This is a genomic window from Ralstonia sp. Ralssp135 (genome assembly GCF_047304345.1).
GTDB lineage: Bacteria > Pseudomonadota > Gammaproteobacteria > Burkholderiales > Burkholderiaceae > Ralstonia > Ralstonia chuxiongensis.
Genome location: NZ_JBGLYZ010000001.1, coordinates 114925 through 172595 on the forward strand (window position 1 = coordinate 114925; position 57671 = coordinate 172595).

Consider the following 57671-nt stretch of genomic DNA (forward strand, 5'->3'; position numbering starts at 1 on the left):
ACCTGCGCGGAGGCAAGGTTGCGCGGGGGGGCTTGCGCTGGTCTGACCGGCGCGAGGATTTCCGTACCGAGGTGCTGGGCCTGGTCAAGGCGCAGATGGTCAAGAACACGGTCATCGTGCCGGTCGGCTCCAAGGGTGGCTTTGTCGTCAAGCAACCACCGCCGGCCAGCGATCGCGACGCGTATCTGGCCGAAGGCGTGGCGTGCTACCAGACCTTCCTGCGCGGGCTGCTCGACCTGACCGACAACTACGTCGACGGCCGCGTCGTGCCGCCGCGCGATGTCGTGCGCTATGACGAAGACGATCCCTATCTGGTCGTCGCCGCCGATAAGGGCACGGCCACGTTCTCCGACTACGCCAACGCCATCTCGGCCGAGTACGGCTTCTGGCTCGGTGACGCCTTCGCTTCCGGCGGTTCGGTGGGCTACGACCACAAGAAAATGGCCATCACCGCGCGTGGCGCATGGGAATCGGTCAAGCGGCACTTTAGCGAGATGGGTGTCGATACGCAAACGCAGGATTTCACCGTCATGGGCGTGGGCGACATGTCGGGCGATGTGTTCGGCAACGGCATGCTGCTCTCGCGCCATATCCGCCTGCTCGCAGCGTTCGACCATCGGCACATCTTTCTCGACCCGTCGCCCGATGCGGCCACGAGCTTTGCAGAGCGCGAGCGCCTGTTCAACCTGCCGCGTTCAAGCTGGGCCGATTACGACCGGGCGCTGATCAGCCTTGGCGGCGGTGTATTCCCGCGCACGGTCAAGTCGATCGCGCTCACGCCGGAGGTGCGCGCCATGCTGGATGTGACGGCCACCGAGATGGCACCGAACGACCTGCTGCACGCCATCCTAAAGGCGCCTGCTGATCTGCTCTACAACGGCGGCATCGGCACCTACATCAAGGCCAGCACCGAAACGCATGCCCAGGTGGGCGACCGGGCCAACGACGGCCTGCGCGTGAACGGCGCCGAGCTGCGCTGCAAGGTCGTGGCAGAAGGCGGCAACCTGGGCTGCACGCAGCTCGGCCGCATCGAGTACGCGCAGCATGGCGGGCGCATCAACACCGATGCCATCGACAACTCCGCAGGTGTGGATTGCTCCGACCACGAGGTCAACATCAAGATCCTGCTGGGGCTGGTCGTGGCCGACGGCGAGATGACGCTCAAGCAGCGCAACACGCTGCTGGCCGAGATGACCGACGAGGTGGGCGAACTGGTGCTGCGCGACAACTACTTCCAGACGCAGGCGCTGTCGCTGGCGCGCACGCGCGCGGCGCTGTGGCTCGACCCCGAGGCGCGGCTGATGCGTTATCTGGAACGTGGCGGGCGCCTGAACCGCGCGATCGAATTCCTGCCCGCCGATGAAGACATCGACGCCCGCCGGGCAAGCGGCGGCGGCCTCACCACGCCCGAGCGCGCAGTGCTGATGGCCTACAGCAAGATGTGGCTGTACGACGTGCTGCTGGGCGGCGACCTGCCCGACCAGCCTTTCGTGGCCGATGGTCTGCCAGACTATTTTCCGAGGCCGCTGCACACGCGTTGCGCGACCTCGATCCCCCGGCACACGCTGCGTCGCGAGATTCTGGCGACGATGCACGCCAACGCGCTCGTCAACCGAGCGGGTGTGACCTTCGTGCACCGGATGGCCGAAGAAACCGGCGCAGAGCCGCTTGCCGTGGTGTGGGCAAGCCTCGTTGCACGCGCGGTCTACCGGCTCGACGCGCTCTGGCAACAGGTCGATGCCCTGGATGCCCAGGTGCCGCACGAAACGCAAACTGCCCTGTTCACGGCGCTCGCGCAGTTGCATGAGCGCGCGACGCTGTGGTTCCTGCGGCGACGCGTGGGGGATGTGCCGACCACGGTCGAGCACTTCCGGTCTGCGGTCGATGCGCTCGCACCCGAGATTGACGCGCTGCAACCGGAGGAATCTGCGCGAGCCGCCGCACAGCAGCGGCAGGTCTTGACCGAAGCCGGTGTGCCAGAGGCACTGGCCCGCGTGGCAACTGGCGTGCCGGCGCGCGTGTCGTTGCTCGACATTGCGGAGGTCGCTACGGCAGGCGGCTGCGATGCGCGGCTCGCCGCACGCGTGTACTTTGCCCTCGACCAGCCACTGGGTTACGGGTGGCTGCAAGGCGGCATTCTCGGCCTGCCGACACAAACGCATTGGCAGATGCTGGCGCGTGCAACGCTGCTCGAAGAACTGGGGCAACTGCGGCGTCGGCTCACGCAATCGGTGTTGCAAAATGCGGCCCCTGGCGCGAGCGCCGAAGCCCTCATCGACACATGGCGCGGCACGCGACAGGAAGCGCTGGCGCGCTACAACCGCGTGATTGCCGATCAGGTCGCTGCGGGCTCGGCCGATCTGGCGATGCTGTCGGTGGGCCTCAACGCACTGGCGGAGGTCGACGCTTGATCAACGTCGCTATCTGGCACGCGCCAGTGCGGCGTTAACGCGCACTGGCGGCGTGTCGTGCGAGAACGGCGGCTGCACGACGAAGGCATCCACCACACCGGGCTGGAAGAACATGCAGTACGTCGATCCGCCGTACTGGAAGTAGCCGAGCTCCTCGCCCTTGCAAACATGCTGGCCCGGCGTCACGTCGACCATGCACGACGACACCTCCGCCATGCCGATGAACACGCAACCCACGGTGCCCACGGCCGGATCGTCGCAATCAATGGTGATGACCGCGCGTGCGGCCATGGCTGCGCTGTAGCCTTGTGAATCGTTCAGCCCTTCGGGGTCGGCGCCTTCCGATTCCACGCACGAGTAGTACGTGCCGTCTACGTGGAAGGTATCGACGATGGTGCCTGCGACGGGCGCATGCCAGCGGTGATAGTTGTAGGCACTCAGGAAAGCCTGGTAAACGCTGCCGCCTGCAAACCGCTCCGCGAGGTGAGCCTTGCCCGGTCCGAAGACGTCGCGCAATGAATACGGCTGCGCCTTGATCCAGAACGCGTCTTCGTAGCGCGCATCGCGGCTGATGTTGTAGGGCGCGGCCTCGCACGCGCTGACGATCAACTTGTCGTCGTCCTCGCCCGCGACCGGCCGCATGCCGGCACGAAATCGACGCGTGAAAAAGTCGTTCCACGAGGTAAAGCCCCAGTACGGCTGCGACGGATCGCACAAAAACTGCTCCATGCCGATACGCCGTGTCGCTTCGGGGCTGAACCAGCCGTCGGGCTCGCGCGTGTTCAGATAGGCACGCGAATGCGGACCGATGAGGAACGCGCTCCAGCCATTGAGCACCGCCTCGAGCGCATCGTTGAAGCGCCGGTCACGGAACAGCGCGTAGCCGGATGGCATGCACATCGGCCAATCGAGCAGTGCATTGAGCGGACAGATCACCAGCGCCTTCTCGCTGAAGCGCGGCGCGCACGTAACGATGTGGTCAATGGCGAGCAGCAGTTCTGCGCTGTCCTTGTAGCCGAGTTCGTATCCGCGCTCCTTCGCTTCGTCGATAGCGCGTGCAAGGTGCATACGCGATGCGGGCTCGCTATCGATCAGGTTGGCAAGCGCGCGCACGGCGGCCACGGACGGCGTCTTTGACGGACGAGACAGCGCTTGCGCAACCAGCTCGGTGCGGAACGCCGCCAGTTGCGCCTCGCCTTCCGGCAACCAGTTGCCGAGCCGGCGCCGCCGGTCCAATGGAACATTCGATGCAGCTTCCAAAGTGGTCTCCTCATCAATGCCGGACACCAAGCAACGGGCGTTCCACATGGGCGCAGTGGCATTCGGGTTGCTTTGCCGTTGTTGTTCTCATCTGCCTGCCCATGAAGAAACCTCCTCCCGCTTCCCCGCCCGCCAGCGACGAGACCGACCCCGACCAACAGCCGGATTCGCTCGCCGCGTGCCGCCGCTGCGATCTCTGGCGGCACGCCACGCAAGCCGTACCCGGCGAGGGCAAGCGGCGCGCTCGCATCATGCTTGTTGGCGAGCAGCCCGGTGACGGCGAAGACCTGGCCGGCAAGCCGTTTGTGGGTCCTGCAGGGAAGCTGCTCGACCGTGCGCTGGAAGACGCCGGCATCCCGCGGGACGAGGTGTTCATTACCAACGCGGTGAAGCACTTCAAATGGGAACTGCGCGGCAAGCGTCGCCTGCACAAAACGCCGGGGCAGCGCGAGGTGCAAGCCTGCATGTACTGGCTGGAGCGCGAGCTGCAGCAGGAAGCGCCGGCGGTGGTGGTGGCGTTGGGTGCGACCGCGTTGAAGGCGTTGCTCGACGATGCACATGCGCGCCTGCAAGAGCATTTCAACAAGCCGGTGCGCCATGAAGGCCGTACGGTGTTGGCGACATGGCATCCGTCATACGCACTGCGCGCCCCAGAGCCGGCGGCGCGTGAGAGCGCGTATCTCGACATCGTGACCGCACTCAAACATGCGCGGCGGCTTGCTGCCGGCAAGTAGCTGCACGGGCGCGTGAGTTGCGTCCGTGGAACCGACACTGACACTTCACCGGAGCCGATGATGATTTGCACCCAATATGCCGCACGCACGTTCTGCGCAGTGGCGGCAATGTTTGTTGCCCTGGGCAGCGGCACCGCATTCGCACAAGCAACAGGCGCACAGTCCGGCAGCAGCGATAACGCACCCGCCGCCCATGCAAACAGCACCACCGCGACGGGCACCAAAAGCCGCACCGATCGCCCCACCGGGCGTGACGCGACGCGCAACCGCACTCGCACCGACAGCGCCAACCCTTCCGGCGAATACGTGCCGCGAACCGGTTCCACTTCGCATCAGGACAAAAACGGCAACGTGGTCAAGGACAAATCAACTGGCGGCAGCCCGCAGGGTCGCGAGCGCCCGCCCGCGACCCCGCCGAACATTCCGGCCACGCACCCTTGAAGCGACACGTACCGACTCGTGCACATTCAGGAGCACCCCATGAACAATGAAAATCCCATCCCCGGCACGCCTCCTGCGCCCGTCGCGCCCGGCGACGAAGCGGCGCCGGGGGCGCCCAGCAGCGGCGAGGCGGTCTGCCCGGTGTGCAACGGCACGGGTCAGCGCGACGATGGCAGCCCCTGCCCCATGTGTGAGGGCAGCGGCAAGATCATTCAGGGGATTGGTGGGGGCTGATGGTCCCCGCCTTCTGCGCTTGCCGCCGGGCGGGGACGTAACGGTCGGGCGACCGTATCCATCTGGATGACGCCCAATTCTCTGGTGTTGCCATATGCGCCCAGTCGGGCACTCAGGTCGGCGCACGCCCGATCAACGATGCTCCATCTCTTCGTGAACGTCGTGTGCATGCTCGCGCGCCTCGTGCTCGCGGTGCCTCAGGGCTTCGCGGTCACGTTTGATATCGCGATGCTCGGCGCGGAGTTCACGGTGCTCTTCGTGGCGCTCCGTCTGCCGCTCATGCTCCATGCGCTCGGCACGTTCATGGTCCGGGTCTTCCGGACGTGGCGGGGGCATGGGCTGCGCCAGGGCAGCAGTACCGGCAATGGCAAGCACCGCGGCAAGCAGGGTGTGTTTGGTTTTCATAGGGTGGCTCCTCTTGAATTGTCATGAGTGCCTACCCACCGACGCTCGTGCGTCAGAATTTCGGGATAGGCCTCTGCAGTTCAGCAAGAAGCCCGCCCCTTGGCCCGCAGGCGAGCGCACAAGCTACGCAGGGGCCACGAGCAGAGTGTTTCTGTTTGTATCGATCGCAGGGCACGTCACACGCCTTCCTGGACGTAGCGCCCAGGTAGCGACTGGTTGCACTGCAATGAGGAAGAACCGCCTAGTGAGACACAGCCATCAAACGGCGGCCGCTGGTGCGGACGTGTCCGGAAGCCTTGAGCAGGATGTAGCCCTGGAGGGTTACCCGGGCATAGCTGTGGTCGGGGCCACGGCGCTCCAGCGTAACGAGCTGTCGCTCGATGAGCGCTTCGACATCGGCGCGATCCAGATCGTCGGATTCAGCGCCGTCGTTGACGAGAAGCAGAACGGCAAATTCATGGGGACTCAGCACAGTTGTCTCCAGCTTGTCTATTGGTCACGGCATGCGACGCGTGACTGGGGTGGGCTTGGTTTTCACTGACACCATGAGCACTGCAAGAGCCGCCAAGAACACCGGGAGAGAGCAACTGGACTTGCAGGAGAAGCCAGCATAGGCACCCTCGCAGCGGCATTCAAGAGGGCAATTCCGTCATCCTTCCCGGTGGCGCTGCGGCCGCATGGGTGATGACGGTGCATCAACCGTTTGCCGTGCTGTATAGCGCACCGGCGGCAACGATTGCGCATCACCGAAAAGTCCGTCCTCCTCCGTTTGCGCTAAATCAATTGCCCAAAAGAACGCGCCCCGGTGACTCGCATCACCGGGGCGCTGAGTGCTGCGCTGGGGCGGGCGAGCTTACACGTCGTCGGCGACGATGTTGGCGCGTCGGCCGAAGCCATGCAGCGGGTCAATGCGTTCGACGCGTTGGAGTCGCGCGTAAGGATCATCCAGTTGTGCATGCGCACCAAATGCATGCAGCGCACGATGGCGTTCCGTGGCTCGGTCCGCTGCGTGCACTGCAGCACGGCCATGCACCACGGCGGTCACGCTGCCGTAATGGCGGGCCATGCCGGGCCGCATTGCGTACGTCTGGGCCGGCGATTGGGGCGATTCCGGCTCGACCCAATCGTTACGGCCCAGACGCCCGCGATAGCCAAAGCGATGGAAGCCCGAGGCCTCGGCCGTCACCGCCTCCACGGCCTTCACCACGTCGCGCGGTTGTTGTGCAGGTGCATCAACGCGCGCCAGCGAAGGCTCTTCCCGATCGAGGTTCTTCAGCACGATCGCCTCGCTGACGAGGTGGGCGCCCAGTACCGGCTCTTCCGGGTCGTATTCCGGGCTGCGGGTGAACGGCGTGGGCGGGGTGGCGGTGCCGGCGGGTGCGGGTCGGCCCGCCCACTCCTGCCAAGAGCGCACGTGGGTGATATCGCCGTCATCGTCGTGATCGACCACCAGCAGGCGCGTGTTGCGCGGACGCTGCCACGCGGGCTGCTGCCCGTGCAACGCCCCGCGCGAGGCGCGAGCGGAGGCCCCGGCGGATGGAGCCGGCATTGCCGGCGCACGCACGAGCTTGCGGCGAATGGCACGGTCCAGCCGCGACAGGATCATCCACACCACGAGCACCCCGCCCATGCCGGCGATGATGTTGCCGTACATGCGCAGTTGCTCGAATGGCAGGCCGCTGGGGCCCACGCTGCTGATGGAGTAGCCCACGTACAGGCCCAGCAGACCCCAGATCGAGATCACGAGCACCGGACGGAAGATGCGGAACCACAGCACATGGTGCAAGGTCCCGACGACACCCTTGTCCGAGAACGACTGTCGGATCGAGTTTCGCGAAACATCAATGACGAGCATGGTCATGGCGAATTCCCCTGTTGTTGTTGGATGCCCCGGTCGGGGCTCGTCCAGCGGGCACGGGCACGCGTACGCTGGAAGGCGACGGCTGGAAAGCCGACCACCGTGGTGACAAGGTTCAGGATCCAGAACGCAACCGGATACCAGACGGTGTCGATGAAGTAGCGCAGGATGTTGTCGTCATAGCGGCGATCGATAAAGCAGCCGATCAGCAACTGCAGCACGCAGGTGATGAAGAGCAGCGTGCCGTGCCAGCGCGGGAAGGCTTCCATGCGCCATTCCGGCGGCAGGGTGATGAAGAAGCCGAGCACCGACCACGTAATGACGATCAGCATGTTGTACGCCCACACAACCGACAGTGCGTATTCGAAGAAGATCGGCCACATCATCGATTGCCGCAGGCTCACCATGGCCGGCGCGTACTTGATCAACGCCTGAATGCCGCCCTTGGCCCAGCGCAGGCGCTGCTTGTACAGGCCGCGGAACGTCTCGGGCATCAGGATCCACGACAGCGCACGCGGCTCGTAGCGGATCATCCAGCCGCCCACCTGCAGCTTCCAGCTGATGTCGATGTCCTCGGTGAGCATGTCATTGCTCCAGTATCCGACATCCTCAATGGCGTGCTTGCGGAACATCACGACCACGCCCGACACCGTCAGCAGCCGGCCATAGACCTGCTGCGTGCGCTTGATGAGCCCCACGATCGACGAGAACTCGCCCACCTGCATGCGCCCCAGCAAGGTCGAGCGCGTGCGGATGCGCGGGTTGCCCGTCACCGCGCCAATGGTCGGGTTCTCCATCAGGTGGCGGATCATCCAGGCAATTGCATCCACGTCCAGGATCGAATCACCATCAATGCACATCAGGTACTCGGCGTCGGTCACCTGCGCGGCGGTGGTGAGGCCAATTGCCTTGCCCTGGTTCGACGACTGGTGGATCACCACCAGCTGCGGGTATTCCGCTGCCAGTTCGTTCAGGCGGTCACCGGTGCGGTCAGAACTGCCGTCGTTCACGGCGATGATGTCGTAGTTCGGATACCGCATGCGTGCGAGGTGGCTGATCACCTCGCGCACATTGGCCTCTTCGTTGTAGCAAGGCACGATGATCGACACCTTGGGATAGCTCTTCACCCCCAGGAGTGCCAGCGGATGCCGTACGTTCTGCGTGCCGCGTTCGAGCAGAAAGTAGTGCAGCAGCCCGCCGATCATCCAGAAATACGACATGAAGAACGGGTAGTAGAAGACAAAGCCGGAGATCCAGCGCTTGGCGGTGAGTGCGTCCACCATCTCAGCCTCCCGCCTTGTTGGTGTGGGACGGCGCGGCCGCTTCCGTCGTCGCGGGCTTCTTGTCTGCCGCCGCATTCGGCGGCTGGCTCTGCGGCGCAGCGCTGCTGTCGAGCTTCTCAACGCTGGCCTTATTGCCACCGGGCGGCTTGCGAGTCTCGATGTACGTCTTGAGCGACATCACATCGCGCAGCACCTCGGTATCGGGCCGGCCTGCAATGAAGTCGTCCGGGTAATAGCCGTAGTTGAGGGCACCTGCCGAGCGCAGCGCGCGCATCTGATCACGCAGTTCGGTCGTGGGGATCGGCTTGTCCTGATTGCGCCAGTCCACCGCCTGCAGCTCGAAGATGGTCTTCTTCAGGCCATCCTTGTGCTTGGCCACGGCGGCGGTCAGCTTCTTCATCCAATCCTTCGGGTCCTTGGCTTCTTCCATGTACGGCATGGCTTCGAGCGCCACGTAGTCGTACGCCTCCAGGAAGTCGTCATAGTTCTGCGCCGTCCAGGCCTCGGCCTTCGGATCAAGCACCGGGCCCGAAAAGATGTTGCGCGCGGTCAGCATGTCGCGGCCGTTCTGATAGCCCTGCGCCACCGCAATCAGCTCTTTCGAGAACGAGATCAGCGCAGCAGTCTTGGCCTTCGACCACTTCTGCATCAGCTCGGGCGACTGGCGGATCTTGTTGATATCGCCGGGCAGGCCCATGGCCTCGTAAGCCTTGAGCGCGGCGGGGCTGGCATCTTCGTAGTCGTCGAGCACGCCGTCGTCGTGGAACAGCACGCCGTCGATGATCGCGTTCTTGGCCAGGTCCTCATAGATGTCGCGGATCATCTGACGCGCCTGCGGATCGAACGGCGACAGGCGCGGCGGCTTGACCGTGCCCGGCTTCTGCGGCGCACCCGGCAGCGACTGCACCAGGTGCGTGGCCGCGGGATTGTTGGCCGGCAACTTGTACGACAGCATCGGCAGCCAGGCGTATACCTCCACCTTTGCACGCGTCTTCAACTGCCACGACACGCGCGAGAACAGGTCCGCACGCATCGGCATGTGGCGGTTCGGGAAGTACACGGCATCCACTGCGCCGTTGCCCTTCGGATCGGCGAAGGCCTGCAGATACACCACACGCGGCGCGAGATCCTTGATGCGGTCGATGAGCTTGCCGAGGTTGGCTTCCTGCTGCTTCGGGTCTGGGTCGTAGATGTAATCCATGTCGACCTGAACCACGCGCTGCACGGGGTTGATCTCACCGTGGTGCGTCACAGGCTCACGCAGCGAGCGCTCCAGATCACCGGTGTCGGTGTCGTAGCCCATCAGGCTGCGGCGGATGGCGGTGAGCGGCACGTCCGGCGTGTTCGGGCCGGGCTCCAGCGTCAGCATGTACTTCAGGCCCACGTTGGCGGCTTCCTGGTCGAGCATCTGGTTGTGGGCACCATACGGCCACACCACCGTCTGCACCTTGGTGCCAGTGTTCTTCTGGATCAGGTCGATGCTGCGCTGCAGGTCCTCCCGCACGCGCTTGCGGTATTCGTCATCGGTTTCATAGCGGCCCAGATTGCGCAGATATTCGTGCGTGGTCGCCGCCGGCATCTCGTTGCCTTGTGGATTGCCCAGCGCGCCGTGGTGCATGTCTGCCGTGTGCGTGGCGAACTCTGCCAGGCCCGAGGTCTGCATCTCGCGGATCTGGTTCCAGTTCATGAAGAAGTCACGCGGCACGATCTGCTTGTCCGACAGCTTGATCTTTGCTCCCGGGGGTGCGTTGGTCCACTCCGTCACCAGACCGAACACGGCGGGAAACCGGAACTGCTTGAGCAGCGGGAAGACCTTCGTGTAGTGGCTTTCATAGCCGTCATCGAACGTCAGCAGGATCGGGCGCTTGGGCAGCGGCTTGCCGCCATGGCGCGCTGCGTCGATCTGCGCGAGCGTGACGGGGTGGTAGCCGTTGGCCTGGATCCAGCTGAACATGTTCGTCAGCATCTTGGTATCGACGGCAAACCCATCGGGCAGCTTTTCGAAACTGGCACGCAGGTTGTCGCGGATGTCGTGAAAGCACAGCACGCGGAACGTCTTGCCGTCGTCCGGATCGGGCTTGGGCAGGAAGTCCACCTGAACGGCGGCGGCAGGTCGAACGGCGGCAAGGAAAGCCAACGTCAGGACCAGCGCCAGTCGCGGTGCCATCCAGGCGAAGAATCGTCGCAATGACGGTTGTCGGAGAGCTTGCATGGGCATCACAGCGGAATGTTGAGGTTCAGGTACAGGAACTTGCGGTTCTCAGGCTGGCCGTCGTAGCTATGGCGACCAAAGCCGATGCCGTAAGACACCTGCGTCTTGCGATTGATTTGCCACACGTGCTCCAGCCGCGCTTCGTACATCGGGCTGCTGCCGAACGACTGCTGGTTGTACATGCCGCCTGTCAGGTACACGCGCTGCGTGAACGACTTGTCGGCGTAGCGCCAGGGCGTCCACGACCAGATGGCCGTGGCTTGGCCGCTGTAGTCGCGCGATGGGCTGAAGTAGTTCAGGCCCGTCATCGTGTTGCGGCTGGTATCGGCCCCGAACAACACGCCGATGGTGTGCCGCGGCGAGGTGAACACCTGCTGGTAAAAGTTCGCTGCCACGCGCTGGCGCAGGTTGTCGTCGGTGTAGCGCGACACGCCGTACGTGAGCGATGCGTAGCGCGTTTCGTCCCAGGTGTAGCGAACGTTGCCGCTGACGCTCTTGCCGGTCACGCCCACCTGGTACGCCTTGTAGGGCACTTCCAGGTCATCGTTGGTGACCATGCCCGACACCTTCCAGTGGTCGCTCGGGATCCACGTGGCATCCAGGGTGCCGCCGGTCTTGCCAGCCGCGCCGACGGATTGGTGCACCTCGCCGTTCACCTCGACGCCGGTGTCGAACCACTGCAGGCCCGCGCCGTTGCGCACGCGGCTTTCCGATGCGCCGTCAAACTGCGCACGGCCCGCAAAATTGTGGAAGAACAGCCGATAGTGGTCTGCAAACGGGCCGCTGTAGGCCTTGGTGTCGATACCGTACTCGTTGTTGGCGAACGCCGAATTGCCCTTGTCCGCCGTCGATTGGATGATGAGCTGCGGGCTCTGATAGACGTCCAGATCCTTGCGCAGCGCATGCACTGAGCCGTTCTCCGGAAAGCGTTCGTCCAGCCCGTTGGCGACGTTCTTGGCGGTCTTCAGATCGTCCACCGCCAGCGACGCGCGGCCATAGCCTGCTACCACGCTCAGGTCATCCGGGTGCTCGGCAAGCGCCGTCTTGTACATGTCGCGTGAGCGATACGGCTCGGTCTGCACCATCGCGCCGTCGGCACGTGCGCTGACGAGCGATGCGGCGAACGGCGCTTCGTGCCGCCACTTGTCCAGCTCGGCAATGCCCTGGTGCGTGCGACCCGTCAGGATCAGGTACTGCGCCTCCAGACGCTTGATGCGCGAGTAATCGGGATTGGGCGTACCGGCTTCGGGCGCCAGTCGCACGTACTCCGGGTTGTCGGCCTTCATCTTGTCGAGCAGCGCGCGAGCCTCTTCAAAGCGGCCGGTGTCGAGCATGGCGTAGAACAGGCCTTCCTGAACGTCGCCGGTTTCGATCTCGCCGGGGCCCGCATCCTTGAGCGCGCGGGCGTAAGCATCGGCGGCCTTGTCGGGCGTATCGAGATACGCATAGGCATCCCCTGCGGCCACACGTGTGTAGGCCGGCACCTTGCCCGTCTGCGACATGGCTTCGTAGCGCTTGACGGCGTCTTTCATCCGCCCGCGCGAAGCGAGCGCCACCACTTCGTCCGCCACGATCTGCTGGCGGAACTCTGCGTTTTCCGGCGTATCGGGCACCTTCTTGAGCAGCGCCTCGATTTCAGCCACAGCCTGATCGATGATGACGAAGCGCTCCGGCCCGTTGATGACCTTCAACTGCTGACGCCCCCAGCGGATGCGCTGCGCGGCGGCGGCATGGTCAACGTGCCACGATTCGCTTTCCTTGAACCAGTCCGGATGCTGGCGCAGGTTTTCTTGCGCGAGCGTGGCGGCGCCCTCGCGCGACTCCCGCATGACCTCGTCGTGAAACGCCTGACGGTCGGTAGGCATCGCGCCTACGGGCGCGTTGTCGGGCGCATTGCCGGCGGCGTGGGTGGCCGCTGCATTGGCGGCTTCCGGCGACACCTGCAGCGGTTCGAGCGCGCCGGGCCCTTGAGCACTTGGGCCTGAAGGCATGGCCGGCGCCTGTGCAGCCGTATCCGGTGCAGGAGCGCCCGGCGGCAGGATCACCGTGGGCGACGGCAGTGTAGGCGGAGGCGCCGGGGGCGCTGCTTCAACAGCAGGCATCGGCGACGTGGCGGCCGGCGCGGTGGCTGCGGGCGATGTCGTGACGGACGAATCTGCAGGCGGCACCGCCTGTTGCGCAACGAGCAGCGTGTTGGCCGGAGACGCCGGCACGTCATCACCGCCGGCGATGACGGTCGTGGATGCAAACGTGGCCGGGCCCTTGGCGGCGGCGGCGGTCAGTTGCGAATCGATCAAGCGGCGCGTGGCCGCGTTGGAAGCATCGTCGGTCGCGGCGTGCGCGATCATCGGCACCGTGCCGACCACCACAACGGTGGCGGCGGCAATAGCGCAGCGGCGGGGATGCCATGCCGCGGCCGCGCTGGTGCGCTCGGCCGGCAGGCTCCAGGAGAGTGGCTCGTGGGTTGTCATTGTTGTCATGTCCAGTGGGCGGCGCGTGCGGGCGCACGCCATCCGCGTTGCACGAAGAGCTGACCGGGCTGAGTCAGCCGAGGCGGGCCGTACCGTTGGCGGCGCGCACCGGGGCGCGCATCGGCTTGGCAGGCGTCACGCCCCCAAAGGCTCGCGTCATGGCAGCCCAGCGCGATTCGGCGCCCAGTTCAGCGCCCGATGCGGTCACCGACGTGGTGGTCCGGTCGGACGCCCCCGGCTGGGGGGATGAAGACGCCATCACCGCGTCTCGGGCCGGTGCACTGGCCTGGAGCGGGTGCGTTGTGCGTGCAGCGGTCTGCACGAACACGTCTGCGTCTTGCGCATCTCCAGCCACCTGGACCGATGTCTGCGCAGATGCCGCGCCGGTGGTGGCGGCAGCCCCGCCCTGCAGTTCCAGTGGAATCCCCAGGCGCATGGCGGCGTACACCGCTTCGCTCTTGTTGCGCACGTTCAGGCGTCGATACAGCGTGCACGCGTGCGTTTTGACGGTGGCTTCCGAAATGCCCAGCAGGCGGCCGACACCCTTGACGGAATGGCCGCGCGACAGCAGTACCAGCACTTCGTACTGCCGCAGAGACACATTCAGCCGCTGCGCCGCTTCCGACGCATCCAGCGAGAGCATCGGCATGGCGGCATTGGCCGCACGCGGTATCAGGGCCGGATACGACTGGCCGCCGGCCAGCACGAGCCGCAGCGTGGCCAGCAAGACTTCCGGCGATTGCGATTTGGCGCAGTAGGCGTCTACACCGCACGTCATCGCGACGTGCGCTTCTTCAGCAGAGAGGCTGGCGGCCAGCAGCACCACGCGGCTGGCCTCGCTGGCGGCGATCGCCTCGCGCAATTGGGCAGCGAATTCACCGGCGTTGACCGGGCCGTCGGCCTCGTCCAGCCCGATGACGAGCAGATCGGCTCGCTCATCGAACGCGTGCAGTTCGCCAGGGATGCCCGCAGGCAATGCCGGGGCGACGACCTCCAGGCCGAGGGTGGGATGCGCGAGCAACTGCGCAAGTCCGGCCCGTAGCAACGGATGATTCTCCAGCAGGACTGCTTTCATGGTTTCCTCGTTTTCTTGTGAAGCGATTCCGGTCAGGCGCGCACAAGCCAGCCGCTGCGGGCGAGCACGCATATGACCGTCGAAACCCCGGGACCGTCCGAGAGAAAGCGCCCTGCCGCCAGCTATGCGCCGGCTCTGGAGAAGCGAAGTGCGAATGCCGTGTGGACCGTGGGGCCGTGGGGACCAATCCGGTTCCGGATTCGCTTTATTGGAAAAACCTGTTCTGCAGGTGGCGGAACTGCCTTGCACATGCAGAGTGACCGCACGACATAGAGCAAGCATCGGGCCACCTCCGTGCAGCGCAACATCTGCTTACACTTGCGGCACAAACGATGACGAGAAGAAGGCGGGCAAAACCCGCTGTGGCAAAGGATTGGCGGGCCGCGATATCGGTTGGTGCGATGCCGCAAATTCACTTCATTTCTGTAACGATTCAGTTACGAATTCGCGACGTGTGACGACCGACCCGATCATGCCGCCGGTTGTCCACTGAACGTTTTTACAACCTGTTTTAAAACTTACCGAGCGAGCGCGGCAGGCGCCACATTGCCGGCATGGCCGGCAACGGATAGATGACCGATGCGCCCCTTCAGGGCTTATGGCGCATGGCAAAAAGGAAGAGGCTGTCGATGGCGCCCACCATGAAGATGATGCCCGCAGCCATATGCAGCATCCAGGCGCCGTCAGCAAACGGCAGTTGAATCGACGTGTGCGGAATGACCCCCACCGCGCCCGCCGCCACCGACATGCGCGGTACCGGCATCCACCATGTGCGCTTGGCGGGCTGCGGATCGTCGCGATGACGCGGCGCGGGGTCGGGCGTCGAAGAAGACATGCGGCAGGGACGAGAAGTGATGGCCATGCTGCATTGTTGAACACAACCGATCGAAGCGAAACACAAAACAGCGCCCTGCAATGCCCGCAATTCCCCTAACTGAAGCTGCCTAGGCTGGATGTGCAGCCAGGTGGGCAAGGTTCTGCAGCATGTCGGTCGTCATCTCCGCCACACCGTATTCGGGCTTCCAGCCCCAGTCGCGCCGGGCGACCGAATCGTCGATGGAGTTCGGCCAGCTGGCCGCAATCGCCTGGCGGAAATCCGGCGCATACGCCACCTCGAACGACGGACGATGCCGGCGGATCTCGGCCGCCAGCTGCTCCGGCGTAAAGCTCACGCCTGCCAGGTTGTAGCTGCCGCGCTGGGTGATGCGCTCGGCCGGGGCCTCCATCAACTCGATGGTGGCGCGCACGGCGTCTGGCATGTACATCATGGGAAGCGCCTCGTCGTGATCAAGGAAGCACGTATAGCGCTCACCCTTCACGGCCGAATGGAAGATGTCGATGGCGTAGTCGGTCGTGCCGCCGCCCGGTGCGGTCTTGTACGAGATCAGGCCCGGATAGCGCAGGCTGCGCACATCTACGCCGTGGTGCTCGAAATACCAGCGGCACCAGCCCTCGCCCGCCAGCTTGGAAATGCCGTAGACGGTCTTGGGCTCCATGATCGTGCTCTGCGGCGTGTTGTCCGCAGGCGTGGTGGGCCCGAACGCGGCAATCGAGCTGGGCCAGAAGATGCGCTCAAGCTGATGATTGCGCGCGGCTTCCAGCACGTTCAGCAAGCCATTCATATTGAGCGCCCAGCCCCATGTCGGCGATTGCTCTGCCGCGGCCGACAGCGCCGCCGCCAGGTGATAAATCTGCGTGATGCCGTGGCGCTCGATGATCTCGCGCAACTGGCCGCGATCGGTCACATCCAGCGTTTCGTGACGGATCTGCGGGTGGCGGCCACGGGGCACCATGTCGCTGGTCACGACGTTGCCAGTGCCGTAGCGCTCGGCCAGCGCAGCGGCCAGCTCCGTCCCCAATTGCCCGTTGGCGCCGATGATGAGGATGCGCGGCGCCGATCCAACATTCGCGCTGGTGCCCGTGCTCATCAGATGATCCCCAGTTCCTTGCCGGCGGTTTCAAAAGCCTTGAGCGCCGCGTCGAGTTGCGCGCGCTCGTGCACGGCGCTGATCTGCACGCGGATGCGCGCCTGCCCCTTGGGCACCACCGGATAAAAGAAGCCAACCACGTAAACGCCCAACTCCAGCAGGCGCTTGGACAATGCCTGCGCCTTCTGTGCGTCGTACACCATGATCGGCACGATGGGATGGTCGCCCGGCTTGATATCGAAGCCCAGTTCGACGATCTTGCGGCGGAAATACAGCGCGCTGTCTTCGAGCTTGTCGCGCAGCGCGGTGTCGGCCTCCAGCAGATCGAGCACCTTGATGGTGGCCCCGACAATGGACGGCGCCACCGTGTTCGAGAACAGATACGGCCGCGAGCGCTGGCGCAGCAGCGCCACCACTTCCTTGCGCGCGCTCGTGAAGCCGCCCGACGCTCCGCCCAGGCCCTTGCCCAGCGTGCCGGTGATGATGTCGATCTTGCCGAACACGCCGCGGTGTTCGTGTGAGCCGCGCCCCCGCTTGCCGAGGAAGCCCGTGGCATGGCATTCGTCAATGCCCAGCAGCGCACCGAACTCATCGCAGATGGCACGGATTTCATCCAGCCGCGCGACGGTGCCGTCCATCGAGAACACGCCGTCGGTAAACACAAGCTTGAAGCGCGCGCCCGCCGCATCGGCCGCCTGCAATTGCGCGCGCAGATCCTCCAGATCGTTGTGCTTGTAGCGATAGCGCTGCGCCTTGCACAGGCGGATGCCATCAATGATGGACGCGTGATTCAGCTCGTCGCTGATGACGGCATCTTCGGCGCCGAGCAGCGTTTCGAACAAACCGCCGTTGGCATCGAACGCCGAGCCGTAGAGGATCGTGTCTTCCGTGCCGAGAAACTTCGCCAGCCGCGCTTCCAGCGTCTTGTGCAGGTCTTGCGTGCCGCAGATGAAGCGCACCGAGCTCAGGCCGAAGCCATGCGTGTCGAGCGCCTCGTGCGCAGCCTTCAGCACCTCCGGGTGCGACGACAAGCCCAGGTAGTTGTTGGCGCAGAGGTTGATGACCTCCTTGCCGTCAGCCGTGCGGATCACCGCGCCCTGCGGCGAGGTGATGATGCGCTCGGTCTTGTAAAGACCGGCTTCCTCGATCGCCTGCAGTTCGCGGCGGATGTGCGCGTAGAAGGCGTCGGTGGAAGCATTGGCTTGCGTTGTCCCCATGGTGCTGCTCCTGTAGACTGCGTTGATCGATAAATCGAACATGTTCGATATATCGAATAATTCGTTCAATTTACAAGATACCAACCGATGGCACAAGCCCCCGCCACCGATGTCCTCGCCGATGGCCCGCCCGCCGTTGGTGCCAAGCTGCAAGCCCTGCGCCAGGCGCGCAAGCTGTCGCTCGATGAACTGTCGCGGCGCGCAGGCGTGTCCAAATCCATGCTCTCGCAGGTCGAGCGCAATCTGGCCAACCCGACCGTCGCGGTGCTGTGGCGCCTGGCCACCGCGCTCGGCGTAGGGCTGGCAGATTTTCTGTCGCCCGAAGGCGCGGCCGATGCGGCGCCCGCGGTGACGGTCATCCCCGCTCACTCCATCCCAGTCATCAAAAGCCCGGATGGCAAGTGCGAATTGAAGATTCTTGGCCCTGTGGACCTGGCGGCGCGCTTTGAATGGTATGAACTGGCGATCCAGCCCGGCGGCGTGCTGGCGTCAGAGCCGCACGAGCTGGGCTCGAAGGAGCACATCTCCGTGCTCAGCGGCACGGTGACTGTGCAATCCGGCCCGAGTGAGAAGAAGGTGCGGCACGGAGAATCGGCACGCTACCCGGGGGATGTGCAGCACGCCATTTCAAACGCCGGCAAGACGGTGGCGACGGCGTTGCTGGTGGTGGAGTACGCGCAGTAGTCGCTGCAGATTGACGCTGCCTAGGCTGCCTGCAATTGAGGCGCCCGCCACACGCGCGGCAGCAGCACCCCGAGCATCAGCCCGCGCAAGGCCATGAACCCCAGCATCGACAACCACAGCCCGTGGTTGCCCCACAGCGGCTGCAGCGTGACCGACAAGCCCCAGAACGCGGCAGCCGCCACGGCCATCGTCACCAGCAGTTCACGTGTGCGCGTTGCGCCGATGAACACGCCGTCAAACTGGAAGCCCCATACCGACACGATCGGCAGCAGCGCTGCCCACACCAGATAGTGGCGCGCGGCTTCGCGCACGGCGGGCTGATCGGTCAGCACGCTGATGATGCCGGCGCCCGCCAGCGCGTACACAGCGGCAAAAAGCCCTGCCCCCAGTACCGACCAGAACGTCGACACGCGAATCGCCATGCGCAGCGCGGCGCGGTCCCGCGCGCCCATGGCGGCGCCCACCAGCGCTTCGGCCGCGTGTGCGAAGCCGTCCAGCCCGTAGGCCATGAAGGTCAGGAAATTGAGCAGCAGCGCGTTGGCCGCCAGCACCACATCGCCCTGCCTGGCGCCCGCGTGGGCAAACCAGCCGAAGGCGGCCAGGAGGCACAGCGTGCGCAGGAAGATGTCGGTGTTCAGGCCCATCAGGCGGCGCCAGGCGTCGCGGGCGAGCAGTTCGGTGCGCGTAAGCGGCGGCAAACCCATCGGCCTTTGCAGCCAGAGCAGCAGCATGCCGAGCCCAAACCCGGCAATGTCAGCCAGCGCCGTTGCCGCGCCAATACCGCCCACGCCCATGCCGGCCCCCAGCACCAGGGTCAGCACTGCCACCATGTTGACGGTGTTGATGAAGACCTGCAGCAGCAAAGCACGCCGCACCTGCTGGCGCCCGAGCAGCGTGCCGAGCACGACGTAGTTGGCCAGCGCAAAGGGCGCCGACCAGATGCGCGTCTGGCAATACACCTCGGCCATACGGGTGACGGATTCGCTCGCACCGAGCAGCGCCAGCGTGATGCGGATCGCCGGCACCTGCAGCACCAGCAATGCCGCTCCAATGGCAAAGGCCAGCAGCAGCGCGCGCACCACGCTCGCGCGCAATGCCTGCGTGTCGCCCGCGCCGTGGGCCTGCGGCACCAGCCCCGTGGTGCCCATGCGCAGGAAGCCAAAGCCCCAGAACACAAAGTTGAAGAAGACCCCGCCCAGCGCCACGCCGCCAATGTATTCGGGCCCCGGCAGATGCCCGGCCACGGCGGTATCCACCGCCGAGAGGATCGGCTGCGTCAGGTTGGCCAGCACAATGGGAAACGCCAGCGTCAGCACGCGCCTGTGCCACTGCGTAGGTGACGCAGGTGCAACCGAAGTGGCGAAAGAGGACTCCATGGGGAGAAAAAACTGCGAGGAACGATGAAAAAGGCGGTGCAACCGCTCACGATTTCGCTATCATTGCGCCCCATTGCGGGCTCCGGAAATCGGGCGGCAAGTGCGGCACCCCGCACAACGTCGCCGATGACTATACGCGAATCCCCCCGGAAGGCAGACACCGTGTTTTGCCTTTCATCGCGGCCGGACGGGTGCGGTTGATGCTACGCATCATCCGGCACACGCATGTCCTAGGCTGGTGACACCCACCACATGGGACGGCGGGCGACGCCCAAACAGCGTCGCCTCGGTAGAACTAAGCGGACTGGTAAGCAACCGCGATGCCCTGTCGAACTTCCGACTCGCCGGGGCGGAGACTCCTCTTGGAAAAAAACGTACAACGCAATCTGGGCGCCTGGGCATTGATGCTGACCGGGCTGGGCTCGATCATCGGCTCCGGCTGGCTGTTCGGCGCTGGCCACGCTGCAAAGGTGGCGGGCCCCGCTGCCATCTTCACCTGGATCATCGGCGCCGTCGTCATCCTGGCCATTGCCCTGACGTATTCCGAACTGGGCGCGATGTTCCCGGAATCGGGCGGCATGGTGCGCTATGCCCGCTACTCGCATGGCTCGCTGGTGGGCTTCGTGGCGGCCTGGGCCAACTGGATCGCCATCGTCACCGTCATCCCCATCGAGGCTGAGGCATCCATCCAGTACATGAGCAGTTGGCCGTGGCCCTGGGCGCAGTCGCTGTTCCAGCACGGTGAGCTCACGCCGCCTGGGCTGGTGCTGTCCGCGGTGCTCGTCGTCGTGTACTTCCTGCTGAACTACTGGGGCGTGAAGGTGTTTGCCAAGGCGAACAACGCCATCACGATCTTCAAGTTCATCATTCCGGCCGCAACTGCGGTGGCGCTGGTTGGAGCGGGCTTCCACCCGGGCAACTTTGGCACGGGCACCGGCGCGAATGTGGCAGGTCAAGGGTTCGCCCCGTACGGCTGGTCCGCAGTGCTGACCGCCATTGCCACCAGCGGCATCGTGTTTGCGTTCAACGGTTTCCAGAGCCCGATCAACCTCGCGGGCGAGGCGCGCAATCCGGGCCGCAACGTGCCCATCGCGGTGATCGGTTCGATCCTGCTGGCTGCGGTGATCTACGTGGCGCTGCAGGTGGCCTTCCTGGGTGCAGTGCCGCCTGAGTCGCTCGTCAATGGCTGGCACGGCATTGATTACCACTCGCCGTTCGCCCAACTGGCGATTGCGCTGAACCTGAACTGGCTGGCCGTCGTGCTGTACATCGACGCCTTCGTCAGCCCGTCGGGCACCGGCAGCACGTACATGGCCACCACCACGCGCATGATCTACGCGATGGAGCGCAACAACACCATGCCGGCCATCTTCGGCCGCGTGCACCCGCTGTTTGGCGTGTCGCGTCCGGCCATGTGGTTCAACCTGGCGGTGTCGTTCATCTTCCTGTTCTTCTTCCGTGGCTGGGGCGCGCTGGCTGCCGTCATCTCGGTGGCCACCGTCATCTCGTATCTGACGGGGCCGATCAGCGTGATGTCGCTGCGCCGCACGTCGCCGCAACTGCATCGCCCGCTGCGTCTGCCGGGGCTCTCGCTCGTCGCGCCGTTCGCGTTTGTGTGCGCGTCGCTCATCCTGTACTGGGCCAAGTGGCCGCTGACGGGCGAGATCATCGTGCTGATGCTGGTGGCGCTGCCCGTGTACTTCTACTACCAGGCCAAGGCCGGCTGGCCCGACTTCAAGACGGAACTCAAGGGCGCGTGGTGGATGATCGCCTACCTGCCGACCATCGCCGCGCTGTCGTACTGCGGCAGCACGGAGTTCGGCGGCCACGGCTACATCCCCTACGGTTGGGACATGGGCATCGTGGCGGTGCTCTCGCTGTTCTTCTACCACTGGGGCGTGGCCAGCGGCTGGCACACGCGCTATCTGGATGAAGTCGAACACGTGCATGACGACGTGCCAGCGCACGACACCAAGCGTGCGCCGCGCGCCGTGCCGCAACGCGCCTGACACCGCTGCTGCTCGCAAGAAAAAAACGCCCGACCGGTTCTGCCGGCGGGCGTTTTTTCTTGCCTGCGCGCTGCCGGGATCTGCTCAGCTGTGTGCGCTAGACTGCGCCGCAACCCACCGGACTTTGCGTACAACCCAACGCCATTTCATTTGCCCATGACTCGACTCCTCGGCCTGCTCCTGATCGCGCTGTCCCTGAGCGCTTGCAGCAAGAAAGAAGAATCCGGCCCCAGCGGCGGCCTATCGCCCACGATGACGGCTGCCGCGCCGGCGCCCGCCGAAAGCGCCAAGATGGCCGATCGCGCCGAGCAGCGCTTTCTCGCCTACGAGCACCGCGTCTCATTGGAAGTCGATCCGCCGCAACTGGAGCGCCTGTACCGCGAGCTGCAGGACACCTGCGTGAATGAGGTCACATGGCACTGCACGGTCATGGACGCCAGCATCCAGCTCGAACGCGACCAGCGCGGCGGCACCGCGCACCTGAACCTGCGCGCCAGCCCCGAAGGGGTCCGAGCCATGCGCAAACGCCTGACCGATAGCGGTGGCGTTGTCAGCCAGGGCACCCACGTGGACGACCTCGGCCAGCCGATTGCCGAAGTCGGCAAGCGCTTGGAGATGCTGAAGAATTACCGCGCAAGCCTGCTCGACCTGCAGCGCAAGGCGACCAAGGTGGAAGACCTGATCCTGATCGCAGAAAAGCTGTCGGAAACGCAATCGGAACTGGAGGCCGCCACTGGCCAGAACACGCACCTCATGGACCGCGTCAACCGCGAGGTGCTGTCGATCGACCTGAGCACGCGGCAGACGGCAGCGCGCAGCCTATGGGCGCCCGTCGGCAATGCCTTACGCGAGTTCCTGCCCTCACTGGTACGCGCCAGTGCGAGCGTGATTGAAGCGGTGGCCTACCTGTTGCCCTGGGGGATCGCGCTGTCGGTATTGGTGGCGCTGTTCATCAAGCTGCGGCGCAAATGGCGCCAGCGCAAAACGGCCCAATGAGCCATCGCGCTGGGCGCTAGACCGTGGCCGGCTGACGCTGCGGCTCGGCCGCCACCACGGGCGCACCCTGCACACGCTCCACCGCCTCGAACAGGGCGCGGATGTTTGCCGCGCCAAATCCGCGTGCGCCCTGACGCTCGATCAGTTCGAAAAAGAACACTGGCTCCGCCGTGCGCGACGGCGCCAGAAATGACTGCAACAACAGGCCATCGGCATCGCGGTCGGCCATGATGCCAAGCGCCAAGGCAGCGTCGCGCGGGACGGGGCAGTGCCCGATCCGCGCCAGCATGGCGTCGAACACTTCGGGCATGGAGCCCGCAAAGTTCACCTCGTGGCGTTTGAGCGCAAGGCTATGCGCCAACAGTGCAGGCACACGCAGCGCCAGGTGCTGGATGCCCGCACCGCCGTGCACATCGACAAAGCGGTGCAGTTGCGTCGTCTGGCTGGTCGGTGTGGGCGCAGAGAGCACGAGCTTCACGCTGCCGCTGGCGTTCTGCAGCACCGTGTTGATCATGCCGAGACTGCGCGTCTGGATGTGCTCGGTTTGCGTGACATGCAGGCCAAAGCCCGCTTCGTAACGCGCGACTGTTGCGTCCATCGTGTGGCAAGGCAGGCACAGCGCGAGGTGGTCAAGCCCCTGCGCTCCATCGAAGGCAGCATCGCCGGCAGCAGGGTCGCGCTCAACAAACGTGTGCGTGACATGACCGATACCGCCCACGCGTGCCATGCGCACAGGGCGCTCCCCGTGCGGCGTGGGCAGAACGCCCCAGTGCGGCGGTGCCAGATCGGCCGCGCCGGCACGCACTGCCCGGCGATGCGCGACAACAACATCCTCGACCCCGAACATCACGTCATTGACGACGATTTCGTCGGCACGCGCCCGAACGCCGCGGCTCATTGGCTCGAACCGCAACCACGCATGGCTGCCCACCCGTTCCACATCGCTCGCAGGCACCTGCAAGGTGCGCAGAAAATCGCGGGACCAACTCGGGCCGCTGACCGATACCGACGCCACCGACGCTAGTGTCATGACCGTCTCCTGACGCCGCACGGCGTCGTGTTTGGATGGTTGGGGAAAACGTCTGCCGCTTCAGTATCGAAACCCGGCGGCACCGGACAACTACGGGCGGGCGTATGCCAATGCGCCCGCTGCCGTTGGCACGCACGGCTTCTCGGGGGCGCGCGCTGCGCGCGGCGGCAAATAGGCGTCCGTCACGGCGGCGGACCATGCATGCGGCCGGCGGACGATACCGTGCCGCGCCAGCCACGCGGCATAGCCCGACATGAGCGAGGCATCGTGCCGGCCCCACACGCCATCGGTCAGCCACGTGGTGGACACGGCGCGCAGCGACCGGGCAATCGTGGTTCGCGGGAAATACGGAATGACGCGCTCGAACAGCGGCAGCGCGCTGGCCGGATCCGCATGGGCCGCGGCAAACCCGCGCGAAGCGGCCATCAGCAAACCGCTGACAGCGCCGGCATTGCACGCCAGCCAGCGGGCGTCCGCTGCCAGCAGGTAGCTGTGATAGGCCGGCGCGCCAATCTCATCGATCGGCCAGACCTGGCGCTGCGCATCGGGCAGGGTCGAAGGCATCACGCCCTCCCACGCCCAGTAGCTGCCGAAGCTCGCATCGGCCACGCCATCGCGGAGTTCATCGAAGGTCAGCTCACGCACACCGGCGTCGACCAGCTTCACGGCATCGGGGTCGCCGCCATCTGCGCGAACGATGTCGGCCAGCAAGGCGCGCGCACGCACCGTGGGGTTGAGCGCCACACGGCGCCCACAGAGATCGCGCGGGCGGGTGATGCCGCGCCCCGTCACCGAATGGATGGCTTCCAGGCTGCGCTGGTTGACGGCGGCCACACCGCAGACCGGCTCCCCTATCTCAAAACGGCCCAGCACGCGCCGGGTCGGGCACACGCCCAGATGCACGTCGCCGCGCATGACATGATCGAGCGTGTCGCCTCGAGCATCGTCACGCACGACGATTTCCACGTCCAACCCCGCACGCGCAAACCAGCCCTTGGCGCGCGCGAGGTAAAACCCGGCAGCATTCGTCCACGGGTGAAAGTACTCAAGCATGAGGCGAACGTGCTGCATGGTGCGAACGGCCGATGGCCAAGTGGACAACGGCCCCAGTGTGCGAGCCATGACCACCACCGCGTACTACGTGGATTGTGCAAACGGCTCAAGGGTCCTACGAAGCCATCACGGAAACTCGATGGAACCCCGTTGCCCAAGCAGTGGGCGCGCGAGCAGTAAGCCGGCTCTGCCGCAAGATCTGGAAGTGCCGTGCTAGTCCGAAGCGGCCTTGATGAAATCGATGAACGCCCTGAGCGGAGCCGGAACAAGGCGCCGCCCCGGATAGTAGAGATATGGCCCCGGGAACGGCCGCCACCAATCTTCGAGCACGGGTTCGAGCGCACCGCTCGCAAGGTGTGGGCGTAGCCAGTCTTCATAGAGATGAACAACACCCACGCCGGCCAAGGCCGCGTCCACCACAAGATCGGTCGCCCCGCCAATGCGAACGAGCAGCGGGCCCGACGGCTCCACCCGAACCACTTCACCATCGCGCTCGTATTCCCACGGCGGCATCGCACCGCTTGCAAACTTGCCGCGCAGGCAGGCGTGGTCGAGCAGTTCGCGCGGATGGGCGGGCCGGCCGCGTCGATCGAGATAGCCGGGTGCCGCTGCCGTTGCGAACCGCTGTGATCGCGGGCCGATCGGAACGGCGATCATGTCCTGTTCGAGCCGCTCGTCATAACGGATGCCTGCGTCGAAACCCGCAGCCAAGATGTCGACAAAGCTCTCTTCGGCCACGACCTCCAGCTGTATCTCGGGATAGGCGTCGAGAAAGCCCGGGATGATGGCAGGCAGCACCAGCCGTGCGGCGCTCATCGGCACATTGAGTTTCAGGGTGCCGGCCGGTCTTTCGCGGAAATTGTTGACGACGTCCAGCGCGGCTTCCACCTCGCTCAGGGCCGGCCGCAGGCGGATCAGCAGGCGCTGCCCCGCTTCGGTTGGCGAGACGCTGCGCGTCGTGCGGTTCAGCAGGCGCACACCAAGCTGCGTCTCCAGCCGGCGCACCGCCTCGCTCGGCCCGGATGCGCTCGCGCCCATCAACCTTGCACCTTCGCGAAAGCCCCTAGCTTGCGCCACTGCCACGAAGGCATTCAGATCACCCAGATCGACGTTCATTGTTCGCCTTTTCGCACAGCCCGTGCGGATTATGTCCCCTTATCGCGCACCCCGCTTGCGCCTAATCTGCGGTCACCTCGTCTTTCACACAGGAGTGTGACCATGTCCCCCATCATTCAGGCCGGCACGTTTTCCATCGGCGGCCACCAGGTGCATCGTCTTGGCTACGGCGCCATGCAGCTCGCGGGCCCAGGCGTCTTCGGCCCGCCAAAGGACCGCGACGCCGCGCTTGCCGTATTGCGTGAGGCTGTTGCCTCGGGCGTCAACCACATCGACACGAGCGACTTCTACGGCCCGCACATCACAAACCAGTTGATTCGCGACGCCTTGCATCCCTATCGCGACGATCTGCTCATCGTCACCAAGATCGGCGCTAGGCGCGACGCCCAGGGCGCGTGGCTGCCGGCATTTTCAGCTCAGGCGCTGACCGAAGCCGTGCACGACAACCTGCGCAATCTCGGCCTGGATGTTCTGGACGTGGTGAACTTGCGGATCATGTTCGACACGCACGGCCCAGCCGAAGGATCCATCGAAGCGCCGCTCACGGCCCTGGCCGAACTGCAACGGCAGGGGCTCGTGCGGCACATCGGACTGAGCAACGTCACGGCCGACCAGATCGCGGAAGGACGGCAGATCTGCGAGATCGTCTGTGTGCAGAATCACTACAACCTCGCCCACAGAAACGACGATGAACTGATCGACGCGTTGGCCGCCGACGGCATCGCGTATGTCCCGTACTTTCCGCTGGGCGGGTTCAGCCCGCTGCAATCGTCCACGCTCAACGATGTGGCGACGCGACTCGGCGCAACTCCGATGCAGACGGCACTCGCCTGGCTGCTGCACCGGTCGCCGAACATTCTGGTGATCCCGGGCACCTCGTCGGTCGCCCATCTGCGTGAGAACCTGGGCGCGGCGGCGATAACGTTGCCGGAAGATGCAATGCGCGAACTCGACGCCGTTGCGCTTTCAACGGACGAGGCTGCCTGATTTTGTGCAAACGACTGGCGGGCCCACCGAGTCATCATCGAAACGCGATGGAACCCGCCGTCTGCAGCGCCGCCGCTACGCCGCCTTCATCAGCCCTTCCATCGCCTCGCGCACATAGGCGATCAGATCTGGCCCCATCCACGGGCTGGCGGACAGCTCCGGCTCCCGCTCCATTGCCAGGCGCACCTTGGCTTGCGTTTGCGGATCATCGCCCGCATACGAGCGGAACAGGTCGATCCACTGCCGGGCAAGCTGCTGCATCTCCGGCGCATGCGCCGGCGTGCCTTTGGCCAAATGCTGCCGCACCTGCGCAATCAGGGCCGGCCACTCATTGGCGCGCTTGCCAAAGTTCGCGCGCATGAATTGCAACTCATGCGCCGACAGATACTTCCCGTAGATCGCCAGCTTGGTTTCGTTCGCCGCCTCCATGATGAAGTCGAGCATTTCCAGGCTGATGCCGGTGCGCTCCTGCAACGCCGGCTCGTTGATGTGCATCGTGTGCAGCTTCGCCGTGAGAATCGGGTCGAGCGCCGCGTCCTGCGCGAGCAATCCCATCCATTGCTTGGCAAGCGCCTGCGCCTCGCTGCTGCGTGAGGGCACTTGGCGCGTCATCGCATCCTGCACGGTCGACACCAATGCCGCCCACCGTTCGTGGCGGGCAGTATCGGCGTCCATGCGTTCGGCGCGGGCACGTTCTTCCTGCGAAAGGTATTTGTCGTACATGGTCATCCATTCCAAGGTTGTGAGCCACTCGGTCAATTCGGGCTCTTCCTTGCGCACGAGCTGGCCGTGCAGCCGCGACAGCCGATCACGCAGTACGCTGGCTTGCGTGATCTGCTGATCGAGCATCGCAATCTGCCGTTCCACGATCGTGGTCAAAGGAATGTCCGGATTGGCCAGGAAAGCCCCGACATCGGCTAGTGACATGCCGAAGCGCCGCAACGCCTGAATCTGGTGCAGACGGGCGACGTCAGCCTTGTCATACAGCCGGTAGCCGCTGTCGGAACGGGCCGAAGGCGTGAGCAGGCCGATGGCGTCGTAGTGATGCAGCATGCGCACCGAGAGGCCGCAGCGTTTGGCGAGATCGCCCACTTTCAACAACATGGTGGCTCCTGTCTTCTGGCTTGGACACAGGCTAGGACCTCACACAATGTGAGGGTCAAGCACGGCGTGAATAGGATCGAAATGCACAGTGCCCGATGAAGATGCGCGCGCATCGCGCATTCTGAACCACGCCCCTCTGTGGTGGGGACCATCTCCCGCGAACCCGCGCCGCTGCGTGCGTCACAAAAAGTTCATTCAACTCTGTGTTCAGCGGGTCGTTTAGCGGAATGTCCGATCTTGCGTCTGCCGCCAACGTCATGACTTTCTCACCGCTTCCCTTGCCCGCGGGCATTGCGCCCGAGATGCTGCGCACGGTGTTCCAACCGATCTTCCGCCTGTCCACCACCGAGGTGCTCGGCTACGAAGCCCTGCTGCGCGGGCCGGTGGGGTCGGCCATGGAGTCGCCCGCAGCGCTGTTTGGCGCTGCATCGGACACAGCAGGCACGATTGCGCTGGAGACCACCGCTGCGCGTCTGGCCATCGCCAATTTCTCGGCGATGCGGCTGCCGGGCAAGCTGTTCCTGAACTTCAGCGCGCTGGGCGTACGCCAGTTACTGGAAGACCATGCCCGCCTGCTGCATGCCATCGCCGACCACGACCTGCACCCTTCGCGCATCGTCATCGAGCTGACAGAGCAGACGCCCATCGACGATCTGGCGAGCTTTGCCGAAGCCCTGTCGGTGGCACGCGACTTTGGCCTGCAATGCGCGCTGGACGATTTCGGCACCGGCAATGCCAACCTGAACCTGCTGATCGAACTCACACCCGACTTCATCAAGCTCGACAAATATTTCCTGCGCGACATTGCCAAGCACCCGGCCAAGCTGGACATGGCACGCACGCTGCAACAGACGCTCAAAGGCGGCGCCACCAGCATCATTGCCGAAGGGCTGGAGACTGAAGACGAACTGGGCGTGGTGCGCGACCTGGGCATCCGCTTCGGACAGGGTTTCTTCCTGGCACGCCCACAAGACAAGCCCGCGAGCGACATGTCGAGCCACGCGGCGCGCGTGCTGCAGTCTTCGCAGATTGCGGTGTTTCCCCAGGCTGTGCGCGTAGGCTGGCGCGCCATCACGGCCAGCAAGTTGCTGCGTGTGGCACCTACCCTGCCCTTGCGCAGCAGCAACGACGAGGTGCTGCACCTGTTCAACCGTCACCCCGATCTGCACGCCGTGGCGCTGCTCGATGAAGATAAACGCCCGCTCGCGCTCATCGCACGCCGAGCGTTCATCGACCGCTATGCGATGCCGTATCACCGCGAGCTGTACGGCAAGAAACCGGCGTTGGCGTTTGCCAACCGGCAGCCGGTGCTGGTGGAAAAATCCGCCTCGCTGGAAGACATGTCGGCGCTGCTGATGAGCGAAGACCAGCGCTACCTGACCGACGGCTTCATCATCACCGAGCATGGCCGCTACCTGGGCCTGGGCACCGGCGAAGAGCTTGTGCGCACCGTCACGGAAATTCGCATCGAGGCCGCGCGCTACGCCAACCCGCTCACGTTCCTGCCAGGCAACATTCCGTTGAACCTGCACATTGAACGTTTGCTGGAAGCGCGCGCGGAGTTCTACGCCTGCTATGTCGACCTCAACCACTTCAAGCCCTTCAACGACCAGTACGGCTACTGGCAAGGCGACGAAATGCTGAAGATGGCCGCCGTCGTGCTGGCCAACGCATGCGAGCCCACGCGCGACTTTCTCGGCCACGTGGGCGGCGACGATTTCCTGATCCTGTTTCAGAGCGCCGACTGGCAGGCGCGCATCACGCAGGCCATGGTGGCGTTCAACGCCAACGCGCTCGCCATGTACACGCCGGCGGATCGCGCGGCGGGCGGCATCCATGCAGAAGACCGCAAGGGCCTGCCCGCATTCTTCCGCTTCGTGACGATTGCGGTGGGCGCGCTGCATGTGTACCCCGGCGCCGCGCACAACAGCGATGACATCGGCACCGCCGCCGCCCTGGCCAAGCGGCGCGCCAAGCAAAGCGAAAACGGCTTCCATCTGGAGGCCATGCGCCCTGCCCCTGCCGTGCGGGCCATGGCCTGACATCTCTGCGCCTGCGCTACAGCATCGCGGGAATCAGCCCGAGCAACGCGGCCTTTACCACTGCATGCGTCTTGTTGGCGGCGTTGAGCTTGGTGATGGCGTTGCGGATGTGGAAGTTCACGTTGCGCTCGGTCATCTCCAGGATGGCCGCGACTTCGGCCGCTGTCTTGCCTTCGGCCGTCCAGTGCAGCGTCTGGCGTTCAACCTCTTTCAAGCGCGCGGCGGCATCGGGCAAGACCTTTTCGGCCATCAGCGTGCTGATGCTGGCGTGCGCGCGCTGGCTCAGCCAGATCATTTCGGGCTCGCTCGCGGCCAGCTCCTCTTCGGTGATGGGCGTGGCGCGGCGCACCAGGCTGAAGGTACCGAAGATGCCGGTGTGATCTCGTATGGTGTGCGACCAACCGTGGTTGAGCCCGTGGCGGCGCGCGTCCATCCAGAACGGCGCGTCTGCCGTGGCGATGCTGGACCACAGCATTGGCTTGACGCAGCGCTGCCCGAACTGCAACACGGGATCGATCGCCAGATAGCCGCACACCCGGTAGTGCTTGCACCAGGGCTCCGGATAGGTGCTCCAGCAGATGGTGTTGAAGCGCGTGATCGGAATGGCTGCACGCAAGGCGTAGGCGCAATAGTCGAAGCCGAGCAGAATCACCGCCGTTTGCAGGCAGCGGATGACTGCATCGGCATCGCGCAGGGCATTCAACTCGCGCAGCAATGCCGCCCGCCAGGATATTGCGCAGCCATGCGGCACTTGGTTGTGAACGCCCATTCCGTCGGCCTCCAGAGCACACCCTAAATCGCCATGCCCGCGCCCATTCCCGCTTATCGGCTTTCCTCATTTCAAACGGGCGAAAAGCGTGATCAGCCTTGCGTGTTGCTGAGATCAATCGTTGGCGTGCTGAAACTATACATAATCCGAAACGAATTGCAGACCATGCATAGTCGATGCAATTAGTGGATTTTCTCGAATATAGGAATAACGCAATACAGAAATAAATAAATTGATTACCAAACAGTTTTGCGCAAAAAAACATCCACTATTTAAATCTGCTTTTTATGCAGCATGCCCGCCCTCGCCATTGCAAGCTGGCTACGCGGGGCAGTTTTTTTACAACGTCGGGTAGGCCGAATTCGTATCGTCGGCTTCCGCCAATGGCGGTTGCGGGCGGCGCAGGTGCGCCTCGCTGCGCATGACCCGCTTGCCGTATCGAAAACGCCGCAAAGCGGGCGCCGGCGCCACTTCAGGATGGTGCGCAAACGCGACAAGTAGCAAGGTTTGCACCGTCGTCGCGCGGCAAAACGCCGCAGTAAAAATAACAATATCGACTTCGCACGTGCAGTTTGATCGACGTTCGGAAAATTTGACGTGTCAGATTTACACGCACGTGTGGCGATTCGCTACCACGGCAGCGAATTAGGGCAAGAACGGCGTTCTTATTGGGGTTTCACAGTGTCAGCGAAACCCTTACAGTCTGGTCCGCGACTCGCCCTCTCGATGTAGTCGAGGCCCCGACAAGAAACACGACGGTACGAAGCAACAGGGTTTTTTGGCGCGTCTTTATCTTCGTCACTCCCCCGGTTTGTGGCGCTTTTTCAAATCCGGATTTCCCGGAATTGGCGGAGCTTTGCCCAAATTCAGAAAAGTGACGCGGACTTAATGCGGCGGTTGCCCCCGCCCCACTGACCCATTTGCATAGGAAGTCCCGTTTCATGCGCTCCACTCTGATTTCTCTTGGCCTTGTCGCCACCGCGGCCCTCGGTCTGTTCTCTGCCGGTGCCCAGGCCAACTGCGTTGCCAATCCGCCCACGCAATCCAACACGACGTTCCCCGCCAGCCTGACTGGCAAGCTCGCGTATCACAGCTACGTCAGCTACGGCGATGGCACCAGCCAACTCTTCATCTACGATTTTTCGGCACGCACGCTGCAGCAGGTGTCGAAGGCGGCCTGGGGCATCCAGGACCCGATGAACGCGGTGTTCAGCCCTGACGGCAAGTGGATCGCCTTCATGGGCATCACCAACAACGCGTGGAACGTGTTCTTCTGGCAAGTCGGTTCGACCAACATGCCGATCAACCTGACCAACAGCACCGGCCAGACGCGCAATGAAGATCCGAAGTTCAGCACGGACGGCAAATCGCTGTTCTTCAAGCAGAACGGCGATGTCATGCAGGCCGCGCTGTCGTACACCAGCTCAGGCCCCGTCTTCACCTCGACTGTGAACCTCACGCGCACGGCACCGACATTGGAAAACTCGATGCCGTTTGCCACGCCGGACGGCACGGCCGTCTACTACACCACGGGCACGGGCTCGGGCATGGGCCTTTACAAGCAGACCGTGGGCAGCACCACCAAGGTGGCGTTTGACACGCCGGCGGGCCTGGCGACGTACTACCCGATCGTGCGCGCGGACGGCACCGTCTTCTATGCCCGCTGGCACGACGCTACCAGCCAGGCCGACCAGATCTACACCAAGGTCAACCCAAGCGACACGCCCAACCAGCTCACGCTCAACGACTGCAACAGCAACAACTCCGACCCGTCGCCCGTGAACGGCACGAACTACGTGTTCTTCTCGTCGACGAGCGCCGGTGGCTACCAGCTCTACCTGGGCGATGCGAGCAACGGTCAGCGCTGGAGCCTGTCGCAGTTTGGTGTGAACTCGGACACGACCAAGGCGAAGCTCGGCTCGAACTACTACCCGGGCACGCCGACGGCCGCAGCACAGGCCATCACGCTGCTCTCGCAAGGCAAGCCCGCCAGCGCGTCCACCAGCTACAGCGCCAGCCTCGGCCCGGCCTATGCGTTTGACGGCAACACCACCAGCACGCGCTGGGATTCGGTGGAAGGCGTGGCCGGCGCGCAATGGCTGATGGTGGATCTGGGCTCGACCCGCACCATCACCGGCGTCGATCTGTACTGGGACGCAGGCGCCAAGGTCTACTACATCCAGACCTCGAATGATGGCGTGACGTGGACGAACATCTACTCGACGTCGAGCGGCGCTTCGTGGGGCCACACATCGCTGGCCAACCTCAAGGGCAGCGGCCGCTATGTGCGCATGTACGGCACGCAGCGCGCCACGCAATGGGGTTACTCGCTCGACGAAATGCAGGTGTGGGGCTACTAAGCGGCAGCTCCGGCATCGTCTGACAAGACAAACGCCTCGGTGGCTTCGGCTATCGGGGCGTTTGTCATTGGTGCGACGAGCCGACCGCATTGGGGCCTACCCCTAAATTGTCAAAAGCTGAACATTCAGCCTGCGCAGGGCTCGGCACGATGGCGTCTCCGCACCACGCCAGAGGATGGACGATGCCCTCCCATAAATCGCCGCATACCCCCGCGCACGGCATGAGCCGGCGCGATTTCCTGACGCTAGGCACTGCCGCTGCCAGCCTTGGCGCGCTGGGCCTGAGCCTGCCCGAAGGCGCGCATGCCGCCGACGCCAACTGGCATGCCGGCCAGCTCGTGCATCTGATTCCGGCGGCGAGCCACGACCGCTTTCTCATCAAGGCATCGTTCCAGGCACCGCTTGCACGTGCGCCATGGCTCGTGGTCAACGGCAAGCGCGTCGCCGGCGAACGAACCGATGCCGCCGGTCGCTTCTGGCGCTTTGATGCGCGCGGCCTGCAGCCCGCCACCCAATACACGCTGCGCATTGTCGATGCAGGCGGTAAGCCACTGGCCGACGCATGGCCGCTGCGGACTTTCCCCGCACCCGACGCCACGCCCGCGCGCCTACGCATCCTGGCCTACACCTGCGCAGGCGGCTACGATGGCCCGCCGGTGGCCGGCAAGACCGCATGGCTGGACATGACCGCCCGCCGGCGCCTGCTCGCGCGCGGGATGTCCTTCGCGCCCGACACCGTTATCGCCAACGGCGACCACATCTACTGGGATCTGCAGACCTCGCAGAACAAGCCGTTCGCACGCCAGGTGCGCGAACTGATGTGGGCGAAGTTTGGCGGCGCGCTCGACACGTCTATGCCGATGTCGCACCCGAAGAACGAAGCCATCTTCACACGCGTTTGCGACTACCAGATCAGCGGGCTGTACGGCACCACGCTGCGCTCCACGCCCGCGTATTTCCTGACCGATGATCACGACACGTTCGAGAACGACGAGTTTGACGACAAAGTGGCCACCCTGCCGCCAGAGCCGTACGGTCTGGTGGGTGCAGAGCTGACGCAACATCGCTACTACCCCGAGTTCCTGCCCGACGCGAACCGCCCCGTGTGGCTGCCCGGCGGTGACAAGGCCGGCATGCCTGCCGACACCAACAGCGCCTTCGGCACGCTGCGTTACGGCGCGCTGCTTGAAGCCGTGCTGTACGACTGCCGGCGCTTTCTCGACAACAAGGGCATCCACGCACGCGTGGTGCCACAATGGGTGGAAGACTGGCTCGTGGCACGCACGCGCGCGGAAGACACCGCGCATTTCTTCCACGTGCCATCGCTGCCGTTTGCGTATTCGTCGGGCAAGCTGGGCGACTGGTATCCGGATCTGCTCGACAGGAAGACCGGCCGCCTCGTCGCCAACCAGCCTAAGCCCGGTTGGCAGGCCGGCTGGCACACGCAGCACCAGCGCCTGGTGGCGGCGCTTGCCGAGCAGAAGCAGCGCGCGGCCGTAATCGTGCAGGGCGACTTCCATGCATCGGCGGCCGGGTCCATGTCGCGCTCGGGCGATCTGGCATTCGCGCATCCCGTGCATACGGTCATGACCGGCACGCTCGGCACCGGAGACCTCGCCTTCCCGTCGGCATTCCGCAGCATCGAGACCACGCCGGCTCTGTCCGTCGCCATGCAGGAGGCGCTGCACCCCACCGAGAAAAACGGCTTTACCATCATCGACGTGACGCCCGAGAAGATGACCTTCTCGCTGTTCATGTGGCGCCCGCCCGAGCCGGTGGAAGCCATCGATACACTGCAGCCGGCCCTGGTGTACGAGGTGCCGCGCCTGGCTTGAGGTGCCAGCGCAACAACAAGGAGACGCATGGCGAAGATCTGCATCGTGGGGGCCGGCTCGATCGGCTGCTATCTGGGTGGCCGTCTGCTGGCGGCCGGCGCCGACGTCACGCTGGTCGGCCGCGCACGCATCGGCAACGAGCTGCGTGAGCACGGCCTCACCTTGACGGACTACCGCAACGGCCGCTGGCAGGTACCGCCGGCTGAGGTGCGCTACGTGACCGACCCCGGCGCTGCCGCCGATGCCGATCTCGTGCTCGTCACGGTCAAATCTGCTGCCACGCAATCCGTGGCCGATGCGTTGAAGCCCCTGCTGCGCGCGGGTGCCATCGTCATCAGCTTCCAGAACGGTCTTGGCAATGCCGACGTGCTGCGGGCCACCCTGCCGCAGCACACCGTGCTGGCGGGCATGGTGCCATTCAATGTGATGCAGCCCGGCCCCGGCGCTTTCCACCAAGGCACGGGCGGTGAGCTGGAAGTGGCAGCGTCACCCTTGCTAGAGCCGTTTCTCGGTGACTTCCTCCGCGCGGGTCTGCCGCTCACAGAACGGACCGACATGGCAGCCGTGCAATGGGCCAAGCTGCTGCTCAACCTCAACAACGCCGTCAACGCACTGGCCAACCGGCCGCTGAAGGAAGAGCTGTCGCAGCGTGCATACCGGCGCTGCCTGGCGCTGGCGCAAGTGGAGGCGCTGCGGCTGCTGTCGCGTGCGGGCATCCAGCCCGCCAAGCTGACGCCCATACCGCCCGCCTGGATTCCACGCCTGCTCGCCACGCCTGATGCGGTGTTTGCGCGGCTGGGCGGCAGGATGCTCGCCATCGATCCGCTCGCGCGTTCGTCCATGTCCGACGATCTGGCCGCCGGGCGCACGACCGAAGTCGACTGGATCAACGGCGAAGTTGTGCGCTTGGCCGAGCGCCTGGGGCAACGCGCCCCCGTGAACGCGAAACTGTGTGCGATGGTGCATGCCGCCGAATCTGCCGCCACACGCCCAAGCTGGTCGGGCAACGATCTGCTGGCGGCCTTGCGGGCAGCGGGTTAGTCGGCGCCGGCCTCGCTCGCGTCCAGCAACAACGCCATGTCTTGAATCTCGATGTGGCCATAGCGCAGGCGGATCGCGCCGAGTTTGACCAGCGCCTGCAGCTCCTTGCTGAGCGTCTGCCGGCTGATGCCCAGCATCATCGCCAGCGCGTCTTGCGAGGTGGAGATGCTCGCGCGCCCTTCTGCCGATTGCGACACATCGCCGTGCGCCAGTGAAGCGATACGCCGCGCCACACGCGCCCGCGTACCGTGCAGCGCCGCACTCGCCAGCGAGCCATACGCCAGGCGCAAGCGCGCCGCCACCAGCCGCGCAATCGCTCCGGCAAATGCAGCATCGCGCATCAATGCTTCAAAGCGCGCCACGCTCACCCCCAGCACGTCCGAATCTTCCAGCGCAATTGCGCAATGGCCACGCGGTTGTTGATCGAGCGTCGACACCCCGCCAAACCAGTTGCCTGGCTCCACCAACGTGAGGATCGCCTCATCTCCGTCGGCATTGAAGATGGAGAGTTTGAGCGCGCCACTGGCCACGCCAAAGAACGCGTGCGAACTGGCGTCCATCGGATCGCCCTGACGAAAGAGAAATGCGCCGGCTGCGATGTGCAGCGGCACCGCGGCTTCGAGCAGCGCATCAGCCGCGTGCGGCGGCAGGCTCTGGAACCAGGGGTTGGCGGCAAATGCGTGCGTCACGATTCTGTTCCCGGCCCTCACGCGCGCGGCCCTAACACCCACCCCACCGACAGCACATATCGGCTGCCACCCACCACGCGCGTCACGCTGTGCTCGCACGCATCGGGACGGAAGAGCTTGATGCGCCTTGTCTGGAAGATCGGTCGGGCGCAGACGAACTCGCCGCCCGCCCGCGGCGACTTCAGCACGATGTTCAGCCGATAGTGGCGACCGTTGGTGACGGGGTCGGTATGCGGCGGAATTTCCGAACCGTCCGGGTAGCGGATCAGGTAACTGTCGAACGGAATGGGCCACAGCGCGGTGGCCAGCAGCATCTTGTCGTAGCCGGTGCCCTGGCGGCCGCGCTGCCAACGGAAGGCCGTGCTGAAGAATGCGCGCAAGGAAGACATGGAAGCGAAGCAGCCCGATGGAATCCGGGCATGGTAGCGGGGAACTATCGGCGCTTGTCGAATTTCTTCCAGTATCCGAACGGCTCCTGGTGGCACTCGTAGTCCAGCTCGGCCACGCGCGTGTGCAGGCGCTCCTGCGCCTCCTGCACGGCGAGGTTGTAGACCACCGGGCCGATCTCTTCCAGAAAGAAACTCAGGAGCGCACCGGCCTGGATGTTGCCGATGCGCTCTTCCATGTGCTCGGTGAAGTAGCGCTGGATGGATTGAACAGCCTCTTCGCGGACGTCGCGGTCAAGTTCGATGGGCATGCGAGGCACTCGTAGCGGCGGATGAAACCGCCAGCTTACTGCCCGCGGCCATACGCATCCAGCAGCTTGAGCGTGACACCGTTGGTCCAGCCAAACCCGTCCTGCAACGGGTATTCCCCTCCACCACCGCCCGTGCCCGTTCCATCGACGATGTATTTCTCGACGAGCTTCTGCTGGCTGGCGTAGAGCTGCTCGACGCTGCCGAGAAAGCGCTCGCCGATCGCCTGCGCGAGCGGCTGCCAGCCGTACCGCTGCGCACCACGCAGCGCGATCCATTGCAGCGGCGCCCAACCGTTCGGGGCATCCCACTGCTGGCCAGTCTTGAAGGTAGTGGTGGACAGCCCACCCACCTGCAGCAGCGCCTGCTGCGTCCATTGCAACGTCTTCCACGCGCGGTCTGGCCGTGCTGCGCCCACAAACAGCGGATACGTCATCGCGGCAGACTTGTTGTCGCGAATGCGGCCGAGCTGCCAATCGTAGTCTGCGTAGTAGCCTGCGGGGTGCCACAGGTAGCGCTCGATGGCGACGGCACGTTTTCCGGCGCGCACGGAATATTCGACCGTGCACGCAAAATCGCGCGCCGCTGTGCAGCCGCGCGCAATGGTCTTCTCCAGCTGGAACATCAGGCTGTTCAAATCCACCGGCACGATCGACGTGGTGCGAATGGTGCCCAGCGTGGCGTTGTCGCCAAACCAGCGCGAGCTGAAATCCCACCCGCTTTCAGCTGCTGCGCGCAGGTCGCGCCAGACTTCGTTGGCAGGGCGTGCGGGTGTTTGCTGCGCGGTGGTCACGTCTTGCAGATAGGACTCCGGGCGCGGGGTGTCCTGGTCGTCCCAGTAGCGGTTGAGAACAGCGCCGTCGCGCATAACGACGACGTTGCTGCTCGCCTGCCCAGCGGGCGTGGCGGCGGCGCCGCGCATCCAGTACGCATACTCCTTGCGCAGTTGCGGCAGGTAGCGCTTGAGCGCCGCATCACCCTCCTGCTGCGCGGCCAGCTCGACCATCAACGCAAAGAACGGCGGCTGCGAGCGGCTCAGGTAATACGTGCGATTTCCGTTGGGAATGTGGCCGAACTGGTCGATGGCATAGGCGAAGTTGTCGAGCATGTTGTCCACCAGGTCTTCGCGGCCGGCCTCCTGCAGCCCGAGCATGGTGAAGTAGGTATCCCAGTAATAGCCTTCGCGAAAACGGCCGCCGGGCACGACGTACGGCTTGGGCAGCGGGATGAGCGAGCTGTTGTCAGGCGCGGTGGTCGTCGTGCGCGTGAGCGCCGGCCAGAGCCAGTCGATGTGGGCGCGCAAGGTCTGCCCTGCAGGCGGTGTCACGGGCGTCTCCACCGGCGGCGTGAAGTACTGATCGACAAACGCCTTGAGCGAAAAACCCGGTACGTTCTTCTGTGCCTGGTAAGCCTGCAGGATCGCAGCCGGTGCGGCTTTGGGCACCGCATCGACAAACGTCTTCTGATCGGGATACACCTGCGCGGTCTGCACGGCCACGAACAAGTCGCCGTAAAGCTTGTCGGGCGACGGCGGCAGCGCGGCACCCACGCCCACATCGGCCAACGCGGACGACGCCGCCAAACCGAACGCCAGCCACGCAGCAACATTGGCCGCGCGGCGCCGGATCAAAAAGTGAGCCTGTCGATGCATCGTCATCTCCTGCCTGGTGGACGGAAAGCCAGTCCAGAAAAGGAGACGCCGACAGCGTTGTCAAATCGACAGGTTTTGCGCAAAACAGCGGCATGCCGAAGCGCAAGAAATGGCGCCGTATTGGGCGCTGCGGGCAGGCAACTTGCTAATGCGCCGCGATGCTTGGCTCGGTCATCCGGCCCCGGCGCTACCCGCGCGCAACCTCGTAGCGCATCTCCACGAAGGTTTCTTGTAGGGCACGGCGGAAGTGAGCTTGAGCGCGGGCTGCACGATGCGGCGCGGCAACAGGGGCAGCCCGGTGCCCAGCGTGACAGGCATCACCTGCACGATCAGTTCGTCAAGCAGCCCTGCATCGAGAAACTTGCCGGCGAGTTCCCCACCACCAACGATCCAGAGATTGCGTCCGCCGGCTGCGGCGAGCATGTCGCGGTGGACGGGCGCCACATCGCCACGCACGAATCGGATGTCTGCACCTTGCACCGCCGGCAGGGTGCGCGATGTGAAGACCCACGCAGGCTGCACGTAAGGCCATGGCTGCGCTTGCCCCTCAGGGCCCGGCTTGGCCAGTTCGCGCAGCAGCCATTCGTAGGTGGACGCACCCATGGCCAGCGCGCCGACGTCGCGAATGAAGCCGTCGTAGCTCGTGCCTTCCAGTGAGCCAAACTGCATCAGCCAATCGAGCGAGTGATCCGTCGTGGCGATGAAGCCGTCCAGGGTGGTAGCGGCGTAATACTGCGTCTTCGACATGGCGGGCTCCCGTTGAAATTTAGGAGCGAAATGCTACGCCGCACGGATTGCCGTTGCCTTGCGGGCGGCGCTACACCACCGGAACGGCGTTGCCAGCATCGGCAGCGCAAATCCGGTTGCGCCCCTGATGCTTGGCGTCGTACAGCGCGCGGTCTGCGCGTGCGCTCAGCCGGTCGAACGATTCAGCGGGTTGCCACGCCGCCACGCCACCGCTGATGCTGTAGCGGCAGGGCTGCGCACCGGCCATGACAACTTGCACGGCAGCAGCTTTGCGCAAGCGATCTGCGAGATGCATGGCGTTGCCGCTGTCTGTGTCGGGCAGCAGTAGCGCGAACTCTTCGCCGCCGATGCGCCCAAGCACGTCGGTCGGCCGCAGTTGCGCTTGCGCCATCTGCACGAACGCGCGCAGCACCGCATCGCCGGCGGCATGCCCGAGGCTGTCATTGATGCGCTTGAAATGATCCAGATCGAGAATCAGCAATGCCAGCGGCCTGGCGTGCTGCTGCACACGGCCGACATGGCGGCGCGCCAGCGCCTCAAAGCCCTGGCGCGACAGCGCACCGGTCAGAAAATCGCGGTTGGACGCATCGCGCGCGTCGGCCAGCAGCGCGTCATGCACCATCAGCATGGCCGACATCGACAGGATGGGCATGATCGCCGCCGCCACCACGAGCAGCAGCACGCTGCCGGCGCTGGCAAACATGCTCGGGCTGGAAGCCGCATCCAGCGTCAGGAAATAGAAGCCGCGTACGAGCTGACAAACGCCGAACACGAAAGCAATGATGGCCGTTACCCGATACGGATAGGTCGGTCGACCGGCGGGCGAATGGCGTACCAGCATCCACGTCAGTGCCGTGCAGAATGCAGCGGAAAACAGCGTGGTCGAAAACACCCGCATGGGGATGCTGTCGACGGCGTAGCGCCAGTAGATGACCGCCACCCCTACCGCCGTCACGCCTGCCAGCAAGATCGGCCACTGCGGCCGACGGCCGAGAAAGCGCGCGCAGCCCGCGTAGTACGCAGCACCACCGAGCGCCAACAGGACGTTCGCCACAACAACCGAGAGGCTGTCGGGAATCTTCCCGCGCAGCAGAATCAAGGGTAGGGCCAGCACCACGGCCAGATTGGCACCAAACCATTCGGCAATGCCGGACTTGCCAGCGCGCAGCAACGAACCGAGCAGCCCCAGAAGCACAAAGCTCATCAGCGCCGACGTGGCAATGGCGACGCCAGGATCCAGCATGAGCACTCCCCGGGGTTTCAAGCGGGAGGATTCTACGTGAGGGCGTGGTGAGGCAATATCACCGGGCGGTGGGGGCCAACCATATGGCGCGGGTCAAATGCCGCGGCTGCGGCTCTTTTTGTACTGCGCCTTATTCTCGGATTTCTTGTCAGCATTGCGACCCGAGAACCAAGTCACCACACCTGCCACCAGCATGACGAGTCCCAGGACCAGCGGGATAAACAATGCGCCCCACCCGCCGCCTGCCCGCATTCCCTGACTCACACCGGACACGAGAAAGAGGAAAGCAACCAAGCCCACCGCAATCAACAGCAGGCCCAGGAGCGCTGAAAGCAAACCTTTTGTTGACGTTCGCATGGTGTCTTGCTCGAGATTGAAGGAGCGAAATGCTACCGCGCAAGCCGTACGCACGCGATCAGGCCACCAAATCTACATGCATGGACCGTCGCCTGCGTGGCACGGAACGTTTGCACCAGCGTGGCCAATGTGGGCGCACGAACGATCTCGGATGGGGTGCGAGGCCGGATCGGCAGTCCTCAGCATGAACGTGCGGCGATGACTGCAACGCTTGCCTTCGAGGACCGCCGCGCAATGTCATGGCTTCGGTCCGAGATCGTCTACGGCATGTCCGCCAGCGGGCTGCAACGCGGCTTCAGCGGCGTCCACCTGCGTGGGCTCGGCGTCGATGGTCAGCAGAAAGCGCCCGCCGATCACGACGTTCTGGAATTTGCGCTCGTAGGTCTCGGCGTTTTCGCCGCCGGGCTCGTAGTCGCCGCAAAGGAAGTTGCCGCACAAGGCACCTGCCTCGTCACCCTGGTGCGACAGCGCGACGCGCTCCAGCGTGAGGCCGGTGTTCAACACGGCTTGGCGGGCTGCCTCAGCAGCGGCGTGGTCTGTGAAGATGCGGACGATGGTTGGCATGGGTTCTCCTCGTCGTGGTGAACCCAAAGTTGACGCATCGACCGTGCCCAGCGGCACGCCGGGCGGGTGGCTCAGAACAGCGCCATCTGCCGCATCCCAAACCCGATCGCCTCTTCCACCCGCATGCGCGCGTGCGTGAGCGACCCCTCGATGCCCGAGAGCGTGCCGGCCAGCCAGCGGTAAAGCAGCGGCGCCTGGCCGCGCGGACTCAGGTGGATTTCACCGAGCTTCTTGCCGCGCTTGTCACGGTAGTAGTGGGAGCGGTAGCCGCGTTCCCAATGCGTGATTGGGCCGCGCCATCGGCGCAAGCGGCGGGGTTTGGTGGGGGACGTTTCGGCTGGCGATGCAGACGCTGGTTCCTCCCAGCCGAAAGCGGGTTTGGCAAACAGCGGCAAACCTTCCAGATCGGGGTAAAAATCCATCGTCGTATGCTCAGCTAGCCGCGCCGCCGCAGGCTTTGCAGACAAACACGGCGCGCAGCCCGCATGATACCTGGGTTTATGGCAGACAGCACGTGCAAACGCCCTAACGGCGGGCATCGGAACAACGTTGCGCACGTCGTTCGATCAGCGCTTCGGTATGATGGCCGCTCCCAGTTTCATGACACGCGGCAATCGACCGGTACCTAGCATGAAGAACGCCCTTAACACGTTGATGACACCCCGAATCGCCTGCACTCTGTTGTTGGCTGCAAGCTTCGCCACCCAGGCCCACGCCCAGGACGGCGCCTTTGCACCGCTGCTCCGCCATCTGGCGGATCGCCTGGTCACCGCCGACCAGGTTGCGCTGAGCAAATGGGACAGCGGCAAGTCGGTTTACGACCCGGCACGCGAAGCCAAGGTCATCGCCAATGCCTCGGCGCAGGCGCCAGCCTACGGCCTGGCAGCCGCGGACGTGAGCGATGTCTTCACAGACCAGATCGAGGCGAACAAGGAAGTGCAATACGCCCTGCTGAACGACTGGCGCCGGGCCGGTGCTGCGCCCACCGCGCAGCGTCAGAGCCTGCCGGATGTGATCCGCCCCAAGCTGGACGGGTTGCAGAAATCCATTCTGCAAGCCCTGCGCGATGCTGCCCCCGCACGCAGCCAGGCGGATTGCCCGATGCAGGTGGCGAACGACATCGGCCGTGTCGTGCATGAGAAATCGCTCGACACCCTGCATCGGATTGCACTGGACCGTGCAACGGCAAGGCTCTGCAGCACCCGCTGATCCCATGAAAAAACGGCGCGGGCCTGAAAGGGCACGCGCCGCTGCATCCGTCACGCTTGTCCGTGAAATCAGGGCGTGGGCGTCCAGCTCGCGCCGTTGCCATCCTTGAAGCTGGCGAACACCTTGGCGGTGGTGTTGAGCCCACTCAAATCAATGGCGCTGGTGGCGTATTGGGTATCGCGCCCCGACATGCTCAACGCATTGCCGGCCGCGTCCATGCTCAGCCATTCACGCCACCCTGCGGTTGCGGTTGGTGTTCCGGGGTACGGTGCCATGGCGCCGTTGGTGTTCGGATCTTGCCAGCCGCCGCTTGCGATGTGTGCGCCCATCTTCGTGCTGATGTACGCAGCTGTGTCGCAATACAGTTGAGCATTGCCGAAACTGCCGGTGCCCGTGTACTGCTGGGTGCAGTAGCTGTTCGCGGCCTGGGTGGCACCAGTCAGGGATCGTGCGAGATAGGTGGTCCCCGCAGGCACCGTGGCATCCGCGGTCAACGCGCTGTTGAGCACCACGAAGCCCGGGTAGCCCGTGGCCGCACGTGCCTGGATGATGGCGTTGACGCTGTAGCTGCCGCCCGAACCGGCGATCGGGTCAAACGTCGTATGCAGCTCGCTCTGCTCGAACAGTGCCGCATAGGGCGAGCCCCAGATGAAATCGACGTTTCCCGCAATGTAGGACTTGTAGTACCAGACCCAGCCCTTGGTCTGGATCGTATCCTGCGCGCTCAGGAAGTTCATGAAACTTGCCACCATGCGGCTGGCGGTCAGGGTTGAGGTGTTGTAGTAAAGCGCCTCGGCCTGGTTGTTGAAGTTCGATTGTCTGACGTGCGAGTTCTGCAACGTGAAGTTGGTGAGCTTGAGCAGGTCGGAGCCCTCCACCAGAAGGACGGATCTTCCGCCCCCCAGGGCGCGCCGGGTGCCGCTGCCTTCCGTCGTCAGCGTCGTGGCCGGTGCTGTTTTGCTGCCGCCGGTGCCCGGGTTGTAAGACTCCGAATTGTCCTGGTAGACGATGGTGCCCGCCTGGCTCTGGCCCGAGATCGTCAGGTTATTCACGTTACGCAGGAACAGCTGCTCGTTGTAGCTGCCATCCTGGATCGTGATCGTCTTGCTGGCCGACGCGTTCGCGCTGCTGTTGCGCATGATCCAGTCGAGCGCACCCTGTACGGTCCGGAAGTCCGCCGTGCCGGTGCTGGCGACGGTCACGGCCGTCTGGGATGCCGGGGCGGCCTTGGTCGTGAAGGTCCACGCCGTAGGCGAGGTGATGCCCGCAAAGGGGGTACCGTTCATCTTGCCGGCCAATACACCGTTGTCGATGGTGACGTAGTACTTGGTGCCGTTGCTGAGCATGTTGTCGTGCAAGCGGATGGTGGCCGTGTTGCCGGAAATCGTGACCGGCGTGTAGTACACATACCGCCACTGGGTCAGCCCGGTGTTGTTGCCCAGCGTGTCGATCTCGGTGTTGGCGGCCGGCATGTACGTCTGCGTTTCGCCGCCGGCGGTGACCGGTGCGCCACTGATATCGATCTGGTCGACCTGCGCGCCCGTGGTGGCATTGAAGACCTTGATCAAGCCGGTCGCACCCAAGGTAGGTGTGGCGTCAAAGCTGAGTTGCAGCCGCGTGTCGACATAGGCGGCGGTTTCTCCATTGGCGGGAACCAACCCGACCGCGTTCGTCGAGCCTGACGACGAACCACCGGAAGACCCCGTTCCTCCGGAAGCCGCCGCGACCGTCACTGACGTACTGCAACTGCCCTGGGCCGCGCAGCCCGACACCCCTTCGCCGGACGTCGAAACAGAACTGGTGAGGCTACCGGCGGCTGTGGCCGTGGCCGTCAGGGTGACGGTCGCGGCGGCTCCGGCTGCGAGCCCCGCAGGAATGGTGCACGTGAGCGTGCTGACTGCCGGGCCGCATGTTGCACCCTGCGCGTTCACCGCGATACCGCCGACGTTGCCGGGCACGGTGGCCACCAGCGAAACGGTATCCCCGGTGGCGCCGCTTCCATTGTTCACGGCGGTGATCGTCCAGATCACCCGGTCGCCAACGGCGGCGCTCGTCTGGCTGGCGGTCTCGGACACATTCACAGAAGCGAGGCTGGCCGTTGTAGCCGAGCCGCCGCTTCCGCCGGTGGTAGCGCTGGCGGTGCCGGTGCCACCATCTCCGCCGCAGCCCGCCAACAGCAGTGCCGGCAGGGCTGCAACCACAACTGCGCGCTTGAACGTTCTTGTCATTGTTGTCTCCTCTTCTTCTTTTGGTGTGAGCGGGCCGTAGTTGTGCTCAGTGAATCGACATCGGCGCATTCACTGCGGGGAAGTCCACGAACGCGCTCGAGCAGTCATAGGGCGCCGGGGTTGCCGTCCGGTTGTCGAAGATGTGGACGTGGTTGATGTCCTGGCCCGCGAGCAGCAGGCTGGCAAACGACACCGGCCCCGAACCCATCGTCAACTCCGCATAGGACGGCACGGGATTCGTCAGCTTGGTCGTTGCCCAACCCGGCAGAGAATCAAAGACCACGTTGTCGAAGACGACGTTGTAGAGATAGTTGAACTGGCTCTGCGACTGGTAGCCGCGCAGCAACAAGGCCGCGTTGGCGCCGTCGTAGACGGAGCCGGCCACATCTAGGTAGCGGAAATTGCGCACCGTGATGTCGTGAAGGTTCGGGTAAAGCGCCTTGGCCGAGCCGGAAGCGTCGCCGTAGTACGGGTCCATCACGATCGGCTGTTGCACGCGCCGTGCGCACACACCGTCAACCGTCACATTCTTGACTTCACCGCCACGGCTATCGTCGGTCTTGATGCGAAAGCCGCTGGTGGCGCCCATGTCAAAGCCATCGATGGTCAGGTCGCGGATCGTGATGCCGTTCATGCCGCTGTCCGTTTCGCTGCCGAGCGACATGCCGTGCGTGAAATAGAAGCGGTTGTGCAGGATCTGCACGTTGGAAACGGGGCCCGTGGTGCTGGCGTGCGACTTGATGGCGATGCCGTCGTCGCCGTTGCTGATGTGGTTGAACGCGATGAGCACGTTCTGCGATTGGCCCGGGTCGATGCCGTCTGTGTTTTTGACGGTGGCAGGCGTAAAACAGGTGCTGGGTGTGGTGGTATTGGGCGAACCTGAGACGACCGGCGTCGTGTTGGCTGCGCATTGGTAGCCTGCCACGGAGTATTCGAGCGAGGGCGTCAGGATCTTGGTGCCCCAGGCGGTCACGCCGCTGACGCCGCTGGTGACAACGTGGAACTTCGGCGCGTTCTGCAACGTAATTCGATAGAGGCTGAAGTTGCTGCCGCCATTCACCTGGATGAGGCGCGGGTTGTTCTGACTGGCGTTGCTCATGGTTTTGGTCAGCGCGCCGACATCCCACCACGTGAGCTTGTTGGCATACAGGCCGGAGGTGAGCACTTCGCCGCCGCGGCCGTCGATCACGCCGTCGCCGACCACACCGTTGCCGTTGGGCGTCGTTGTGATGAGCGCGTTGCAGCCGTTGTCGCTGCTGGCGGTTTCGCCGCAATTGTTCTTGCCGCTGATCTGGTAGTCAGACGGCTTACGCGAGGCGAACAGTGTCACCCCCGCATCGACCCACAGCGTGACGGACCCCGGCAAGACGATCGGACCACTGAGGAAAGCGTTTTGGCCTTGGCTTCCCTTGACCAGCTTCACCGCTTGTCCGGCAGGACAACCGTTGATGGCCGCCTGAATGTTGGCGGTGTCGGGCTGAGAGTCGGCCGGCGGCGCATCCACCGACGCGTCAAGCAGCCCCTTGCTGTTCTTGGTCAAGGTGGCGCTCAAGGTCGCGCACACCGTGGTGGGCAGCGGCGGCTCCTTGCCCTGCACGGCCGGATCAGAAAGCGCCGTGGCCGGCCAGAGCGCAGTGGACGTTGTCGTAGATGTACCGGTGCCGACTCCAGGGCCTGTTCCAGGGCTGGTGGCGACACCACCACCGCTGCTGGCGATGTCGCTACTGCTGCCATCACCACCGCCGCAGCCGGTCAACACAAGGCTGACAGACAGGCAGATCAGGCCGATGCAGGCACGCGCTGGCCGCACCGCTCTTGAATGGGTCATCGTTTTGTTCTCCTCGTTTTCTTCGTATGGGTGTGAATTCAGCGCGCGTGCGAGCCGCTCGCAGGCGGAGCAGCGCGCATTTGGTGGGGGCGGGCGCGCGTGGGAATACGAGCGCCGAATGGGCGGATCAGCACGCGCCGGTATTGCGCTGCAACGTGCGTCGTGAAGGCGCGAAAAGCGTATGGGCGCGAGTTGGCGCCCACCGCCGGTGGCGGGGGTATTGCATGCGTCTCCTCTCTGCTTTTTGTATTGGCCTCTACCGAAGGACTGCATCCTTGCGAGCAGGCATGTCCCTGGTCAGCCAATTTCTGATATATCAAAATCTATTAATTGATATATTAGAAGTCAAGGCAGGGTTTTCCCGACAGAGCCGGAGGGCCGGCAAGACGGAAACAAAAAAAGCCGGCCCAGAGGACCGGCTATTCGAGGAGAGATAGCGCCTAGCCTAGATTTACGTCAACCCAGATCCACAGGCACGAAGATCTTCGTATCGTCACGCTGCACCAACAGCGCGACATGCTTGCCGGCACGATCCACCAGCGTGCGCAACTCCTGCACCGATGACACCGGCGTGCCATTGAGCGACAGGATCACGTCTCCGGGCTGGATGCCGACCTTGGCCGCCGGGCCGGTTACGTCCATCACCACGAGGCCGCCAGGCAGGCCGTTCTGGCGCTTCTCTTCCGGTTGCAGCGGTCGCACCGCCAAGCCCAGGCGGCCTTGGTCCGGCGCAGCCTTTTCACTGGACGCCACCTTGGCGTCCTTGGCTGCACCGACGGTCACAGTCAGCGTGGTCTGCTTGCCCTGGCGGATGATCTGCAGCGGGACGGTGCTCCCAGGCTTGATGTCGGCCACCTGCTCGGGCAGATCACCCGACCGGTCGATATGTGCATCGCCAATCTGCAGGATCACGTCGCCAGGTTGCAGGCCGGCCTTGGCTGCGGGGCCGCCGTCTTCGACCGAGTTGACCAATGCGCCTTCTGGCTTGGGCAGCTTGAAGGAATCGGCAAGCGACTGGTCGACCTCTTGCACCGCAACGCCCAGGCGGCCACGCGTGACCTTGCCGGTGGACACAAGCTGCTGCTCCACCTTCATCGCCACATCGATCGGCACGGCAAACGACAGGCCCTGGTAGCCGCCGGTCTGGCTGTAGATCTGCGAATTGATGCCAATCACCTCGCCGCGCTGGTTGAACAGCGGGCCGCCCGAGTTGCCCGGGTTCACGGCCACATCGGTCTGGATGAACGGCACATAGGTATCGTCCGGCAGCGAGCGCGACTTGGCGCTCACGATGCCTGCAGTGACGGTGTTCTCGAAACCGTACGGCGAACCGATGGCCAGCACGGGCTCACCCACCTTGGTATTGGCTGGGCTGCCAATCTGCACCACCGGCAGGTTCTTGGCGGAGATGCGCAGCACTGCCACGTCGGATTGCTTGTCGACGCCCAGCACCTTGGCCTTGAACTCGCGACGATCGGTCAGCTTGACGTTGACCTCCTGCGCGCCATCCACCACGTGCGCGTTGGTCAGGATCAGCCCATCGGCCGAGACGATGAAGCCTGAGCCAAGACCGCGCACGATCTGGTCGCCGCGTTGTTGCGGCATCTGAGGCATGAAGTGTTTGAAGAATTCGGAGAACGGATCATCCGGGCTCATGCCGGGCGGCAAGCCCTGCATGCTCGTGCGCTGCGCGTGCGCGGTGGTGCTGATGTTGACCACCGCCGGGCCGTAGCGATCGACGATGCCGGAGAAGTCCATCGGCGCCGCCACAGCCACCGCAGCTGCGCCAGGAGCCGGCGCGGTCGTTGCCGTTGCGGTGGCCACGGGTGCCGCCACCGCACGCGAAATCATGTCTTTCTGCAGATAGGCGTAGCCGCCTGCAACGGCGACCACAGCGGCCAGGCCAGCCGCACTGCGTGCCAGGGTTTGACGCGTCATTGTCGTGTCCTCTCTTGCTTAGCACGAGGGTCACGGCCTGCGGAGTCGCCTGTCGTGCCCATCGGTTGAAGGCATCGTAGGCGGGCAGACTTAAACGAGACTTAAAGGTGCAAGGCGCACGCGCACATCACACGAAACAAAATGTTTCTACGCATTGGCCTTGAATGGAAAGCGCAGCACCACGCGCAAGCCGCCACCCTCGCGCGCTTCCAGTGCCAGAGTTGCGTCGTGCGCCTGGGCGATCTCGCGCACGATGGCGAGGCCGAGGCCGCTACCGCCCGTGGGTGCCTGCGCTGGCCGATAAAAGCGATCGAGCACGCGTTCGCGTTCCTCCGCAGGGATGCCAGGGCCGTTGTCTTCCACCACGAGCTGCGCGCCACCGTCGGGCGTATGTTCGGTTGACACATCGACGCGCGCCCCGGCTGGACAGTATTTCAGTGCGTTGTCGACAAGGTTGACCAGCAGCACGCGCAGCGCATCGGCATTACCGATAACGGATGCGGGCTGCGACTCCACTGCGATCCCCAGGTCAATGCTCTTTTGCACTGCCGCCGGCGACAGTTCGGCAACCACGTCGGCCGCCACCGCCTCGAGCGCAACCGTTGCGCGCTGCGTATCGGCAGCGCCCGGCTCCTGCCGGGCGAGCGTCAGCAACTGGCCAACGAGGCGAATCATGCGTTCCACACCGCGATGCAGATCGGCATGCGCGGCGCGGCGTTCGTCTTCGTTTTCAGCGCGGTCAGCCACCTGCAACTGCAGCTTGAGGGCGGCCAGCGGCGTACGCAGCGCGTGTGCGGCATCGGCAACGAACGCGCGCTGGTGCGCGAGCGCGGTGCCGAGTCGCGCAAGCAGATCGTTCAATGCATTCGTCAGCGGGCGGATCTCGTCAGGCAAACCCTGCGTGGGCAACGGCGACAGCGCTGCCGCGTCGCGCGCCTGCACCTGCTTCGCTACCGAACCCAGCGGCGCCAGCCCACGCCCGACCGCCAGCCACACGATCCATCCCAGTAGCGGCAGCAGGATCAGCAACGGTGCGACCGTACGCAGCGCCATGCGCGCCGCCACCTCGTGCCGCGCGCTGTATGGCTGGGCGATCTGCACCACGGCGGGCCCGAACGCGACGCTGTAGATGCGCCACGGGCCTTCCGGCGTATTCGCGTCGGAAAAGCCCAGCTCCGCCTGGTCCGGCAGATCGGGCCGCGCGTGCGAGAGATAAAGGCTGCGGCCGGTGCCGTCCCAAATGCGGATCACGACGTCGTCGTCACGGGCAATGCCGGCCAGCGCCGGCGGCGGCGGGTCGATCCACTGGCTCGGCAGCGCGGCGGCCACCTGCTGCATCTGGTAGTCGAACAGCGCGTTGGCTTCCTGGCGCGCCTGCGCGTAGATCAGGCCGGTGGCAATGACAATGCCCGCCAGCAGGCCGCCGGCCAGCCACCACAGCAGGGTTTTACGGATCGATTGCATGGCTTATTGGTGCGAGTCGCCGTCGGCAGGTTCCACAGGCGACGTTGACGCCTCACGTGGAATCACATACCCCACGCCGCGGATGTTCTGGATGAAATGGCTACCGAGCTTCTTGCGCAGCGCGTGGATGTAGACCTCGACCGTGTTGCTGCCGACCTCTTCATCCCAGCCGTAAAGGTTGTCCTGCAACTGGGCGATCGACCACACCTTGCCCGGCCGCGCCAGCAGCGCATGCAGCACCGCAAACTCGCGGCCCGACAGCTTGACCGGCACCCCCGCGCGCAGCACCTCGCGGGTGACGGGGTTGAGCAGCACCTCGCCGTGGCGCATGAGCGGATCGGCGCGGCCGCCTTGTCTGCGCAGCAGCGCGTGCATGCGTGCCGCCAGTTCCTGTAGGTCGAAGGGCTTGACGAGGTAATCGTCTGCGCCCGCATTGAGACCGGCCACGCGGTCGGCCACCGCATCGCGTGCGGTCAGGATCAGGATCGGGATGGCGATGCCGCGCTGGCGCAGTTCGCGCACCACGTCCAGCCCGTCGCGCTTGGGCAGGCCGAGGTCGAGCAGCATGAGGTCGAACATGGTGGTGCCGGACTCTGCGCCGGCGGCACCAGGCGCCGTGATGGCGTGTACGGCGGCCTCGCCGTCACGCACCCAATCGATGGCGAAACCGTCGTGGCGCAAACCCTTGCGCACGCTGTCGCCAATCATGTCGTCGTCTTCCACGAGCAGTACGCGCATGACGAATCAAGAATAAGCCGGGGAAGGCCCATTGTAGAACCGCCGCGCGGGCGGTTGGCGCTTTGTCCAAAACCGCCCGCAAACTCACCTCCGCATCAAAATCCGCCCGATTTGATCAACTGGTTCAACGCGCCGATGTTCAGGCTGCCCCAACCCGTCGGGTAGTCCCAGCCCTTGGCGGCGCTGTAACCGTAGCCCTGGTAGCCGTTGTTGCCCGAGACCACGTCATAGCGCAGCAGCGACGCGTTGGCCGGAATGGCGCTGTACAGACGCGCCGCCGGGAAGCCCAGGTTGCCGTTGGCCGCCAGCAGCCGTGCCCAGAAGCCGACGAAGATGGGCGAAGCCAGGCTTGTGCCGCCAATCTGCTGCAGTTGCCCGTAGTTATAGATGTAGGCACCCGTGCTTTGCGCCGCGTCAAACGACACATCGGGCAACAGCCGCGCATTGCCGCCCTGCCAGCTCGGTGCCGGCAGGATCTGGCTGATGCCGCCGCCGGTGGCCCACAGCTTGCCGTTGCCGTCCAGGCCTTCGTTCCACACGGTCTCGCTGGCGAAGCTGGAACCGCTCGTGTAGAGCGTGGTGCCTCCAATGGCGAGCACGTGCGGCGACGACGCCGGCCACGACACGCTGTAGTTGGCGCCGTCCGGATAGCCGCGGTTGTTGCACTCGTAGACGCCCTCGTCGCCCGAAGACACGGAGAACGTCTGCCCCTGCGCCGCGGCAGTTGTGAAGATGGCCTCTTCAGCGTCGAGCGTGCCGTCGGCGCTGGCGTCGTTCTCGCACCAGCCGAGCGACACGTTGATGATCTTGGCGGTGTTGTCGGTCACCGCCTTGTTGAAGGCCTTGGTCAGGCCCGTGTTGCCCGGCGCGTTCATGTCGGCCATGTAGAAGGCCAGCTTGCCGACCGTGCCGCCGGCCGCACCCACAATGGATTGGCTGTCGAGGTTCCACTCGCCCTGGCCTTCCTGATCATCGGTGTAGTTGCCGCTGGTGCCGTTGGTCTTGATCGTGGTGGTGGACACCGCGGCGTAGCCGTTGCTGCTCGTGAACGTGCGCAGGTCACGCAGCGTTTGCGATACGCCGCCGATGGTGATGACGCCCACGGTGGTGCCCGCCGCCGTCGGCACGCCGGTCGCGCCGTACAGCGCCGGGAATTCTTTCGGATAGTGGCCCGTCGCGGTGCCCGCAGCCAACGTGCGCGCTTCGGCCACATCGCCCACACGCAGCAGCGGACGCGCACGCGCCACATTCTGCAGGCCCAGCACCGAGCCGACGATGCCGCCCAGGGCGCGTGGCACCTGAGCCTTACCGCTGTTCGCAAACCCGCTGCGGCCTGCTAGCTGGTAATGCACCAGCGGCGTGTTGAACGCCGCCTTGACCGTGCCCGCCGTACCGCGCGCCGACACCAATAGCCGGTTGGGCGCAACGTCAATATCGATAAAACCGTTCTGCCGCAGATAGCGCACCACGGCGTCCACCTGCGCCTGCGTGGGCGCGTGGTCGGCCAGGAACTGCTCGCTGGTCAGGTACTTGCGGTAGCGGGGGCTGCGCGGGTCGTTGACGTCGTGGGCGAGCGCCTTAAGGCTGGCCTCATTGCGCAGCTTGAGGCTGATCAGCACATCGGCGGTCTGGCCGGGCGCGACCTCGTTGGCGGCGCCGCGCGCCATGAGTTGCGGGCCGGTCACGAACGCCTTCGTGTGGGTGTCGACCCAATCGGTGGCGGCATGCAGCGGCCCGGCGGCGAGCACCAGGGGCCATGCACAAGCCAGTTGTCGGCACAAAGTAGAAAGGTGCTGCATGGGGAGATCAGTACGGAGCATCGGATGTCCTTTTGAGGTGTACGACGTTGCAGGACCACGCCGCTTGTGACGACGTGGGCGTCGTTCACCGTATCCAACGCCTTGCCCTCGCAACAGTGCGAAAACAGTCAGTTGCATCCGGAGCGCGCTGCATCTAGCAACCCCTCGCCGGGCGGTTGCGCAAGGCAGCGCTTGCCTTTATCGTGATGCGATCCGCCATTCGAACCCGCGCGCAGATGAGCGCCCAGCAAGCCACTTCCCCCGCCACCCCTGATTCACCGACCGACCTGCGCGAGCGCATTCGCGCGGCGCGCCCGTCGCTCTCGCCGGCCGAACGCCAGGTGGCGGATTGGGTGCTGCGCCAGCCCGGTACGGTGCTGAGCCTGCCGGTGGCCGCCATCGCGCGTGAGGCCGGTGTCAGCCAGCCGACCGTGATCCGCTTCTGCCGCTCAATGGGCTGCCACGGCCTGTCGGACTTCAAGCTGCGGCTAGCGCAAGGCAACGTCGCCCGGGATACCGCGCCGGCGCGCATCGCATCCCCCTCGGGCACGCGCGTCCTGCAGAACGCCATCGATTCGCTCACCACGCTGCAAGATCGATTCGACCCGCGCACGCTCGATGCAGCGGTGGCGCTGGTCGACAGCGCACACCGCATCGACCTGTACGGCTTCGGCAGCTCGGGCGTGGTGGCGCTCGATGCGCAGACGAAATTCTTCCGCTACGGCATTCCCGCGAATGCGTATAGCGATCCGTATCTCGTGTCGATGTCGTTGAACGTGCTGCAGGCGGGCGATGTGGTGATCGCCATTTCCAAATCGGGCGCGTTGCCCGAACTGCAGACAGCGGTGGAGCGCGTGCGCGAACTGGGCGTGCACGTGATTGCCGTGACAGCGCCCGACAGCCCGCTCGCGGCACTCGCCGATGTGGTGCTGCCCGCCGACGTGGACGATGCCGTAGCCGACCGTTCAATGGTCGCGCGCCTGTTGCACCTGGCGCTGCTCGATGCGCTGGTGCTGGAAGTGGCGCTGCGCAAGGGCAGCGCACTCCATCACGCCGATCAGCCTGAGTAACGCGAGCGTTGCGTCAGTGCCCCTGGGCCACCGCGTGGTCCATCGCAGCGCAAAGGCCGATCAGCCCCGGATACGGAGAATGAATCACGTACACCGGCATCGATGCCACATAGGCGGAGAAGCGGCCCTTGTCTTCAAAGCGGCGCCGGAACGGTGAGTTGGCAAACGCCGGCCCCAGACGCGGGACGATGCCGCCGCCGATGTACACGCCGCCGCGCGCACCCAGCGTGACCGCCAGGTTGGCCGCGATGGTGCCGAGAAACGCGCAGAACGTATCGACGGCATAGCGGCAGCGTGCGTGGTCGCCAGCGGCATCTTCCATCTCGCCGAGTGCGATGGCGGTGATGTCGGCGGCGCGGCGCAAGGTGGGGCCTTGCTGCCAAAGATCGAAGCACGCACCTAGCGCCTCGTAAATCAGCTCCAGGCCCATGCCGGAGATCAGCCGCTCGGCCGACACATGGCCGAAGCGCTCGCGTGCGAAGCGCCAGATGACGGCCTCCTCGTCGCTCATGGGCGGAAAGGCGACATGGCCGCCCTCGCCCGCCACGGCGATGTAGCGGCCCTCCTGCGTCGGCAGCAGCGATGCAACGCCCAGGCCCGTGCCAGCGCCGAGCAGCGCCCGCGGTGCATCGGCCAGGCTCGCGCCGCCACCCACCTGTTCCAGTTCCTCTGCAGGCAGATACGGCAACGCATGCGCCAGCGCGGCAAAGTCGTTGAGCACGACAAAGGTGTCGAAGCCCAGCGACTGCCGCATCGCCTCGATCGAGAACGCCCAATCGCGGTTGGTCATGCGGATCTGGTCACCCAGCACCGGATTGGCGATGCCGATGGCCGCATGGCGCACGCCAGCAACAGCGATCTCCGGCGGCAGCGATGCCAGATACGCGCGCATGGCCGCTTCGAGCGAAGGGTAGTCATCGCCGGCCAGCACACCGATGTGGGCCAGGCGCATGGGCGCCATCTCCACCGCAAAGCGCACGTTGGTGCCGCCAACATCGGCCACCAGCCGCGGGTAGGCCAGCATGTCGGCCAATTGGTCGGCCCCCGTGCCCGCGTTCACCTCATGTAGTCCAATAGACATCGAGCGGTACCTCCCGCTGATGAATGACGTAGCTCACCGGCAGCGCACGCTGTGCCACGCCTCGCGCGGCATCGTCGAACACACCGCGCTTGACCGGTCCCGAGATCGAAAGGAACAACCGCCGCGCCGCACACAACGCAGACAGATTCAGGCTGATACGCCGATGCGGCGCTGTGCCCGGGCGCACAGGCAGATAAGCCGGAGCCTGCGTGCGATCGATGCCCTCGTTCAATTCAGGCGCGTCGGGAAACAACGATGCGGTATGCCCATCGTCCCCCATACCGAGAATCACTACGTCGGGTTGCTGAAACGGATCATTGGCAGTCGCCACGCATGCATCCACGTCAACCGATTCGCCATGCACGTGCGGTGACAACACCAGCGGAAAAAAGCGTGCTGCAGCTGCGGCATCCTGCAACAGGTGCTCGCGGACGAGGCGCGCGTTGCTGTCGGCATGCTCGGGCGGCACGGCACGCTCGTCAACCAAGGTGATCGACACATCGGCCCAGCGCAGCGGCAACACGCGCAACGCGGCAAACAGCGCAACAGGCGAGCGCCCGCCCGACACGGCCAGGCACACGCTGCCCTGTTCTTCGATCACATATGTGAGCGTGTTGGCAATGGACGCTGCCAACGCTTGCACCTGCGCCGCGGCGTCTGGAACTGCGTGCCAGCGCATTGCCATTACATCTCCTCGTGCCAGGCAGCGTTGTCGCGTGAGAGCAGCGCGCTCGATGCCGCCGGGCCCCAACTGCCTGCGGTGTAACCCTTGGGCGGAATGCGTGCTTCGTTCCACGCTTCAATGATCGGTTCGACCCAGCGCCAGGCTTCGGCCTGCTCATCGCGGCGCACGAACAGACCGAGCTTGCCGTTGACGGCGTCCATCAGCAGACGCTCATACGCGCCGGCATGGCGCACGCCGCCGTGGTCGGTAAAGTCCAGGTCCAGCGTGGACGGCTGCAGGCCGAGCGCCGCGCCCGGCGTCTTGGTCAGGAACTGCAGGCGGATGCTCTCTTCCGGCTGCAGGCGGATGACGAGACGGTTTTCCGGAAACTGGATCAGCGGCTTGGGAAACAGCGCGTGCGGCACGTCGTGAAAACGCACCACGATCTCCGCCAGCCGCTGCGGCATGCGCTTGCCGGTGCGCAAGTAGAACGGCACGCCGGCCCAGCGCCAGTTGGCAATCTCGGCCTTGATCGAGACGAACGTTTCGGTACGGCTGTCCGGCGGAATGCCCTGTTCATGCAGATAACCCTGCACCGGCTGCCCCGCAATGGCGCCTTCAAGATACTGGCCGCGTACGGTCTTCTCGGGCACTTCCTGCAGCGGGATCGGCTTGAGCGCCTTGAGGATCTTCAGCTTCTCATCGCGGATGGCGTCTTGCGACAGGCTCGACGGCGGCTCCATGGCGACAATACACAGCAGTTGCAGCAGGTGGTTCTGCACCATGTCGCGCAGCGCGCCGACACCGTCGTAGAAATCGCCGCGCTTTTCCACGCCAAGCTGCTCGGCAATGGTGATCTGCACGTCCTTGATCCACTCGCGGCGCCACAGCGGCTCGAACAGCGCGTTGCCAAAGCGGATCGCCATCAGGTTCTGGACGGACTCTTTCCCGAGGTAGTGGTCGATCCGGTAGATCTGGTCTTCGGCAAAGAATTGCGCCACGGCGGAATTGATACGCTCGTTCGACGCGAGATCGGTGCCCAGCGGCTTTTCCAGCACCAGCCGCACATTGGGCGTATTCAGCCCGACGCGGGCGAGTTGCGCGCAGATGTCGATGAAGAAACCTGGGGCGGTGGCCAAGTAGCACACGGTTACCGGGGCGCGGTCTTCACCCAGCGCGGCGGCCAATCCGTCGAACTGCTCGGGCTTGCGGGCGTCGACCTGCTGATAAACGATGCGCTCGGCAAACGAGGCCCAAGCGTCGTCGGAAACGGGCGCGCCGGAGTACAGGCGCATGGTCGGGCGCGTTTCGCGCTCCAGCAGGGCAAGGTAGCCGGCTGTCTCCAGCGGCTGCGTGCCGATGGCGAATATCCGCCCACGCGGGTGCAGTTCGCCGCCCTGATGCGCATCGAACAAGGCCGGAATCAGCTTGCGGCGGGCAAGATCGCCCGTACCGCCGAACAACACCATGTCGAATGCGGGCACCGACATCGTCATCTCCTGTGTGTGAGCCATCGATTAGGCTAGCCTAGCTGACTAGCAAGACACCACGTGTTTTTAGCTTATTTTGTAGTATTACTACATCGCGAGCAAGGCGTTCGTGAAACTGCTCGGGCAAGCGTTTCCGGCGAGGCTTTTGCCACAGAGCGTAGGCTTCGGCGCGTCTCTTGGCACGCAATTCGCGTGCTCGCCCGTGTTATCGGCACTGCATCGGATGCGATACCTGTGGAAAACCCTGCACCACATTCGGCGCATTTGTAGGAAAATTACAGCATT

Annotated in this window: 48 protein-coding genes and 1 pseudogene (1 of these 49 running past the window's edge); 14 read left to right on the forward strand and 35 right to left on the reverse strand. The window is 64.6% G+C overall.

All coding sequences use genetic code 11. The features are described 5' to 3' along the window. Nucleotides 1–2411: the end of an NAD-glutamate dehydrogenase gene (locus ACCD03_RS00510; protein ID WP_413410479.1), read on the forward strand. It extends 2512 nt beyond the left edge of the window; only the last 2411 of its 4923 coding nucleotides appear in the window; its start codon lies off the left edge, out of view; its stop codon occupies nt 2409–2411. A 9-nt stretch (nt 2412–2420) separates the two neighbouring features. Here the strand turns inward: ACCD03_RS00510 and ACCD03_RS00515 are convergent, their stop codons facing one another. Then, a complete protein-coding gene (locus ACCD03_RS00515) occupies nt 2421–3671 on the reverse strand; it encodes a phosphatidylserine decarboxylase family protein (RefSeq protein ID WP_413410480.1) in 1251 nt (416 codons plus the stop codon). 101 nt (nt 3672–3772) lie between these two features. Here ACCD03_RS00515 and ACCD03_RS00520 point away from each other — a divergent pair, with 101 nt between their 5' ends. From ACCD03_RS00520 to ACCD03_RS00530, 3 genes are read left to right on the forward strand one after another with little or no spacing between them, the layout of a single operon-like run. Beyond that, on the forward strand, nt 3773–4405 hold the full coding sequence (locus ACCD03_RS00520; protein ID WP_413410481.1) for a UdgX family uracil-DNA binding protein: 633 nt from the start codon (nt 3773–3775) through the stop codon (nt 4403–4405). Between the two features lie 60 nt (nt 4406–4465). Further along, nucleotides 4466–4846, forward strand: a complete 381-nt coding sequence (locus ACCD03_RS00525; protein ID WP_413410482.1) for a hypothetical protein — start codon at nt 4466–4468, stop codon at nt 4844–4846. Between the two features lie 39 nt (nt 4847–4885). Next, nucleotides 4886–5080: a hypothetical protein gene (locus ACCD03_RS00530; RefSeq protein WP_253540313.1), complete on the forward strand. Its 195-nt coding sequence runs from the start codon at nt 4886–4888 to the stop codon at nt 5078–5080. A 132-nt stretch (nt 5081–5212) separates the two neighbouring features. Here ACCD03_RS00530 and ACCD03_RS00535 read toward each other — a convergent pair whose 3' ends face one another. From ACCD03_RS00535 to kbl, 10 genes are all read right to left on the reverse strand, one after another. After that, nucleotides 5213–5485, reverse strand: coding sequence for a hypothetical protein (locus tag ACCD03_RS00535; RefSeq protein WP_325653613.1), 273 nt, complete (start codon nt 5483–5485; stop codon nt 5213–5215). Nucleotides 5486–5726: 241 nt separating this feature from the next. Continuing rightward, on the reverse strand, nt 5727–5957 hold the full coding sequence (locus ACCD03_RS00540; RefSeq protein ID WP_082076146.1) for a hypothetical protein: 231 nt from the start codon (nt 5955–5957) through the stop codon (nt 5727–5729). Between the two features lie 381 nt (nt 5958–6338). Beyond that, a complete protein-coding gene (locus tag ACCD03_RS00545; protein ID WP_413410483.1) occupies nt 6339–7346 on the reverse strand; it encodes a poly-beta-1,6-N-acetyl-D-glucosamine biosynthesis protein PgaD in 1008 nt (335 codons plus the stop codon). Next, a complete protein-coding gene (gene pgaC / locus ACCD03_RS00550) occupies nt 7343–8626 on the reverse strand; it encodes a poly-beta-1,6-N-acetyl-D-glucosamine synthase (protein ID WP_045205782.1) in 1284 nt (427 codons plus the stop codon). The genes ACCD03_RS00545 and pgaC overlap by 4 nt, the downstream gene beginning before the upstream one ends. A gap of 1 nt (nt 8627) precedes the next feature. After that, on the reverse strand, nt 8628–10793 hold the full coding sequence (pgaB, locus tag ACCD03_RS00555) for a poly-beta-1,6-N-acetyl-D-glucosamine N-deacetylase PgaB (protein ID WP_413410678.1): 2166 nt from the start codon (nt 10791–10793) through the stop codon (nt 8628–8630). A 50-nt stretch (nt 10794–10843) separates the two neighbouring features. Further along, a complete protein-coding gene (gene pgaA, locus ACCD03_RS00560; RefSeq protein WP_413410484.1) occupies nt 10844–13309 on the reverse strand; it encodes a poly-beta-1,6 N-acetyl-D-glucosamine export porin PgaA in 2466 nt (821 codons plus the stop codon). Nucleotides 13310–13382: 73 nt separating this feature from the next. After that, the gene (locus ACCD03_RS00565) at nt 13383–14384 is read right to left on the reverse strand and encodes a LuxR C-terminal-related transcriptional regulator (RefSeq protein ID WP_413410485.1); all 1002 of its coding nucleotides are present in this window, start codon (nt 14382–14384) and stop codon (nt 13383–13385) included. 589 nt (nt 14385–14973) lie between these two features. Continuing rightward, complete coding sequence (locus tag ACCD03_RS00570) at nt 14974–15219, reverse strand: hypothetical protein (protein WP_413410486.1); 246 nt, start codon at nt 15217–15219, stop codon at nt 14974–14976. A gap of 109 nt (nt 15220–15328) precedes the next feature. Beyond that, nucleotides 15329–16312: an NAD-dependent epimerase/dehydratase family protein gene (locus ACCD03_RS00575; RefSeq protein ID WP_413410487.1), complete on the reverse strand. Its 984-nt coding sequence runs from the start codon at nt 16310–16312 to the stop codon at nt 15329–15331. Continuing rightward, nucleotides 16312–17529 carry a glycine C-acetyltransferase gene (kbl, locus tag ACCD03_RS00580; protein WP_413410489.1) on the reverse strand — a complete coding sequence of 406 codons (1218 nt, stop codon included), beginning with the start codon at nt 17527–17529 and terminating at the stop codon, nt 16312–16314. Before kbl ends, ACCD03_RS00575 begins: the two co-directional genes overlap by 1 nt. Nucleotides 17530–17616: 87 nt before the next feature. On the opposite strand from kbl, the gene ACCD03_RS00585 reads away from it, so the two are divergent. Then, entirely contained in the window at nt 17617–18213 is a 597-nt protein-coding gene (locus ACCD03_RS00585) for a helix-turn-helix domain-containing protein (protein WP_004631320.1), read from the forward strand. Nucleotides 18214–18233: 20 nt separating this feature from the next. On the opposite strand, the gene ACCD03_RS00590 is transcribed toward ACCD03_RS00585, so the two are convergent. Further along, entirely contained in the window at nt 18234–19589 is a 1356-nt protein-coding gene (locus ACCD03_RS00590; protein WP_413410490.1) for an MATE family efflux transporter, read from the reverse strand. A 362-nt stretch (nt 19590–19951) separates the two neighbouring features. Here ACCD03_RS00590 and ACCD03_RS00595 point away from each other — a divergent pair, with 362 nt between their 5' ends. Together ACCD03_RS00595 and ACCD03_RS00600 are read left to right on the forward strand one after the other, a co-directional pair. Then, nucleotides 19952–21598: an APC family permease gene (locus ACCD03_RS00595; RefSeq protein WP_413410491.1), complete on the forward strand. Its 1647-nt coding sequence runs from the start codon at nt 19952–19954 to the stop codon at nt 21596–21598. Nucleotides 21599–21754: 156 nt separating this feature from the next. Next, nucleotides 21755–22594, forward strand: a complete 840-nt coding sequence (locus ACCD03_RS00600; RefSeq protein WP_045205774.1) for a DUF4349 domain-containing protein — start codon at nt 21755–21757, stop codon at nt 22592–22594. A 16-nt stretch (nt 22595–22610) separates the two neighbouring features. Here ACCD03_RS00600 and ACCD03_RS00605 read toward each other — a convergent pair whose 3' ends face one another. From ACCD03_RS00605 to ACCD03_RS00615, 3 genes are all read right to left on the reverse strand, one after another. Then, nucleotides 22611–23624 carry a VOC family protein gene (locus ACCD03_RS00605; RefSeq protein WP_316677355.1) on the reverse strand — a complete coding sequence of 338 codons (1014 nt, stop codon included), beginning with the start codon at nt 23622–23624 and terminating at the stop codon, nt 22611–22613. A gap of 90 nt (nt 23625–23714) precedes the next feature. After that, nucleotides 23715–24746, reverse strand: coding sequence for an ABC transporter substrate-binding protein (locus tag ACCD03_RS00610; RefSeq protein WP_413410492.1), 1032 nt, complete (start codon nt 24744–24746; stop codon nt 23715–23717). Nucleotides 24747–24890: 144 nt separating this feature from the next. Then, on the reverse strand, nt 24891–25793 hold the full coding sequence (locus ACCD03_RS00615; RefSeq protein ID WP_413410493.1) for a LysR family transcriptional regulator: 903 nt from the start codon (nt 25791–25793) through the stop codon (nt 24891–24893). Between the two features lie 102 nt (nt 25794–25895). Here ACCD03_RS00615 and ACCD03_RS00620 point away from each other — a divergent pair, with 102 nt between their 5' ends. Continuing rightward, nucleotides 25896–26780 (forward strand): aldo/keto reductase family oxidoreductase, encoded by an 885-nt coding sequence (locus ACCD03_RS00620; protein ID WP_413410494.1) that lies wholly within the window; start codon nt 25896–25898, stop codon nt 26778–26780. A 75-nt stretch (nt 26781–26855) separates the two neighbouring features. Here the strand turns inward: ACCD03_RS00620 and ACCD03_RS00625 are convergent, their stop codons facing one another. Continuing rightward, nucleotides 26856–27884, reverse strand: coding sequence for a MerR family transcriptional regulator (locus ACCD03_RS00625; RefSeq protein WP_413410495.1), 1029 nt, complete (start codon nt 27882–27884; stop codon nt 26856–26858). Between the two features lie 257 nt (nt 27885–28141). Between ACCD03_RS00625 and ACCD03_RS00630 the strand changes: the two genes are divergently transcribed. Continuing rightward, nucleotides 28142–29926, forward strand: coding sequence for an EAL domain-containing protein (locus ACCD03_RS00630; protein WP_413410496.1), 1785 nt, complete (start codon nt 28142–28144; stop codon nt 29924–29926). A 16-nt stretch (nt 29927–29942) separates the two neighbouring features. Here the strand turns inward: ACCD03_RS00630 and ACCD03_RS00635 are convergent, their stop codons facing one another. Next, the gene (locus ACCD03_RS00635) at nt 29943–30695 is read right to left on the reverse strand and encodes an autoinducer binding domain-containing protein (RefSeq protein WP_413410497.1); all 753 of its coding nucleotides are present in this window, start codon (nt 30693–30695) and stop codon (nt 29943–29945) included. Nucleotides 30696–31636: 941 nt separating this feature from the next. Here ACCD03_RS00635 and ACCD03_RS00640 point away from each other — a divergent pair. The 3 genes from ACCD03_RS00640 (at nt 31637) to ACCD03_RS00650 (ending at nt 35931) form a co-directional block, all read left to right on the forward strand. After that, nucleotides 31637–33055, forward strand: coding sequence for a discoidin domain-containing protein (locus tag ACCD03_RS00640; RefSeq protein ID WP_045205750.1), 1419 nt, complete (start codon nt 31637–31639; stop codon nt 33053–33055). Nucleotides 33056–33237: 182 nt separating this feature from the next. Continuing rightward, entirely contained in the window at nt 33238–34890 is a 1653-nt protein-coding gene (locus tag ACCD03_RS00645) for an alkaline phosphatase D family protein (RefSeq protein ID WP_413410498.1), read from the forward strand. Nucleotides 34891–34917: 27 nt separating this feature from the next. Then, the gene (locus ACCD03_RS00650; protein ID WP_413410499.1) at nt 34918–35931 is read left to right on the forward strand and encodes a 2-dehydropantoate 2-reductase; all 1014 of its coding nucleotides are present in this window, start codon (nt 34918–34920) and stop codon (nt 35929–35931) included. On the opposite strand, the gene ACCD03_RS00655 is transcribed toward ACCD03_RS00650, so the two are convergent. From ACCD03_RS00655 to ACCD03_RS00695, 9 genes and pseudogenes are all read right to left on the reverse strand, one after another. Continuing rightward, nucleotides 35928–36620 (reverse strand): Crp/Fnr family transcriptional regulator, encoded by a 693-nt coding sequence (locus tag ACCD03_RS00655; protein WP_413410500.1) that lies wholly within the window; start codon nt 36618–36620, stop codon nt 35928–35930. The two genes, ACCD03_RS00650 and ACCD03_RS00655, sit on opposite strands and share 4 nt — an antisense overlap. A gap of 17 nt (nt 36621–36637) precedes the next feature. After that, entirely contained in the window at nt 36638–37009 is a 372-nt protein-coding gene (locus ACCD03_RS00660) for a 2OG-Fe(II) oxygenase (RefSeq protein WP_413410501.1), read from the reverse strand. Between the two features lie 44 nt (nt 37010–37053). Further along, nucleotides 37054–37317 carry a DUF2164 domain-containing protein gene (locus ACCD03_RS00665; RefSeq protein ID WP_024977923.1) on the reverse strand — a complete coding sequence of 88 codons (264 nt, stop codon included), beginning with the start codon at nt 37315–37317 and terminating at the stop codon, nt 37054–37056. Between the two features lie 35 nt (nt 37318–37352). Then, nucleotides 37353–38966, reverse strand: coding sequence for an alpha,alpha-trehalase TreA (treA, locus tag ACCD03_RS00670; protein WP_325650884.1), 1614 nt, complete (start codon nt 38964–38966; stop codon nt 37353–37355). A 187-nt stretch (nt 38967–39153) separates the two neighbouring features. Beyond that, a pseudogene (locus ACCD03_RS00675) lies at nt 39154–39713 on the reverse strand (dihydrofolate reductase family protein). 70 nt (nt 39714–39783) lie between these two features. Further along, nucleotides 39784–40956: a GGDEF domain-containing protein gene (locus tag ACCD03_RS00680; protein ID WP_325650887.1), complete on the reverse strand. Its 1173-nt coding sequence runs from the start codon at nt 40954–40956 to the stop codon at nt 39784–39786. Between the two features lie 93 nt (nt 40957–41049). Next, nucleotides 41050–41313, reverse strand: coding sequence for a hypothetical protein (locus ACCD03_RS00685; RefSeq protein ID WP_325650889.1), 264 nt, complete (start codon nt 41311–41313; stop codon nt 41050–41052). Between the two features lie 237 nt (nt 41314–41550). Then, nucleotides 41551–41877 carry a hypothetical protein gene (locus tag ACCD03_RS00690; protein ID WP_045205742.1) on the reverse strand — a complete coding sequence of 109 codons (327 nt, stop codon included), beginning with the start codon at nt 41875–41877 and terminating at the stop codon, nt 41551–41553. A gap of 71 nt (nt 41878–41948) precedes the next feature. Continuing rightward, entirely contained in the window at nt 41949–42299 is a 351-nt protein-coding gene (locus ACCD03_RS00695; RefSeq protein WP_024977928.1) for a hypothetical protein, read from the reverse strand. Nucleotides 42300–42507: 208 nt separating this feature from the next. Here ACCD03_RS00695 and ACCD03_RS00700 point away from each other — a divergent pair, with 208 nt between their 5' ends. Next, nucleotides 42508–43086 (forward strand): chorismate mutase, encoded by a 579-nt coding sequence (locus tag ACCD03_RS00700; RefSeq protein WP_413410679.1) that lies wholly within the window; start codon nt 42508–42510, stop codon nt 43084–43086. A 68-nt stretch (nt 43087–43154) separates the two neighbouring features. On the opposite strand, the gene ACCD03_RS00705 is transcribed toward ACCD03_RS00700, so the two are convergent. The 6 genes from ACCD03_RS00705 to ACCD03_RS00730 all read right to left on the reverse strand — a co-directional run bounded on the left by ACCD03_RS00705 (nt 43155) and on the right by ACCD03_RS00730 (nt 53102). Next, a complete protein-coding gene (locus ACCD03_RS00705; RefSeq protein WP_413410502.1) occupies nt 43155–45314 on the reverse strand; it encodes a pectate lyase in 2160 nt (719 codons plus the stop codon). A 46-nt stretch (nt 45315–45360) separates the two neighbouring features. After that, complete coding sequence (locus tag ACCD03_RS00710) at nt 45361–47142, reverse strand: glycoside hydrolase family 28 protein (RefSeq protein WP_413410503.1); 1782 nt, start codon at nt 47140–47142, stop codon at nt 45361–45363. A gap of 456 nt (nt 47143–47598) precedes the next feature. Beyond that, complete coding sequence (locus ACCD03_RS00715; RefSeq protein WP_413410504.1) at nt 47599–49080, reverse strand: DegQ family serine endoprotease; 1482 nt, start codon at nt 49078–49080, stop codon at nt 47599–47601. A gap of 147 nt (nt 49081–49227) precedes the next feature. Further along, complete coding sequence (locus tag ACCD03_RS00720; protein ID WP_413410505.1) at nt 49228–50544, reverse strand: ATP-binding protein; 1317 nt, start codon at nt 50542–50544, stop codon at nt 49228–49230. A gap of 3 nt (nt 50545–50547) precedes the next feature. After that, nucleotides 50548–51282, reverse strand: coding sequence for a response regulator transcription factor (locus ACCD03_RS00725; RefSeq protein ID WP_413410506.1), 735 nt, complete (start codon nt 51280–51282; stop codon nt 50548–50550). A 95-nt stretch (nt 51283–51377) separates the two neighbouring features. Beyond that, nucleotides 51378–53102 (reverse strand): protease pro-enzyme activation domain-containing protein, encoded by a 1725-nt coding sequence (locus ACCD03_RS00730; protein WP_413410507.1) that lies wholly within the window; start codon nt 53100–53102, stop codon nt 51378–51380. Between the two features lie 215 nt (nt 53103–53317). Between ACCD03_RS00730 and ACCD03_RS00735 the strand changes: the two genes are divergently transcribed. Continuing rightward, entirely contained in the window at nt 53318–54151 is an 834-nt protein-coding gene (locus tag ACCD03_RS00735) for a MurR/RpiR family transcriptional regulator (protein ID WP_252693948.1), read from the forward strand. Nucleotides 54152–54164: 13 nt separating this feature from the next. Here ACCD03_RS00735 and ACCD03_RS00740 read toward each other — a convergent pair whose 3' ends face one another. From ACCD03_RS00740 to zwf, 3 genes are read right to left on the reverse strand one after another with little or no spacing between them, the layout of a single operon-like run. After that, on the reverse strand, nt 54165–55232 hold the full coding sequence (locus tag ACCD03_RS00740) for a glucokinase (RefSeq protein ID WP_413410508.1): 1068 nt from the start codon (nt 55230–55232) through the stop codon (nt 54165–54167). Further along, entirely contained in the window at nt 55213–55917 is a 705-nt protein-coding gene (gene pgl / locus ACCD03_RS00745; RefSeq protein ID WP_413410509.1) for a 6-phosphogluconolactonase, read from the reverse strand. Before pgl ends, ACCD03_RS00740 begins: the two co-directional genes overlap by 20 nt. Continuing rightward, entirely contained in the window at nt 55917–57386 is a 1470-nt protein-coding gene (gene zwf / locus ACCD03_RS00750; RefSeq protein WP_045205731.1) for a glucose-6-phosphate dehydrogenase, read from the reverse strand. Before zwf ends, pgl begins: the two co-directional genes overlap by 1 nt. Between the last annotated feature and the right edge of the window lie 285 nt (nt 57387–57671).

Excerpts from the sequence above, each read along its gene's own strand:
- ACCD03_RS00535 (WP_325653613.1), bottom strand. The coding sequence starts at position 5,485 with ATGAAAACCAAACACACCCTGCTTGCCGCGGTGCTTGCCATTGCCGGT.
- ACCD03_RS00615 (WP_413410493.1), bottom strand. The coding sequence starts at position 25,793 with ATGAACGTCGATCTGGGTGATCTGAATGCCTTCGTGGCAGTGGCGCAA.
- pgaC (WP_045205782.1), bottom strand. The coding sequence starts at position 8,626 with ATGGTGGACGCACTCACCGCCAAGCGCTGGATCTCCGGCTTTGTCTTC.
- ACCD03_RS00660 (WP_413410501.1), bottom strand. The coding sequence starts at position 37,009 with ATGTCTTCCTTGCGCGCATTCTTCAGCACGGCCTTCCGTTGGCAGCGC.
- ACCD03_RS00740 (WP_413410508.1), bottom strand. The coding sequence starts at position 55,232 with ATGTCTATTGGACTACATGAGGTGAACGCGGGCACGGGGGCCGACCAA.
- ACCD03_RS00525 (WP_413410482.1), top strand. The coding sequence starts at position 4,466 with ATGATTTGCACCCAATATGCCGCACGCACGTTCTGCGCAGTGGCGGCA.
- ACCD03_RS00575 (WP_413410487.1), bottom strand. The coding sequence starts at position 16,312 with ATGAGCACGGGCACCAGCGCGAATGTTGGATCGGCGCCGCGCATCCTC.
- ACCD03_RS00685 (WP_325650889.1), bottom strand. The coding sequence starts at position 41,313 with ATGCGAACGTCAACAAAAGGTTTGCTTTCAGCGCTCCTGGGCCTGCTG.
- ACCD03_RS00725 (WP_413410506.1), bottom strand. The coding sequence starts at position 51,282 with ATGCGCGTACTGCTCGTGGAAGACGACGACATGATTGGCGACAGCGTG.
- ACCD03_RS00600 (WP_045205774.1), top strand. The coding sequence starts at position 21,755 with ATGACTCGACTCCTCGGCCTGCTCCTGATCGCGCTGTCCCTGAGCGCT.
- ACCD03_RS00640 (WP_045205750.1), top strand. The coding sequence starts at position 31,637 with ATGCGCTCCACTCTGATTTCTCTTGGCCTTGTCGCCACCGCGGCCCTC.
- ACCD03_RS00590 (WP_413410490.1), bottom strand. The coding sequence starts at position 19,589 with ATGGAGTCCTCTTTCGCCACTTCGGTTGCACCTGCGTCACCTACGCAG.
- ACCD03_RS00630 (WP_413410496.1), top strand. The coding sequence starts at position 28,142 with ATGACTTTCTCACCGCTTCCCTTGCCCGCGGGCATTGCGCCCGAGATG.
- ACCD03_RS00720 (WP_413410505.1), bottom strand. The coding sequence starts at position 50,544 with ATGCAATCGATCCGTAAAACCCTGCTGTGGTGGCTGGCCGGCGGCCTG.
- ACCD03_RS00690 (WP_045205742.1), bottom strand. The coding sequence starts at position 41,877 with ATGCCAACCATCGTCCGCATCTTCACAGACCACGCCGCTGCTGAGGCA.
- ACCD03_RS00570 (WP_413410486.1), bottom strand. The coding sequence starts at position 15,219 with ATGTCTTCTTCGACGCCCGACCCCGCGCCGCGTCATCGCGACGATCCG.
- treA (WP_325650884.1), bottom strand. The coding sequence starts at position 38,966 with ATGCATCGACAGGCTCACTTTTTGATCCGGCGCCGCGCGGCCAATGTT.
- zwf (WP_045205731.1), bottom strand. The coding sequence starts at position 57,386 with ATGTCGGTGCCCGCATTCGACATGGTGTTGTTCGGCGGTACGGGCGAT.
- ACCD03_RS00650 (WP_413410499.1), top strand. The coding sequence starts at position 34,918 with ATGGCGAAGATCTGCATCGTGGGGGCCGGCTCGATCGGCTGCTATCTG.
- ACCD03_RS00530 (WP_253540313.1), top strand. The coding sequence starts at position 4,886 with ATGAACAATGAAAATCCCATCCCCGGCACGCCTCCTGCGCCCGTCGCG.
- ACCD03_RS00565 (WP_413410485.1), bottom strand. The coding sequence starts at position 14,384 with ATGAAAGCAGTCCTGCTGGAGAATCATCCGTTGCTACGGGCCGGACTT.
- ACCD03_RS00680 (WP_325650887.1), bottom strand. The coding sequence starts at position 40,956 with ATGCTGGATCCTGGCGTCGCCATTGCCACGTCGGCGCTGATGAGCTTT.
- pgaA (WP_413410484.1), bottom strand. The coding sequence starts at position 13,309 with ATGACAACCCACGAGCCACTCTCCTGGAGCCTGCCGGCCGAGCGCACC.
- ACCD03_RS00665 (WP_024977923.1), bottom strand. The coding sequence starts at position 37,317 with ATGCCCATCGAACTTGACCGCGACGTCCGCGAAGAGGCTGTTCAATCC.
- kbl (WP_413410489.1), bottom strand. The coding sequence starts at position 17,529 with ATGGGGACAACGCAAGCCAATGCTTCCACCGACGCCTTCTACGCGCAC.
- ACCD03_RS00520 (WP_413410481.1), top strand. The coding sequence starts at position 3,773 with ATGAAGAAACCTCCTCCCGCTTCCCCGCCCGCCAGCGACGAGACCGAC.
- ACCD03_RS00635 (WP_413410497.1), bottom strand. The coding sequence starts at position 30,695 with ATGGGCGTTCACAACCAAGTGCCGCATGGCTGCGCAATATCCTGGCGG.
- ACCD03_RS00610 (WP_413410492.1), bottom strand. The coding sequence starts at position 24,746 with ATGGCTCGCACACTGGGGCCGTTGTCCACTTGGCCATCGGCCGTTCGC.
- ACCD03_RS00645 (WP_413410498.1), top strand. The coding sequence starts at position 33,238 with ATGCCCTCCCATAAATCGCCGCATACCCCCGCGCACGGCATGAGCCGG.
- ACCD03_RS00735 (WP_252693948.1), top strand. The coding sequence starts at position 53,318 with ATGAGCGCCCAGCAAGCCACTTCCCCCGCCACCCCTGATTCACCGACC.
- pgl (WP_413410509.1), bottom strand. The coding sequence starts at position 55,917 with ATGGCAATGCGCTGGCACGCAGTTCCAGACGCCGCGGCGCAGGTGCAA.
- ACCD03_RS00710 (WP_413410503.1), bottom strand. The coding sequence starts at position 47,142 with ATGACCCATTCAAGAGCGGTGCGGCCAGCGCGTGCCTGCATCGGCCTG.
- ACCD03_RS00605 (WP_316677355.1), bottom strand. The coding sequence starts at position 23,624 with ATGACACTAGCGTCGGTGGCGTCGGTATCGGTCAGCGGCCCGAGTTGG.
- ACCD03_RS00700 (WP_413410679.1), top strand. The coding sequence starts at position 42,508 with ATGAAGAACGCCCTTAACACGTTGATGACACCCCGAATCGCCTGCACT.
- ACCD03_RS00620 (WP_413410494.1), top strand. The coding sequence starts at position 25,896 with ATGTCCCCCATCATTCAGGCCGGCACGTTTTCCATCGGCGGCCACCAG.
- ACCD03_RS00585 (WP_004631320.1), top strand. The coding sequence starts at position 17,617 with ATGGCACAAGCCCCCGCCACCGATGTCCTCGCCGATGGCCCGCCCGCC.
- ACCD03_RS00705 (WP_413410502.1), bottom strand. The coding sequence starts at position 45,314 with ATGACAAGAACGTTCAAGCGCGCAGTTGTGGTTGCAGCCCTGCCGGCA.
- ACCD03_RS00730 (WP_413410507.1), bottom strand. The coding sequence starts at position 53,102 with ATGCTCCGTACTGATCTCCCCATGCAGCACCTTTCTACTTTGTGCCGA.
- ACCD03_RS00625 (WP_413410495.1), bottom strand. The coding sequence starts at position 27,884 with ATGTTGTTGAAAGTGGGCGATCTCGCCAAACGCTGCGGCCTCTCGGTG.
- ACCD03_RS00695 (WP_024977928.1), bottom strand. The coding sequence starts at position 42,299 with ATGGATTTTTACCCCGATCTGGAAGGTTTGCCGCTGTTTGCCAAACCC.
- ACCD03_RS00545 (WP_413410483.1), bottom strand. The coding sequence starts at position 7,346 with ATGACCATGCTCGTCATTGATGTTTCGCGAAACTCGATCCGACAGTCG.
- ACCD03_RS00715 (WP_413410504.1), bottom strand. The coding sequence starts at position 49,080 with ATGACGCGTCAAACCCTGGCACGCAGTGCGGCTGGCCTGGCCGCTGTG.
- pgaB (WP_413410678.1), bottom strand. The coding sequence starts at position 10,793 with ATGGCACCGCGACTGGCGCTGGTCCTGACGTTGGCTTTCCTTGCCGCC.